This window comes from Rhizobium sullae (genome assembly GCF_025200715.1).
Lineage (GTDB): Bacteria > Pseudomonadota > Alphaproteobacteria > Rhizobiales > Rhizobiaceae > Rhizobium > Rhizobium sullae.
The window spans coordinates 624,623-679,001 of sequence record NZ_CP104144.1; the positions used below are offsets into that span (position 1 = coordinate 624,623).

General features: G+C 57.9%; 60 protein-coding genes and 7 pseudogenes (1 of these 67 only partly in view). 31 read left to right on the forward strand and 36 right to left on the reverse strand.

Annotated elements, in window-relative coordinates; genetic code table 11:
* Window positions 1–8: 8 nt before the first annotated feature.
* Both N2599_RS23615 and N2599_RS23620 read right to left on the reverse strand, forming a co-directional pair.
* Complete coding sequence (locus N2599_RS23615) at window positions 9–518, reverse strand: Hsp20/alpha crystallin family protein (RefSeq protein ID WP_260308574.1); 510 nt, start codon at window positions 516–518, stop codon at window positions 9–11.
* A gap of 83 nt (window positions 519–601) precedes the next feature.
* On the reverse strand, window positions 602–1,084 hold the full coding sequence (locus tag N2599_RS23620; protein ID WP_027512470.1) for an Hsp20 family protein: 483 nt from the start codon (window positions 1,082–1,084) through the stop codon (window positions 602–604).
* Between the two features lie 325 nt (window positions 1,085–1,409).
* Here N2599_RS23620 and htpG point away from each other — a divergent pair, with 325 nt between their 5' ends.
* On the forward strand, window positions 1,410–3,302 hold the full coding sequence (gene htpG, locus N2599_RS23625) for a molecular chaperone HtpG (protein WP_027512471.1): 1,893 nt from the start codon (window positions 1,410–1,412) through the stop codon (window positions 3,300–3,302).
* A gap of 244 nt (window positions 3,303–3,546) precedes the next feature.
* Complete coding sequence (locus N2599_RS23630) at window positions 3,547–3,783, forward strand: hypothetical protein (RefSeq protein ID WP_156915329.1); 237 nt, start codon at window positions 3,547–3,549, stop codon at window positions 3,781–3,783.
* Window positions 3,784–3,965: 182 nt separating this feature from the next.
* Here N2599_RS23630 and N2599_RS23635 read toward each other — a convergent pair whose 3' ends face one another.
* Window positions 3,966–4,199: a hypothetical protein gene (locus N2599_RS23635; RefSeq protein ID WP_027512472.1), complete on the reverse strand. Its 234-nt coding sequence runs from the start codon at window positions 4,197–4,199 to the stop codon at window positions 3,966–3,968.
* Between the two features lie 322 nt (window positions 4,200–4,521).
* Here N2599_RS23635 and N2599_RS37905 point away from each other — a divergent pair.
* Window positions 4,522–4,732 (forward strand): annotated as a pseudogene (locus N2599_RS37905) (hypothetical protein); the annotation flags it as partial.
* 98 nt (window positions 4,733–4,830) lie between these two features.
* Window positions 4,831–5,325 carry a GNAT family N-acetyltransferase gene (locus N2599_RS23640; protein WP_027512474.1) on the forward strand — a complete coding sequence of 165 codons (495 nt, stop codon included), beginning with the start codon at window positions 4,831–4,833 and terminating at the stop codon, window positions 5,323–5,325.
* A gap of 639 nt (window positions 5,326–5,964) precedes the next feature.
* Here the strand turns inward: N2599_RS23640 and N2599_RS23645 are convergent.
* From N2599_RS23645 to N2599_RS23655, 3 genes and pseudogenes are all read right to left on the reverse strand, one after another.
* A pseudogene (locus N2599_RS23645) lies at window positions 5,965–6,599 on the reverse strand (c-type cytochrome); the annotation flags it as partial.
* 116 nt (window positions 6,600–6,715) lie between these two features.
* Window positions 6,716–6,958: a hypothetical protein gene (locus N2599_RS23650; RefSeq protein ID WP_027512476.1), complete on the reverse strand. Its 243-nt coding sequence runs from the start codon at window positions 6,956–6,958 to the stop codon at window positions 6,716–6,718.
* A gap of 378 nt (window positions 6,959–7,336) precedes the next feature.
* Window positions 7,337–7,534 (reverse strand): hypothetical protein, encoded by a 198-nt coding sequence (locus tag N2599_RS23655; RefSeq protein ID WP_027512477.1) that lies wholly within the window; start codon window positions 7,532–7,534, stop codon window positions 7,337–7,339.
* Window positions 7,535–7,934: 400 nt separating this feature from the next.
* Here N2599_RS23655 and N2599_RS23660 point away from each other — a divergent pair, with 400 nt between their 5' ends.
* From N2599_RS23660 to N2599_RS23670, 4 genes and pseudogenes are all read left to right on the forward strand, one after another.
* Window positions 7,935–8,165, forward strand: a complete 231-nt coding sequence (locus N2599_RS23660; RefSeq protein ID WP_027512478.1) for a hypothetical protein — start codon at window positions 7,935–7,937, stop codon at window positions 8,163–8,165.
* Window positions 8,166–8,310: 145 nt separating this feature from the next.
* Window positions 8,311–8,477: pseudogene (locus tag N2599_RS37645) on the forward strand (Thivi_2564 family membrane protein).
* A gap of 224 nt (window positions 8,478–8,701) precedes the next feature.
* A complete protein-coding gene (locus N2599_RS23665; protein WP_037143174.1) occupies window positions 8,702–9,130 on the forward strand; it encodes a hypothetical protein in 429 nt (142 codons plus the stop codon).
* 403 nt (window positions 9,131–9,533) lie between these two features.
* Window positions 9,534–10,607 carry a glucokinase gene (locus tag N2599_RS23670; protein ID WP_027512479.1) on the forward strand — a complete coding sequence of 358 codons (1,074 nt, stop codon included), beginning with the start codon at window positions 9,534–9,536 and terminating at the stop codon, window positions 10,605–10,607.
* A gap of 163 nt (window positions 10,608–10,770) precedes the next feature.
* On the opposite strand, the pseudogene N2599_RS23675 reads toward N2599_RS23670, so the two are convergent.
* A pseudogene (locus tag N2599_RS23675) lies at window positions 10,771–11,126 on the reverse strand (molybdopterin cofactor-binding domain-containing protein); the annotation flags it as partial.
* Between the two features lie 110 nt (window positions 11,127–11,236).
* On the opposite strand from N2599_RS23675, the gene N2599_RS23680 reads away from it, so the two are divergent.
* Window positions 11,237–11,461, forward strand: a complete 225-nt coding sequence (locus tag N2599_RS23680; RefSeq protein ID WP_051336740.1) for a PCC domain-containing protein — start codon at window positions 11,237–11,239, stop codon at window positions 11,459–11,461.
* Between the two features lie 55 nt (window positions 11,462–11,516).
* On the opposite strand, the gene N2599_RS23685 is transcribed toward N2599_RS23680, so the two are convergent.
* Both N2599_RS23685 and N2599_RS23690 read right to left on the reverse strand, forming a co-directional pair.
* Window positions 11,517–11,942, reverse strand: a complete 426-nt coding sequence (locus tag N2599_RS23685; protein WP_027512481.1) for a CBS domain-containing protein — start codon at window positions 11,940–11,942, stop codon at window positions 11,517–11,519.
* Window positions 11,943–12,094: 152 nt separating this feature from the next.
* Window positions 12,095–12,484, reverse strand: a complete 390-nt coding sequence (locus N2599_RS23690) for a YbhB/YbcL family Raf kinase inhibitor-like protein (protein ID WP_100772086.1) — start codon at window positions 12,482–12,484, stop codon at window positions 12,095–12,097.
* Between the two features lie 556 nt (window positions 12,485–13,040).
* Between N2599_RS23690 and N2599_RS23695 the strand changes: the two genes are divergently transcribed.
* The 3 genes from N2599_RS23695 to N2599_RS23705 all read left to right on the forward strand — a co-directional run bounded on the left by N2599_RS23695 (window position 13,041) and on the right by N2599_RS23705 (window position 16,290).
* The gene (locus N2599_RS23695) at window positions 13,041–13,481 is read left to right on the forward strand and encodes an HD domain-containing protein (protein ID WP_027512483.1); all 441 of its coding nucleotides are present in this window, start codon (window positions 13,041–13,043) and stop codon (window positions 13,479–13,481) included.
* Between the two features lie 268 nt (window positions 13,482–13,749).
* Window positions 13,750–14,847, forward strand: a complete 1,098-nt coding sequence (locus tag N2599_RS23700; protein ID WP_027512484.1) for a flavodoxin family protein — start codon at window positions 13,750–13,752, stop codon at window positions 14,845–14,847.
* A 1,188-nt stretch (window positions 14,848–16,035) separates the two neighbouring features.
* Window positions 16,036–16,290 (forward strand): hypothetical protein, encoded by a 255-nt coding sequence (locus N2599_RS23705; protein WP_051336741.1) that lies wholly within the window; start codon window positions 16,036–16,038, stop codon window positions 16,288–16,290.
* 102 nt (window positions 16,291–16,392) lie between these two features.
* Here N2599_RS23705 and N2599_RS23710 read toward each other — a convergent pair whose 3' ends face one another.
* Window positions 16,393–16,686 (reverse strand): hypothetical protein, encoded by a 294-nt coding sequence (locus N2599_RS23710; RefSeq protein WP_027512486.1) that lies wholly within the window; start codon window positions 16,684–16,686, stop codon window positions 16,393–16,395.
* 270 nt (window positions 16,687–16,956) lie between these two features.
* The gene (locus tag N2599_RS23715; RefSeq protein WP_051336742.1) at window positions 16,957–17,502 is read right to left on the reverse strand and encodes a hypothetical protein; all 546 of its coding nucleotides are present in this window, start codon (window positions 17,500–17,502) and stop codon (window positions 16,957–16,959) included.
* A 642-nt stretch (window positions 17,503–18,144) separates the two neighbouring features.
* On the opposite strand from N2599_RS23715, the gene N2599_RS23720 reads away from it, so the two are divergent.
* Window positions 18,145–18,687, forward strand: a complete 543-nt coding sequence (locus N2599_RS23720; RefSeq protein ID WP_051336745.1) for a cysteine hydrolase family protein — start codon at window positions 18,145–18,147, stop codon at window positions 18,685–18,687.
* 268 nt (window positions 18,688–18,955) lie between these two features.
* On the opposite strand, the gene N2599_RS23725 is transcribed toward N2599_RS23720, so the two are convergent.
* Both N2599_RS23725 and N2599_RS23730 read right to left on the reverse strand, forming a co-directional pair.
* On the reverse strand, window positions 18,956–19,327 hold the full coding sequence (locus tag N2599_RS23725) for a SpoIIAA family protein (protein WP_027512489.1): 372 nt from the start codon (window positions 19,325–19,327) through the stop codon (window positions 18,956–18,958).
* 125 nt (window positions 19,328–19,452) lie between these two features.
* The gene (locus N2599_RS23730) at window positions 19,453–20,307 is read right to left on the reverse strand and encodes a glucose 1-dehydrogenase (RefSeq protein ID WP_027512490.1); all 855 of its coding nucleotides are present in this window, start codon (window positions 20,305–20,307) and stop codon (window positions 19,453–19,455) included.
* 246 nt (window positions 20,308–20,553) lie between these two features.
* Between N2599_RS23730 and N2599_RS23735 the strand changes: the two genes are divergently transcribed.
* The 3 genes from N2599_RS23735 (at window position 20,554) to N2599_RS23745 (ending at window position 22,447) form a co-directional block, all read left to right on the forward strand.
* Entirely contained in the window at window positions 20,554–21,498 is a 945-nt protein-coding gene (locus N2599_RS23735) for an NADP-dependent oxidoreductase (protein WP_375714145.1), read from the forward strand.
* Between the two features lie 281 nt (window positions 21,499–21,779).
* The gene (locus tag N2599_RS23740; RefSeq protein WP_027512491.1) at window positions 21,780–21,989 is read left to right on the forward strand and encodes a hypothetical protein; all 210 of its coding nucleotides are present in this window, start codon (window positions 21,780–21,782) and stop codon (window positions 21,987–21,989) included.
* A 2-nt stretch (window positions 21,990–21,991) separates the two neighbouring features.
* Window positions 21,992–22,447 carry a cytochrome P450 gene (locus N2599_RS23745; protein WP_143534238.1) on the forward strand — a complete coding sequence of 152 codons (456 nt, stop codon included), beginning with the start codon at window positions 21,992–21,994 and terminating at the stop codon, window positions 22,445–22,447.
* Here the strand turns inward: N2599_RS23745 and N2599_RS23750 are convergent.
* A complete protein-coding gene (locus N2599_RS23750; protein ID WP_156915331.1) occupies window positions 22,444–22,608 on the reverse strand; it encodes a hypothetical protein in 165 nt (54 codons plus the stop codon). The two genes, N2599_RS23745 and N2599_RS23750, sit on opposite strands and share 4 nt — an antisense overlap.
* 422 nt (window positions 22,609–23,030) lie before the next feature.
* On the opposite strand from N2599_RS23750, the gene N2599_RS23755 reads away from it, so the two are divergent.
* Together N2599_RS23755 and N2599_RS23760 are read left to right on the forward strand one after the other, a co-directional pair.
* Window positions 23,031–23,378 (forward strand): hypothetical protein, encoded by a 348-nt coding sequence (locus tag N2599_RS23755; RefSeq protein ID WP_027512493.1) that lies wholly within the window; start codon window positions 23,031–23,033, stop codon window positions 23,376–23,378.
* A 394-nt stretch (window positions 23,379–23,772) separates the two neighbouring features.
* Window positions 23,773–24,516, forward strand: a complete 744-nt coding sequence (locus tag N2599_RS23760; RefSeq protein ID WP_027512494.1) for a Crp/Fnr family transcriptional regulator — start codon at window positions 23,773–23,775, stop codon at window positions 24,514–24,516.
* Here the strand turns inward: N2599_RS23760 and N2599_RS23765 are convergent.
* The gene (locus N2599_RS23765) at window positions 24,500–24,739 is read right to left on the reverse strand and encodes a DUF6894 family protein (protein WP_027512495.1); all 240 of its coding nucleotides are present in this window, start codon (window positions 24,737–24,739) and stop codon (window positions 24,500–24,502) included. The two genes, N2599_RS23760 and N2599_RS23765, sit on opposite strands and share 17 nt — an antisense overlap.
* Before the next feature lie 380 nt (window positions 24,740–25,119).
* On the opposite strand from N2599_RS23765, the gene N2599_RS23770 reads away from it, so the two are divergent.
* The gene (locus tag N2599_RS23770) at window positions 25,120–25,665 is read left to right on the forward strand and encodes a sigma-70 family RNA polymerase sigma factor (protein ID WP_244915012.1); all 546 of its coding nucleotides are present in this window, start codon (window positions 25,120–25,122) and stop codon (window positions 25,663–25,665) included.
* 56 nt (window positions 25,666–25,721) lie between these two features.
* Here N2599_RS23770 and N2599_RS23775 read toward each other — a convergent pair whose 3' ends face one another.
* The 3 genes from N2599_RS23775 to N2599_RS23785 all read right to left on the reverse strand — a co-directional run bounded on the left by N2599_RS23775 (window position 25,722) and on the right by N2599_RS23785 (window position 28,120).
* Window positions 25,722–26,393: a dienelactone hydrolase family protein gene (locus tag N2599_RS23775; protein WP_037143181.1), complete on the reverse strand. Its 672-nt coding sequence runs from the start codon at window positions 26,391–26,393 to the stop codon at window positions 25,722–25,724.
* A 184-nt stretch (window positions 26,394–26,577) separates the two neighbouring features.
* Complete coding sequence (locus tag N2599_RS23780) at window positions 26,578–27,300, reverse strand: metallophosphoesterase family protein (RefSeq protein ID WP_027512497.1); 723 nt, start codon at window positions 27,298–27,300, stop codon at window positions 26,578–26,580.
* Window positions 27,301–27,313: 13 nt separating this feature from the next.
* Entirely contained in the window at window positions 27,314–28,120 is an 807-nt protein-coding gene (locus N2599_RS23785; RefSeq protein ID WP_027512498.1) for a nucleotidyltransferase family protein, read from the reverse strand.
* 258 nt (window positions 28,121–28,378) lie between these two features.
* Between N2599_RS23785 and N2599_RS23790 the strand changes: the two genes are divergently transcribed.
* Window positions 28,379–30,016, forward strand: coding sequence for an alpha-amylase family protein (locus N2599_RS23790; protein WP_027512499.1), 1,638 nt, complete (start codon window positions 28,379–28,381; stop codon window positions 30,014–30,016).
* Window positions 30,016–30,978 carry a TIGR03885 family FMN-dependent LLM class oxidoreductase gene (locus tag N2599_RS23795; RefSeq protein ID WP_027512500.1) on the forward strand — a complete coding sequence of 321 codons (963 nt, stop codon included), beginning with the start codon at window positions 30,016–30,018 and terminating at the stop codon, window positions 30,976–30,978. The genes N2599_RS23790 and N2599_RS23795 overlap by 1 nt, the downstream gene beginning before the upstream one ends.
* Window positions 30,979–31,855: 877 nt before the next feature.
* Here N2599_RS23795 and N2599_RS23805 read toward each other — a convergent pair.
* The 4 genes and pseudogenes from N2599_RS23805 to N2599_RS23820 all read right to left on the reverse strand — a co-directional run bounded on the left by N2599_RS23805 (window position 31,856) and on the right by N2599_RS23820 (window position 33,761).
* A pseudogene (locus tag N2599_RS23805) lies at window positions 31,856–32,052 on the reverse strand (hypothetical protein).
* A gap of 94 nt (window positions 32,053–32,146) precedes the next feature.
* Window positions 32,147–32,440: a hypothetical protein gene (locus N2599_RS23810; protein WP_027512502.1), complete on the reverse strand. Its 294-nt coding sequence runs from the start codon at window positions 32,438–32,440 to the stop codon at window positions 32,147–32,149.
* 721 nt (window positions 32,441–33,161) lie between these two features.
* On the reverse strand, window positions 33,162–33,467 hold the full coding sequence (locus N2599_RS23815) for a hypothetical protein (protein WP_027512504.1): 306 nt from the start codon (window positions 33,465–33,467) through the stop codon (window positions 33,162–33,164).
* Window positions 33,468–33,542: 75 nt separating this feature from the next.
* A complete protein-coding gene (locus tag N2599_RS23820; protein WP_027512505.1) occupies window positions 33,543–33,761 on the reverse strand; it encodes a hypothetical protein in 219 nt (72 codons plus the stop codon).
* Window positions 33,762–34,080: 319 nt separating this feature from the next.
* On the opposite strand from N2599_RS23820, the gene N2599_RS23825 reads away from it, so the two are divergent.
* The 4 genes from N2599_RS23825 to N2599_RS23840 all read left to right on the forward strand — a co-directional run bounded on the left by N2599_RS23825 (window position 34,081) and on the right by N2599_RS23840 (window position 37,739).
* Entirely contained in the window at window positions 34,081–34,614 is a 534-nt protein-coding gene (locus tag N2599_RS23825; protein WP_027512506.1) for a DUF4142 domain-containing protein, read from the forward strand.
* Window positions 34,615–34,651: 37 nt separating this feature from the next.
* On the forward strand, window positions 34,652–36,592 hold the full coding sequence (locus N2599_RS23830; RefSeq protein WP_027512507.1) for a multicopper oxidase domain-containing protein: 1,941 nt from the start codon (window positions 34,652–34,654) through the stop codon (window positions 36,590–36,592).
* 347 nt (window positions 36,593–36,939) lie between these two features.
* The gene (locus N2599_RS23835; RefSeq protein ID WP_027512509.1) at window positions 36,940–37,257 is read left to right on the forward strand and encodes an ArsR/SmtB family transcription factor; all 318 of its coding nucleotides are present in this window, start codon (window positions 36,940–36,942) and stop codon (window positions 37,255–37,257) included.
* Window positions 37,254–37,739, forward strand: a complete 486-nt coding sequence (locus tag N2599_RS23840) for an SRPBCC family protein (protein WP_027512510.1) — start codon at window positions 37,254–37,256, stop codon at window positions 37,737–37,739. Before N2599_RS23835 ends, N2599_RS23840 begins: the two co-directional genes overlap by 4 nt.
* A gap of 145 nt (window positions 37,740–37,884) precedes the next feature.
* On the opposite strand, the pseudogene N2599_RS23845 reads toward N2599_RS23840, so the two are convergent.
* Both N2599_RS23845 and N2599_RS23850 read right to left on the reverse strand, forming a co-directional pair.
* Window positions 37,885–38,016 (reverse strand): annotated as a pseudogene (locus N2599_RS23845) (STAS domain-containing protein); the annotation flags it as partial.
* A 626-nt stretch (window positions 38,017–38,642) separates the two neighbouring features.
* Window positions 38,643–39,134 (reverse strand): SRPBCC family protein, encoded by a 492-nt coding sequence (locus N2599_RS23850; protein WP_037143186.1) that lies wholly within the window; start codon window positions 39,132–39,134, stop codon window positions 38,643–38,645.
* A 350-nt stretch (window positions 39,135–39,484) separates the two neighbouring features.
* Between N2599_RS23850 and N2599_RS23860 the strand changes: the two genes are divergently transcribed.
* Entirely contained in the window at window positions 39,485–39,835 is a 351-nt protein-coding gene (locus N2599_RS23860) for a nuclear transport factor 2 family protein (protein WP_027512513.1), read from the forward strand.
* Here the strand turns inward: N2599_RS23860 and N2599_RS23865 are convergent.
* The 3 genes and pseudogenes from N2599_RS23865 to N2599_RS23875 all read right to left on the reverse strand — a co-directional run.
* Window positions 39,832–40,068: pseudogene (locus tag N2599_RS23865) on the reverse strand (DNA polymerase IV); the annotation flags it as partial. The gene N2599_RS23860 and the pseudogene N2599_RS23865 overlap by 4 nt on opposite strands.
* Window positions 40,069–40,161: 93 nt before the next feature.
* The gene (locus N2599_RS23870) at window positions 40,162–40,599 is read right to left on the reverse strand and encodes a type II toxin-antitoxin system VapC family toxin (RefSeq protein WP_027512514.1); all 438 of its coding nucleotides are present in this window, start codon (window positions 40,597–40,599) and stop codon (window positions 40,162–40,164) included.
* A complete protein-coding gene (locus N2599_RS23875) occupies window positions 40,599–40,838 on the reverse strand; it encodes a type II toxin-antitoxin system VapB family antitoxin (RefSeq protein WP_027512515.1) in 240 nt (79 codons plus the stop codon). Before N2599_RS23875 ends, N2599_RS23870 begins: the two co-directional genes overlap by 1 nt.
* Window positions 40,839–41,142: 304 nt before the next feature.
* On the opposite strand from N2599_RS23875, the gene N2599_RS23880 reads away from it, so the two are divergent.
* The 4 genes from N2599_RS23880 to ligD are packed head-to-tail and all read left to right on the forward strand — an operon-like array spanning window position 41,143 to window position 45,030.
* Window positions 41,143–41,412, forward strand: a complete 270-nt coding sequence (locus tag N2599_RS23880; protein ID WP_027512516.1) for a hypothetical protein — start codon at window positions 41,143–41,145, stop codon at window positions 41,410–41,412.
* A gap of 16 nt (window positions 41,413–41,428) precedes the next feature.
* The gene (locus N2599_RS23885) at window positions 41,429–41,659 is read left to right on the forward strand and encodes a DUF2188 domain-containing protein (RefSeq protein ID WP_027512517.1); all 231 of its coding nucleotides are present in this window, start codon (window positions 41,429–41,431) and stop codon (window positions 41,657–41,659) included.
* Between the two features lie 21 nt (window positions 41,660–41,680).
* Window positions 41,681–42,526: a non-homologous end joining protein Ku gene (gene ku / locus N2599_RS23890; RefSeq protein WP_027512518.1), complete on the forward strand. Its 846-nt coding sequence runs from the start codon at window positions 41,681–41,683 to the stop codon at window positions 42,524–42,526.
* A gap of 2 nt (window positions 42,527–42,528) precedes the next feature.
* A complete protein-coding gene (gene ligD, locus N2599_RS23895) occupies window positions 42,529–45,030 on the forward strand; it encodes a DNA ligase D (RefSeq protein WP_027512519.1) in 2,502 nt (833 codons plus the stop codon).
* Window positions 45,031–45,152: 122 nt separating this feature from the next.
* On the opposite strand, the gene fdhA is transcribed toward ligD, so the two are convergent.
* The 9 genes from fdhA to N2599_RS23940 all read right to left on the reverse strand — a co-directional run bounded on the left by fdhA (window position 45,153) and on the right by N2599_RS23940 (window position 53,241).
* A complete protein-coding gene (fdhA, locus tag N2599_RS23900; RefSeq protein WP_027512520.1) occupies window positions 45,153–46,343 on the reverse strand; it encodes a formaldehyde dehydrogenase, glutathione-independent in 1,191 nt (396 codons plus the stop codon).
* Between the two features lie 136 nt (window positions 46,344–46,479).
* Window positions 46,480–47,295, reverse strand: coding sequence for a non-homologous end joining protein Ku (gene ku, locus N2599_RS23905; protein ID WP_027512521.1), 816 nt, complete (start codon window positions 47,293–47,295; stop codon window positions 46,480–46,482).
* Between the two features lie 11 nt (window positions 47,296–47,306).
* Complete coding sequence (locus tag N2599_RS23910) at window positions 47,307–48,038, reverse strand: glutathione S-transferase (protein WP_027512522.1); 732 nt, start codon at window positions 48,036–48,038, stop codon at window positions 47,307–47,309.
* A gap of 8 nt (window positions 48,039–48,046) precedes the next feature.
* On the reverse strand, window positions 48,047–48,337 hold the full coding sequence (locus N2599_RS23915) for a DUF3175 domain-containing protein (RefSeq protein ID WP_027512523.1): 291 nt from the start codon (window positions 48,335–48,337) through the stop codon (window positions 48,047–48,049).
* A 54-nt stretch (window positions 48,338–48,391) separates the two neighbouring features.
* Entirely contained in the window at window positions 48,392–48,706 is a 315-nt protein-coding gene (locus N2599_RS23920; protein WP_027512524.1) for a hypothetical protein, read from the reverse strand.
* Window positions 48,707–48,818: 112 nt separating this feature from the next.
* Window positions 48,819–51,542 carry a hybrid sensor histidine kinase/response regulator gene (locus tag N2599_RS23925; RefSeq protein ID WP_027512525.1) on the reverse strand — a complete coding sequence of 908 codons (2,724 nt, stop codon included), beginning with the start codon at window positions 51,540–51,542 and terminating at the stop codon, window positions 48,819–48,821.
* A gap of 164 nt (window positions 51,543–51,706) precedes the next feature.
* Window positions 51,707–51,877, reverse strand: coding sequence for a hypothetical protein (locus N2599_RS23930; RefSeq protein WP_165928306.1), 171 nt, complete (start codon window positions 51,875–51,877; stop codon window positions 51,707–51,709).
* Between the two features lie 335 nt (window positions 51,878–52,212).
* Window positions 52,213–52,467: a DUF2934 domain-containing protein gene (locus N2599_RS23935; protein ID WP_027512527.1), complete on the reverse strand. Its 255-nt coding sequence runs from the start codon at window positions 52,465–52,467 to the stop codon at window positions 52,213–52,215.
* Window positions 52,468–52,599: 132 nt separating this feature from the next.
* Window positions 52,600–53,241, reverse strand: a complete 642-nt coding sequence (locus N2599_RS23940) for a UdgX family uracil-DNA binding protein (protein ID WP_027512528.1) — start codon at window positions 53,239–53,241, stop codon at window positions 52,600–52,602.
* Between the two features lie 128 nt (window positions 53,242–53,369).
* On the opposite strand from N2599_RS23940, the gene treZ reads away from it, so the two are divergent.
* Window positions 53,370–54,379, forward strand: partial view of a malto-oligosyltrehalose trehalohydrolase gene (treZ, locus tag N2599_RS23945; RefSeq protein ID WP_037143191.1) — the 5' portion only. It continues 811 nt past the right edge of the window; the window shows 1,010 of its 1,821 coding nt (coding positions 1–1,010); its start codon is at window positions 53,370–53,372; its stop codon lies beyond the right edge, outside the window.

The window sequence follows — 54,379 nt, forward strand, 5'->3', positions numbered from 1 at the left end:
ATTCATCCCTAGCTCTTGATCGTGATGCGCTTGGCACGCGATTGCGCCGTTTCGGAGCGTGGCAGGGTGATCGTCAGGACGCCGTTCTTGAAGGACGCGTCGATCTTGTCTTCCTGCACCTCGCTGTTGATTGAAAGGCGCCGCTCGAAGCGGCCATAGAACCGCTCGGAGAACTGCCGGTCCTTATCCTCGTTGTCGGCGCGCTTTTCGCCGCGGATCGTCAGGATGCCGTTGTCGATCAAAAGTTCGATATCCTTCTCCTCCATTCCCGGGATTTCGGCGAGGATCCGGATGTCCTTATCCGTCTCCGCGACTTCGATCTTCGGCCAGGCGGTTTCGAACATGAAACCGGAGCCGACTGTGGGAAAGCGGCCCTCGAAGCCGCGGAAGACGTCGTCGAACAGTCTGTTCATCTCGCCGTGAAGCGCAAGGAACGGATGCTGGTCTCTGCCTGCATAACCTGTCGGGACCGGACTGTTGCTGCGGCCCCACGGAATAAGATCACGGACTACACTCATCTCAACCTCCATACCGGCCGCGCCGGAGTAAGGCCGGCGCCGGCCGTCATCTTGTTTGATCAAGTTGGCTGATCAAGGGTTGATCAAGCCACCTGCTTTTCGCCTTCGATCTGAAGTGATGCAGTCTGCTCTTCAACCTGCTGGCTCTCGCCTGTACCGATCGCGATGCGCCGCGGCTTCATCTCTTCGGGGATCTCGCGTTTCAGTTGGACCGACAGAAGGCCGTTCTTCAGGCTCGCACCAAGCACCTTGACGTGGTCGGCAAGCTCGAAGCGCCGTTCGAACGATCGGCCGGCGATGCCGTGATGCAGATATTGCGCGTCCTCCTTCTCGGCCTTCGTGCCGGCAATGACCAGCACGTTTCGCTCGTGCGTGACCGACAGATCGTCCTCGCCGAAACCTGCGACAGCCATGGTGATGCGGTAGTCGTCCTCGCCTGCCTTGACGATATCGTAGGGCGGCCAGGTATCGACGGCCTGGAACCGCTGCGCATTAAGGAGATTGAAGACGCGGTCGAAGCCGATGCTGGACCGGTAAAGGGGAGCGAAGTCGAAGTCGTTTCTCATAGCCATATCCTCCGTAAAGCAACATGGAATGGAGACGCCTTGGAAACGCGCGTCTCCAACACTCAGCCCCTATTGGCGGCTGACAAAACTGATTTGGTTGCGGAAATTCGAGGTTTCAAGGGTGCAAAGACAAAAAATTGGCACTCTAGGTATGAGAGTGCTAAAAAATGCAGTGGTCGATGTGCTCGATAGAGGAGGAGACGTCAAGATCTTGACCGCTGCATGAGGGGCCGACAGGCTATAAAGCGCGACTCACGTCTTGAATTCAATCGAAGTCCTTGCCACTTGAGCGATCGTTTTCCCATCACGACGGAGATGATGACACATGACGACTACCGCCACGCAAAACCCTGCCGAAAACCACGTCTTCGAGGCCGATGTGGCGCGCCTTCTACATATGATGGTGCATTCGCTCTATTCGGATAGGGATGTTTTTCTGCGTGAACTGATCTCGAACGCCGCTGATGCCTGCGAAAAACTGCGGTTCGAGGCGATTGCCACACCGACATTGCTTGCAGACGACACGGACAGCCGTATCACGCTATCGCTCGATGAGGAAAAGCGCCAGTTGGTCGTCGAGGACAACGGGATTGGCATGAGCCGCGACGAATTGATCGAGGGGCTCGGCACCATTGCCCGCTCGGGAACCCGTGCCTTCATGGAGCGCATTGAGGCCAACAAGGCCGGCGACGGCGCACAACTGATCGGACAGTTCGGCGTCGGCTTCTATTCCTGCTTCATGGTTGCCGAACGCGTCGACGTGGCTTCGAGGCGGGCGGGCGCCGATGAGGTCTGGTTGTGGTCGTCGGATGGAAAGGGCAGCTACAGCGTCGGCCCCACGGATATGGCGGATGCCCCGGCGCGCGGCACGCGTATCACTGTGCATTTGATGGAGGACGCCAAGACCTATACGTCGCGGTGGTCGGTTGAGCGCATCGTCAAGGAACAATCCGGCCACGTTCCCGTGCCGATCACGATGGTTGAAAAGCGGGGCGCCGAACCGATCCAGCTCACCGATGGTACGGCGCTTTGGACGCGTTCGAAAAATGACATTTCGACCGAAGACTATACGGATTTCTATCGCGGCATTTCCGGACAATATGACGAGCCTGCCCTGACTGTTCATTTCAAGGCCGAAGGTCGGCATGAATATACGGCACTCGCCTTTGTTCCCGGATCACAGCCATTCGACATGTTCGATCCTGACCGCAAAGGCCGGATAAAGCTTTATGTAAGGCGCGTCTTCATCACCGGCGACACCGAACTCATGCCGCGGTATCTCCGCTTTGTACGGGGCCTCGTCGATACCCCAGACCTTCCCCTCAACGTTTCGCGCGAGATGATCCAGGCGAGCCCGGTTCTGTCGGCGATGAGGAAAGGCATCACCACCAGGATCATCACGGCAATCGAAAAACTCGCCGAGAGCGATCAGGACGCGTTCATCAAATTTTGGGAGAATTTCGGTCCGGTCGTCAAGGAAGGCATCTATGAGGATTTTGAGCGGCGCTTGCAGCTGATGGCTCTGTCGCGTTTCAGAACCACGGTTTCGAATGATGGTTACCGCTCGCTTTCCGATTACGTCAAGGATACCAAACCGGATCAAAGCGCAATCTACTACTTGGCTGGCAACAGCCTGGATCAGCTCAAGGCGTCGCCGCAGCTGGAAGGATTTCGCGCTCGTGGCATCGAGGTGCTGCTGTTGACGGATTCCATCGACAGCTTTTGGGTGATGAACGCGCCCGAATTCGATGGAAAGACGTTCAAATCGATCACGCAAGGGGCAGCCGACCTGGCACAGTTTGCCAAGCCTGATGAAGAAGCAGGCATGAAAAGCGAAACATCGGCTGATGTCCAGCGCTTCATCGCCTTTGCACGCAACACGCTTGCAGACCAGGTCTCGGATGTCCGCGCCTCCGATCGGCTGACGGAAAGCGCAGTCTGCCTCGTCGCACCGGAAGAGGGCTACGACCGCCAGATGGAAAAGATATTGCAGAGCGCCGGGCGGCTGCAATCGGTGGCAAAGCCGATCCTCGAGGTCAATTTCGAGCATCCGCTGGTGAAGGGAATTGCCGCCCAAGCGGATAGCTCGTCACTAAGGGAAGACGCAGCATTGCTCCTTCTCGACCAAGCACGGATCCTTGATGGCGACAAGCCCGCAGATCCGCGTGCCTTTGCCGAGAGATTGACTCGGGTGTTCCAAAGAGCGTTAGAATCTTGATCGAGACTTGGCGGCGGCCTCGCTCGGACTCTTCAGCGGCTCGAAGAGCCAGAGATTATGGCCCCAAGGAATCGGCAACAATTTGTTGCACGATTATCTCGTCGGGAAAGGCCTCAGCGGAGGCATGCTTGTAATTGAGGTATTGAGGAGCAAGACCGCAGGGGATTGGATTGGTCCGCTCTCGGACCCATCACGCTATTCGGTTGCTTCAGGAAGGCTGCCGGAGTTGTCGAAGTTGGCATAGTTGCGTAATGATGGCTTCCCCTATGACGTGCCGCAAAACTTGTCGAAAGCTCTATCAGGTCATCCTGTGGCGGCGGACGGCATTGCCTACCATGGCCGCCACGACGATACCGAGCTGTGCTTTGCCCTGTTTGAACCGGTAAGATCCGCCGTGTCTATGGCGGAGCGCCGCACCGATCTCTATGCGAACTGGTTTTGGCAGGTGGCCGGACGGTATAAGATCGGATTGGCTCCCTGAGCGGACACGTCCAGTCATCCGAACTTTCTATGCGGTCCGCCCGCTGGTCACGGTCAACCGCCGGCTGGGCCAGTTCGGTAGGCCCGGCACGCAGTAGATCTTTGGGGGGCGGACGAGATCGGGGGCGGAAGAAGAGTGAGCCATGATTGCTAACCGCAGCCGCCGTTTCCGCCAGTCGATGCTTACTCGGCGGCCTGCGATAGAGAAAGAATATCCGCCTCCGGCAACGCAACCTGGGCTAGAAACTCGTAGTCGTCCACCATGTCGTGGACATCCGATCCGGTTCTGGCGACGGTCCAATAGTCGCGGCCGGCGCCAAATACCGTCGAAATCTGCACGACCTCCCAGGCGCCTCCGGTTCCCCTACGTCTTGCCCAGTAGAAGCATTCGGGCTCCAAGGCCAACAACTCAAGCATCCGCGAACTCCTACATTGCCCACTCGTATGCCACCCGATTGAAACCGAGCATCGGACCGAAGCCCCACCTGATGCCGGTATCCACCCGGCGGCAACCATACATGAGGATCCTTCAGGTGTCATCGGGGAATTGCCATGACATCTGCCTGCCTGGATCGTTTTCACCACTTGTTTGCGACGTCTCATCGCGGGCGGCATGTTAGCCTGTTCTCTGAACGCCCAATTGTTTTGGCCTCTTGACTCATTTCTGAATGAGAACATACGCGCCGCGATCGAACGGCATTTCACGAAGCTCAAAATTTGGGAAACCGTGCGCTGCGCGGTGAGAAAGTACGTGCGCCCATTAGTAACCGAAGCCACTCAGCCGGAAGGCACCGATCTGGATTGGCAGGTGCAGGCGATGGTTCGCGTTTCATGACGATGACGCCAAGGCAGCAATCACGACCTTGCTACTCGACTGCAAGCATCTGCGGCGTCAACTGGCGTTGGCGGAGAGCGTGCTAAGCCGTGGCATCACGCGCGGGTGGTCGCCCCACATACGATCGAGAGGTAGGCAAATGAGCGACTACACGCGCAATCGCAGAGTCAGTTTGAAACGCGCCATGTTGACAAAAGCGCCGTGGGATGAGGCGTGACCCTCAGTGCACAGGCACCACTGGCCGATCATCACGAACCGGCCGAATTCAATTCCGGCGTTCGCGAATTGGATGACTGGCTGCATCGGCGCGCCCGCGCCAATCAGGAAGGTGGTGCATCACGTACCTTCGTCGTGTGCGAGGGCAGCCACGTCATCGCCTATTATGCGCTCGCCTCCGGTGCTGTGAAGCAGCCGGAAGCTCCTGGCTGTTTCCGGCGTAACATTCCCGATCCGATTCTGGTTGCCGTGCTCGGCCGCCTCGCCATCGACCGGACCTATCAGGGGCGCGGTATCGGCAGGGCATTAGTGCGCGACGCAGGTCTGCGCTTGCTCAATGCCGCTGAAATCCTCGGTATCCGCGGCGTGCTGGCGCATGCGATTTCCGATGACCCTCGCGTCTTCTATGAGGCGGTCGGCTTCCGTCCTTCACCGTCCGACCCTATGACGCTGATGGTCGGGCTGCATGATTTGAACAGCGCGATGAATTGATCGAGACCGAAATGCCTGAGAGCATTGACGAGAGCCTACATCCCGGTGTGGCGAGGCACGGCGCGACGTCTTCGCCCAAGCGACAACGCTTTTTATGATCGATTCTGGTAATGCCGCGGGCATGTCCGAATAATCACATCCGCTCCTTCATTACAAAGAGCCCCGACGAAATCGGGGCTAGTTGTTGACTAGAGGAACGTCGGGACACGTTCGAAAGATGAACGTGTCATATGGATCATGGTTTCCGTACGCAAACGTACCAATGCGCGAAGAATTGAGGCGGACCGCGCAGCCACGTGCAAGGGGAAGAGCACGGTTACAGGAGAGCTGCCCGCACGATCCATTTCTCCGAACTTTAGAGAAGGTCAAATTTTCCTAGTCCATCAGCCATGTCTCGATTTCATCCTCAGTATCGAGCAGCAGTGGCCGGCCAATCGCGCCGCTGGCAAGTCGTCCCTCTCGCAGCGCGATTATTACCCTGTGGCGATCAATTGAGCATGCCGCCTTCGGTGTTTCCTCACTGCAATGGCAGTCAAAGCTCGAAGGCACGCCCGATACCGTGCATGCCGGCCGATTTTACATCAGCACACGGCGGCAGCCCGACGGCGTAAATTCCGTGAGCCCGTGCTTGTGTAAAAACAGAAAAACGGAAAGCGCGTGCTCGGACCAGTGGCCGATCTTGCTCGGAGTGATGTTCGGAGTAAAACCTGTACCCTCAGGATCAGAACCTCCAGCGAAGCGCGTCGATGCTCTGATTACTCCCAGGACATCGCGGGTCGAATGGCAGTCAGCACAATTTCCAAGCGTTTCCACGAGATAGGCGCCTCGATCATGGACGAGATCGCCACAGGCGCCTCGGTTCGACCTTCATTAAAAAAACAGCTTCCAGAAGCCAAGAAGGCGGCGGATGCGGAACAGCAGAGCAAGGTCGTGCGGTGGCGGGCGTCGGGAAATGGCCGGCAACGTTTCCAAATACGCATAGAGATCCTTGATGCCCTCGATGCGCATGCCAGTATAACTGGGGTAGGGGAAGGCGATAGAATGCTCGCCAGCCGGCTAGACACCGGAGATCAACGCATTTGCCAGATCAGCGGTTGACCACGATCCGATTCCGTCGACGGGGTGCTGTGAGATATTGGGAACGCGGAATGTTCCGAAAGGAGATGCCGACGCAAGGCCCCACCCAAATTGAGCGGATCGGACTGGCCGGGAGTTGCATGACAAGAAGCGCAATTGGCCGCGGCGAAGACGAACCGCCCGCGGCCCGCATCGCCTCTGCTCTTTGGAAGATTTTCGCGCTGAGATTTCACCGGCGCAGCAGCAACGCTGGGGGTGCGATGTTCGCGTTGAAAGCAGATGAAACGCCTTCGTAGCCGGTCAGCGTGGACGTTTACTCGCCAGTAAGATGAGAGGGACGCTCAGCGGGAGGCGGCGCGCAATTCTCGTCGAGCCTTGCAGCCAATTCATCCACACACTTAACGCCGCAGCTCACAAGTCCGATGGCGTGCTTCAGCGCATCCTCGCCGCGCTCGCTGTGGACATCGATGTGATTTTTCTGCGACCACCGGCGAAGGCCGGAGGTGATGAGATCGACCTCTTCGTCCGTAAAGGAGAGGAGTTCAAAAAGAACCATGACACCACCCTCCCGTGAAGCAAAGTGCTCGACCCGATAGAGCCTCGCGGACGCCGGCAAACACTATGGCAGAAGGCGCGGATGGCAAAAAGGCATTGTACGTTTTCGAACATATCTCATCTCTCATCGACTGAGCGCTCGGCTTGCTTCTCATCACAGAATTTGAAGACGCTGGTCTTCCCACTGCAGACCTCGGCTTTGCACGCAGGATCGTCTTCGTGGAGACAAAGTTAGCCCAATGTTCTGAAAACCCCCAATCCAGATTGGTGTATTTCGGCGGATTGACTTCGGTCGCGATGATGGCCGCGCGTGCGTCTGCTGGCGCACAGTCTAGGCCTTGAGTTTTCATGGAATGCCGCTGAATCGACGCTGTTTTCATCATCGGCAGAGCCAAGATTGCCTTGGACATGCTGAACGGCATCGATCATCGAAACGACAAGCAAGAGTGCGGCCGACGATGATCATCACAGCAATGAGAATAATCAAAAGCGCACGACCGCTTTCTTTCCTGCGCTTTCCATCGATCTCTGCAATGTATTCCCGTGGCGCGGTTTTCTTGTTGTCGTCATCGGTCATGGGGAGGGCTTAAGGCGCTCGGCAATTTCGACCTTCGAACGACGACCGCGGGGCGAAGTTCCCACGCTCAATTCAGAACTGGATTTTAGACGGTGGCTGGTTAAATCCAGATGATGCGCGCGGCAAAAGCGCTGCGGCGATCAACGCCCTTGCGGACCACGAGGTCGGCTAAGCCGGATGGAGATCTGACCGGAACGGTCGCCGCGCCTATTATCTCTTCTTCATCGACTGCGCTGCGGCATGCCCTCACGCTCTGTCTGCCGTCGATTCATGACGGTGTAGGCGAGGCGCTTGATAGCCCGGCTCGAGAGCCTCGCGGGGAGTATAGGCGGTGCTGATTGCGTCGTTTTGCCAAGTTGTGCGTTATCATTGGAGAAACCGAACCATGTGGGAGATTGATATGACCAAGACCTTTGACCTCTCCGAATTCTCGGATGAAGACTTGGCCTCCCTCATCGAAGAGGCAAGGACTCTGCAAGACAGCAGACGCGCAAGCCGTAATCGTGCGCATGCAGCAGGTGTGGGCGGTTCGAAGGGGCAGGATCTGAAAAATCTGGACCATGGCGCAATCCCCACACCAACGCCGCGCGAAGTTAAGGACGAAGGTCCGGCACACGGTGTGCCGGAATAAGCTCTGCTCATTTGACCGGTGGCAGTCGTCGATCGGGCGCATAGCAGCCTTGGTTCTCATCGGAACCAAGACCGAAGAAGATGAGAAAAAATGGACCGGCCATGACGAACAAAGACCAGGAATACGACGCCATGAGTGGCGATAAATGGGTGCTTCGGTGATAATCGGAGTTCTAATCACATTTCTCGTAATCATTCTCGTCTTGTACTTGGTTCAGCGGCTGCCGATCGATGCCCCATGCGGCAGATCGTGCAGATCGTAGTCATAATCATCGGAATTGTTTCGCTGCTGAAGTATTCAGCCGTTTGGTAGTGCCGGTAAGGACCTGTCTTGGCCGACGACAAAACGACGCGGGGAGCCCCAACCTCAGCTGAAGGCAATCTCACGCTGCACGCCCCCCCTCGCCGGTAGCTGGTGCGCGGACCTCCCATGGTGTTAGCGATGAAGCATTTGAGGGGGTTGCGAACCACTGGACAGATGCATCTTTTTAAAGAAATACGCGTTGTGCTGTGATCGCAATGCAAGGAGAAAACATCATGACGCGGCGCGACATAGAACATTCGAAGGGCCTCGATACCGACGCCGACCTGCAGGCTCATCTCGCCGAACTCGAGGCCGAAGCCCCGGCCGAGGAAGTACTCACACCTCCCGCAGATGACGCTCCGTCGAAAGCACCTCTGCAGCGGATCAAAGACGACCTCGACCACGTGCGCAATGAGATCGAGATCCTTGGTGCAAGGCTCTCGCTCGTCAAGCAGCAGACGGTTGCCGTCGCCAGATCCAAGGCCGAATGGGCCGACGCCAGCGCTCATGCCCAGCTTGGCGCGTACCCATGGGCGAAACTTGCCGCTGCAATGGCCGCGACCGCGGTCGGCGCACGGGTGCTGAGACGGCCACCGGGTGCGGTTGCGGCTGCCATCATACCTCCGCTCATCGCTCGGTTCGAAGCGAAATCCCGCCCTTAAGAGCGACAGATGCAACAGTAGGTCCGGCATAGTTGAAGCTGGCCGAGGGTCACGCCGATTGCTGGAGCGGGAGGCTTCTTCCGGGCCATCACCGCCGCCGCCGATGCGACAACCAACAGGAGAGGTGAGCGGAACGCACGGCTCTTAGAGGGCAGTGCATCGTCCCGCGCATCTGTAGATGCCAAATTCCGGCCCGGAACAATCAAAGCTCTCATTGGTTTGAAGATATTGAAGCCGCAACAGAGGCCATCAGCCTTTCGAAGCTCGATGCTGCCTTCCGCGCCGGCCTACCGAAGCGCGCATTGGCACTTCAGTCCCTGGTTTCGCACATGCGTTACGAGGGATGCGGAACCGCAGAACTACCGAGAACGTTGACCCAGCACATCGGACTTGGAAAGGCGAAATGGCAAAGAGAAATGGCGGGGCCCTCCTTAATCACGGTGCGGCAGACCTGCCATCCGTCACCGTGGACAGTTACAATATTGAACTCCACGACGAGAACGGTTTCATCGGCGATCGCGCCAACAGGCAGGCTTTCCATCAGAAACTTGAAGATTGGCGTCAACGCGTTCGCAAAGGCGGCAAGGATCCGCTTGGCGATACGGCGACGGAAAAACTGTCCAAAAAGCAGATCGACGCATTGTTGAACGGCGAGGATAAGGAAGCCTGTGCATTGGTTCTGGGGGCAATCGAGGACTTCGCTACGGAAATTGCGTATGTGTTGCAACAATTTCTCGAGGAGGATGGCTGGGACGGTACGAGGCGGATTGCAGTTGGAGGCGGCCTGAAAGAGAGCTCCTTCTGTGAACTGGCGATTGCGCGGGTGATGGTGAGATTAAAGAGCAAGGGGCTACCGATTGATATCGTGCCAATTGCCCATGACCCTGACGAGGCCGGGTTGCTCGGCTCGGCGCACCTAATGCATTCCTGGATGCTCGATGGATATGATGGCATCCTCGCAGTCGACATCGGGGGCGCCAATATTCGAGCAGGCGTTGTGGAAACCAGGCTCTCCGACCGCCGGGACCTATCGAAAGCGCGAATCTGGAAATCTTACATTTGGCGATATGGCGAAGACTGCAACAGCCGGCACGCGGCCATCGAGAAACTCGTAAAAATGCTAACCAAACTGATTGGCAAGACGGAGAAGCAGCGTTTTTTGTTAGCGCCAGTCATCGGTGTCGCATGTCCCGGTATCATCGAAGCGGATGGATCAATCGCACGTGGCGGCCAGAACCTGCCAGGCGGCAACTGGGAAGGTGAGCAATTCAATCTGCCCCGCGAACTGATGCATGCCATCCCGGCTATTGGGAAACATGACTCGCTGGTGGTGATGCACAATGATGGCGTCGTTCAGGGCCTATCGCAGATTCCCGTGATGCAGGACGTTAGACATTGGGGAACCGTCACGATCGGAACGGGTTTCGGGAACGTTCGCTTTACCAACCGGGCCGCATCCGCAACGAACAAGGATTGAGCCATTATGGCCCTTGGGGCCCCATGCGTCCGCATTTGCCGAACCGGTAGAGCAAAAGATGCCGGGCGAAGCTCGACAAGTTTAGACTAATAGGCCGAGAGCCAAGTTCTTGGGCACGACCGGAAGGTTCCAACAACGCGGCGGCCCGCGACGGAGATGAAGATTACAGCTTCACTTCGTTTTGCATGATCTTATCGACGGTGATGGGAAGTGGCGGATGCGCTTGCCGGTAGCGTGGAAAATGGCGTTGGAGATCGCAGCGGCAACCCCGGCGATACCGATCTCACCGACGCCTTTGACACCAATCGGACTTACCTTGTCGTCTTCCTCTTCCACGAATAGAACCTCGATATCCTCGACATCTGCATGCGTCGGCATGTGATATTCGGCAATGTTGTGATTCATGATGCGGCCGCTGCGATGATCGATCATGCCTTCTTCGTGCAACGCCATGCCGAGACCCATGACGATGCCGCCGAGGATCTGGCTGCGTGCAGTCCTGGGGTTGATGTCTGGACCAACCCGACCGTGCTCTTCGATCGAGGAGAGGCCGGCCCCACCCATGACATCGGCAATGGCAATGCCGACCTGGTACAAAGGCCTACAGGGAAATTCCCATAGCCGAGCGGGTGGAGGTCTTAAGCCTGATCGGTGATGCCGCTGTCGATGACGAGGGCAAGGCGAGTCTGCATCTTCACGGCGTTCTCGGTTTCCCCGACGGCAGCACCAAGGGCGGGCATTTCATGAAGGGACATGTCCGGCCAACGCTCGAGGTACTCATCCGCGAGACGCCGGCCCACCTGAGACGTCGGAAGCAGCCGAACCTCGGCATTGCGCTGATCGAGTTAAATTAAGCGATCGGTACCAGCTTCTGACGGCGTGAAGGGAATTCGGGGAGGCTCTGGCGTTCTATTGCGCATGCGCTCCGCCTGGCCGGGCAACCTTACTCAATCCCGCTCCCGCCGACGCTCTGTCGCCAAGGGCCGCATCTCCGATCGAGAACACGCCGGTAAGGCGCTTATCCCGGTTGACGACTGGCAGTCGGCGGACCTGGAGATCGCCCATGTTGTGCGCGACACTGTCAATGTCATCGTCTTCGAAGCAATATTTGACGTCATGCGTCATGACTTCTCTGACTTTCGCGTCGGTTCCAAGCCCGTCGGCGAGGGCGCGAACAACAAGGTCGCGATCTGTGGTCGTTCCAATCAACCTGTCGTTTTCGCCAACCGGCATGAAGCCGATTTCTTCATCCGCCATCTTGCGAGCAATCTCCCTGATTGTCTGATGAGGGCTGGCGATCTGGACGTCGCGCGACATTATTTCAGAGACTTTCATGGTTTCATTCTCCTTTGCCTGCTGCGTCTCTTTTGGGTTTGCGGATGAGACGCTCGCGTTTTCGACCCGGACTCATCATCTCCGTCCATTGTCATTTCCGCCGACCAGTTCGGCCTCGCCCGACAGCTGATGCCGTACTGCTTCCCACACAGTCATAGCATCGGCTTCAGCGGGAACGCGAGGCTTGTGACCGGAAGTGCAGCAAGCCGAAATCGATAGGTATGAACGCCATCGGAAGGGTCGGGGCCGTCGTAATGGAGGTTGCTGAAGTCATTGTAGGCATGCCGCAGATCTTCGGCCGTTGCCTTGGAGCTCATGCCTTCGGTAAGCTGGCGCCGGCCAGCCGGAATGTCATGAACCGCCCAGTGCCTGAACGCCGGCGTCGGCGCATCTGCGTCCTCCATGATCAGCACATAGCTCTGCGTTCCATTCGGCGGATCGTGCCATTGGAGGAACGGCGAAAGATTTGCGCCCGGCCGCTCATGCCGCACAGGAATCTCTCGCCTGTTCTCAAAGGCTGGGCTTGTCAGCTCAAACGCCATGACATCCTCCTCTTAGTATGCCACCCAAACCGGACAATCGGCGAAAGGTTCCGTTGGCGAGGCGATCGCACATCGGAGCGTCAGTTGTCAGTGAAGATTGCAAACGCTGGAGCTTCATCCCCAGATCGCTTTCCGGTTGACGCGGCGGCCCATGTTTTCCGCAGCTTCGGGAACCTCTCGGCAAGCTTCACTTTAAAGCGAAGCATCGCTGGCTCCCCGGCGGAAAAAAATGGAACAATGAATGGCGTGCAAAGTTCAAGCGACATGGCGCGATGCGATTTGCGCTGCCATCCAGTCGGCTCTTCCTCCCAAGCGCTCGACATCAGAGGCCCGGCGCATTCTTGCGCCGGGCCTCTGATGAGCGATGAGTAACCCTGGCGAAATCAACGCTATGGCTTTTTTGCAACGCCATTTGCGCAGGATCCCATTCCAATCTCGGTCGACACACAAGAGTAGCGACGTCCGTCAGCCCTGACCGACGCGGGCTGCATGTCTGCTGCGGGAACTAGTGCGCTTCGTGATCGTTCAATGGAGGACGAAAGGAGCGACGACGAAAATGCAGGCCTCACTTCAACTCGACCATGCTGCCCAGATTGCAGTCGAGGCGCACGCTGGCCAGACAGACAAGACTGGCGCGCCATATTTCGAGCACTGCCGTCGCGTCGCCTTAGCGGTTATCGGTGACGAGGAGAAGATCGTCGCTTACCTTCATGACGTGGCGGAAAAAGGGACGGGCTGGACGGTTGACCGTCTGAAGGAAGAAGGATTTCCTCCGGCGGTGGTTTCCGCTGTCGATGCCCTTACTAGAAGACAAAATGAAGACGATGAGCCTTTTATCCGCCGCGCGATTTCGAACGACATCGCGCGGCGCGTAAAGCGGGCGGACCTTGAGGACAATCTGTCGCAGGCGCAGCAAATCGGCGCCGACACATCCAAGTACGATCGAGGGTTGACGATCATTTCTGAGACAAGGCGGCATCATGAACGAGAAGAATAAGTGGATCGGCGGCTGTTCGTGGGGCGACGAGAGATGCCGGTCCAAGCGCGCGCCCACATTACGTCGGCTGCGCCACTGAAGCATGCGCTGCCGGGCGACAAGCAGGCCCTTGCTGTCCTGGTTCGGCTTGCGTCGGGAAGTCGAATGAACGACATCCGCAGTCCATTATGGCGCCGACAGAAGAAACCATAGCCAGTTGTAGAACTGGCATTTCAGAAGAGACGACCGAGAGCAGGTTTGCCTGCGGTTTTTCATCCTTGGAGATATCATGCCCGCAGAACCGGTCTTCCCCCCGCACGATCTCGAACCTCGGAAGGGCAGTCCCAGTCCGCGCCTCAGGGAAGCCGAATTCAAGAAGCGGTTCCTGAACCAGTTCCAGGATAAGGCCTACGGGCCGCTTGGCCGTGAACTTAACAGCATCGCAAGCGCGGCCTGGGACGCCTATCTTAATTCTCGAAAGAGCCCGAATACGCGGAAAGCAGGACCGGAGTTCAGCGATCCGGACTACGATCTGTCGGTCGACTGGCTCAATGCCCGAGACGCCATTCGTGCCGCGCGGGTTCGGCATGATAACGCAAATGGGCCGCTTCGCATCCTGCTGATCAACGGCTCGTCACGCAGCGAGCATACCTGTCCCGGCGAGTTTTCGAAGAGCTTCAGAATGGTCAAGATTGCCCAGGAGATATTTGCCGGCCGGCCTGAAATCGACGTGAAGATCCTCGATCTCAGCCGCCTCTGCTCCGAATACGGCCGACAGATACATCCGTGCAAAGCCTGCTTCTCGACGTCGGCTGCGCTCTGTCACTGGCCCTGTTCCTGCTACCCGAACTATTCGCTCGGCCAAATCCATGACTGGATGAATGACATCTACCCCATGTGGGTTGAGGCACATGGTATCATGATCGTGACGCCGGTGAATTGGTACCATACCTCATCACCGTTGAAACTCATGATGGACCGGCTCGTCTGCGCTGACGGCGGCAATCCCGATCCGACGACAACACATGGCAAGCACGCTAAGGAAGCGAAAGAACTGGAGATGAAAGGTTGGAACTATCCCCGCCATCTCGCAGACCGCCTTTTCGCTGTTATCGCCCATGGCGATACGGAAGGTGCCGAGGATGCGAGACGCGGCGTTTCCGAGTGGCTCAAGTCCATGGACCTCATCCCAGCCGGAACGATGGCAGAAGTAAGCCGCTACATCGGCTATTGGGAACCCTACGCCACGAGCCATGAGGCGCTCGACAAGGACACAGCGATGCAGGAGGAGGTGCGCAACGCAGCGCGAACCCTGCTTGGAGCCATCCTTGCGAAGCGCACGGGCAAGAAGGTTACTGCTGATCTTCGCCAACCGCGCGAAAAGTGAACCGGTTACGCTCATCATGTTCGATGGGCGCTTGCATTTACAACTCGCCTTCGCTGTAGATCTGGCCGATACAACGCAAGCTGCGCTTCATGGCCCCGACGGTGTTCGGCATCGTTTTGCGAATGCGCCCAAAAAGGCTACGGTCCATATCCGCCCGTCCATCTCGAATTCGCACGCAAACGTATACATCTCGTGGCCTGTGCTGTTGTGCTTTATCAGATTTGCATCCGGCGGGGTCTTTTCCGCAAGCCTCGGGCTTGTCGCAACCTGGTTCCTTTGAGACCGCGGCGAAATCGAGGGAAACGCCCGATCGCCTCGGCGTCGTTCGTGCTATGACGACAGGACCTGTTCTGGCTCGGAACGCGCCAAATGTCACGCGCTCACGCTTAAAGTCCGCAACCTTGGCTCGTCCGTGCGGCAGCACTAGCAAAGGGACCGCGGTTGCCCGTGGAGGATGGGAGAACCGCCGCGCGACCCATATCGAATAAACGGCAATGGAAGATGTTCCCGTCGAGATACAAAAAGCGCCGCCCTTGTGTGAGAAATGCGAGGCAATTGCCATATCTCTTCGTCGGGTCAAGAACAAACGGCCACAGCCCCGCTCGAAGGCACTGATCGGGTGCGGCCGCTTCCGCAGCGGCGTCCGGTCCTCAAGGCAATCGGTAAGCGGAACCATCGCAGGTGGTCACAGGATTTGCTACGTGTTTGCTCGTCGGCGGTACTGCCACCCGCTGAAAAATTACTTGCGGCAAGACATTCCCGCATGCACGACATCAACTGCCAGATTTCAATGGAACAATCGCAACGGTTGGAGTGTTTGACATGGGATCCGCGTAGCGGGGGCCGCCAACTCCAGTTCACACTGCCACCTGCTAGAGCGATCGTCCGAGTGCCGCAGGATTACGGTCCCTCAACCCTGCGGCACGTGATGCGACAGGCCTCGCTCTTCTCCTCAATCTGGCGGGCGCCTGCCGCACCTGCATACGCCCAGCTGAAGCTTCCGGCATGAATTGCTGCCCATCGGACGGCCATGCGATCAATCAGTGGCGGCGTAAAGAGACCAGGTGGATGGCGCCGCCAGGAAAGGGCAGCCGTCTAAGAGAATATCCGCATGCAGGGCTGCGTGCGGCGCTGCTGTTCTCCTCTCAGAGACAGGGGCATCAGCATGAGAGCGAAGGAGAAAGGATAATGCACCGAGCCGCAAGAATTCCTGATGTCATTTCACACGACGAACATATCGTCACCGCCAGGGAAGCGTTGGAGGGTCTCTACCTGAAGCTCGAACAGGAGTTGGAAGTGCGTCTAGTCGCGGCCGCGTTGCGCGCCGGTTGGCAGGCTGACGAAGCCATGGAGGCGATCGCTCAGCTTCGCAACGAGGACTTGGAGAACTTTGAAGCACGCAGCCGGCCGCGAGCGGAGGAAAACAACCGCCGTCGGATTTGATGCCGTTGACTCAGGTTCACAGTTTGAGGCCGCGGCCCGTTGTCAAGAAAAGGGCGTCTCCGCCGGAAGGGTAACGGCCGAGTTTTCGCCACCCAAGCATGCTTATTCCGAAACCTCGCTTTGCTGACCGATCAAGCGCGCATAGTCTGCAAATTCCGGGTTTTCACCTCTTTCCGCGGCCTCGTTGGCCAGAAGCAGAAGCCGGATCGGGAAAACCACACTTTTTCGGTTGGCATCGGACAGCTGAGGCAAGTTATCCGCGCTGACACGTGCTTCCGCCTCAGTCAGCGCGGCGCAAACATCTGAGTGACTGATGATGCCCTTTTCGACCATCATTTTATTCATTGCTGCCAGGGCCATGTAGAGCCCCTCCAACTGTAGATTGGCGGTATTCAAATCAGTTTCCTTTCAGTCAGTTGAACTTACACTAGGCGAGATTTGCAGGGATTTTCACCCTGGCTTCGCATCAGAAGAACCGACCAAGCCGATGTCTGTTCCGCCAGAACGGCCGCAGACTTTGGTCTGCAACGCCGCTTGTCCCAGATTTCACTCATTGAAGGACAGCCATCTTCACAGCGATACGAATGCAGGCGATCGCGTGCATTGGTCTACAGCTGTGATTGACGGTGATCGGACGTGCTCGGAAAAAGTGCCGTCATTCTCTGCTCAGCGGTTATCCAGGCTCGAACGTGGTAACGCCGCATAAGGAAAACGTTTCGCGCGAAAACTGCGATTCCCAGGAGAACCGGAAACGGTCACAGTCAAGCCGGCGATCGCCTTCACGACCACACCAGCAAAGACGCCAGCGATGCCGCCGGCGATCACGCTCACCACGCCGGCCGTGCTCATGAACGACTGCCAGCGCGACTGCTTTCCGGCCCTGTCGCTCAGTACAGCCTTATCGTCGTCATGGGTCGAATGGACCAGATATTTTTCCATCAGAGGCGCGACCTCAATATAATAGTGGCGGATCCGTGCGATCCCGCGCGCATGCCCCATGTCTGTGACCTGCGCAACGAAAGCGAGAGCGATTGTCGCGCTCGATACCGATGTCAGGAACAAGTTGGCGCGTTGGTTGGCTTCCTGGATCGTGGCAGCCCGGGCAGTCTGCAATACGAAATGTTCGGTGGTCATGAATTGCAGGACCCGCCGCCGCGTCTTGCTTTCGTCCGCCTCCGAGCTAACAGCCATTTTCACGCGGCGATCCGTCATCACTCCCTCGCAATCTCGGCTCGAGGTTCTGCGGCGTAGAACGCCCGGCAGGAAAGCCTCGAGATTGCCGAATTCATTAATGTGCTGCTGCTGCCGAACCGGCGTGACATTTGGACACGGCGAATGGCGATGCGGTGACGGCCCTCGGGAAGTTCGTCAGCTTGAGTCTTTTCCAAGTGGCGCCGCAACGGCCACAAAACTGGCCCCAGCGGCGGCGGATGCCGCCGTCATTCGCGGTTCCTGCCATTGCTTGATGCTGCAACATCGCCTTCACATTTTTTCCCGGTGATGCCGGCGCCACACGGACCAAAAGGTTCCACAATCAGAGGCGGGGCGTCGACCTGGAGTGGAGAACGGCTAGCATCAGCGCGAGTTCCGTTGCTGAAAGAAAAGTCAGGATGAATGCTGGAACTGGCCAGAAACGTCGGTCCTATCTGGGACGTTCAAAGCATCACCCTTCAAGCTCGCCAGCGAAACGCGCTGTTCTGTCGAGGCCGTCCCGATCTGACTAATGTCGCGCAAAGGAACGCGCTTGAAAGGGCCAAACTGAAGGCTATCTGACGACGATATGGCTCGCCACGCGGCAATCCAGGAATAAAAGGAATAAACGTGACAGGCGGATGGATTCATCTTTGCATCGATATGCAGCGGATGTTCTCGGAGGATACGCCTTGGCATGTAGCGTGGATGCGCGAGGTATCGCCAGAAATTGTGGAACTCGCGCGTTCCCATCCAGATCGGACCGTCTTTACACGGTTCATACCGCCAGACCAGCCTGAAGACCTCCCTGGCATGTGGCGAACCTATTATGAAAAGTGGCGGATGATGACGATGGAGCATCTCGACCCGCAGATGATTGACCTTGTTCCTGCCCTGAAGGCTCTGGTTCCTCCCGCGCGCGTCTTTGACAAAATGACATACTCGCCCTGGGTCTGCGGACGGCTTCACAGGATGCTGTCGGAAGAGGGGGTCGGGACTGTCGTGCTGACTGGAGGCGAGACGGATGTCTGCGTCCTGGCGGCCGCGCTTGGTGCGATCGATCTCGGATACCGAGCAATCCTTCTGAGGGATGCCGTCTGCAGCGGGGCCGACGAGACGCATGATGCTTCGCTTGAACTCCTCGGCGGCAGGTTTTCGGTTCAGCTCGATGTCACGACCACGGAGAAATTCCTGAGGGAGGTTTGACCCGCTTGCCGGAGACGCTCTGTGGCCATTTGGAACGGAGATAGCCTTCATCTTATGCCCGCGTTGGGTTCGTTTTCCAGACACCTCTTGCCGACTTTCAGGCGGATAGTTCCGGCGGTGGTGCCCCCAGGCTACAGATTGGGCGCTTCTGCCCGTCGGTCATCACAAGTGATCGACGCGCCACTTGCCTTGTCGCTGGTTTTCTCGACCTCACGGGTGCTGCTCATGACCCTTCGGAGTTTTGGTAAACAAACGCTGGTCGCTACAATTATTGAATATCAGACACCCAACTCATGGCTTGGGCTTTCTGCTCCTGCGGGAAGACCCGGGCGTCGATCTGCGGGAAAATCATTCCCGTCATATCCGTGGCCGCTTTAATCCATTGCTTATCGGAGATCACGGCAGCGCGTTTAAATCGGTGGAATTCGCTGAGCTTGCTTAAGCCGTATTGCAAATCGCGTTTCAGAGCATCGGCCGTCATGTCCTCGAAATCCGTGAGGTCCGCCAGGACACCAATGTCTTCATGATCACCCAGCTTCTCCTCGATGACAGGTATGACTTTTTCGTAGTCGTCCGCCGTGACGGTACCGGCAACACGAAACGCCGCGACGTTGTCCGGAGCGGTTATGAGCTCGATCATTATTTCCTCCGTTCAATGGGCCTCATGCACTGCAACCAAAACCTGTCGTGGAAGGATGTTCCACAGGCGCAAACATCGTGGCGCGCCGGGATCTCGCTTCTTCCACAGCAACCCTGAAGCCCGTCTCAGATCAGCGGCTTACCGCCCGTCACAGCGACGGTCGCCCCCGAGACGTAGCTTGAGAGCGGATCGGCAAGCATTACATAGGTTGTCGCGAGTTCGGCAGGTTGACCGGCACGTTTCATTGGCACCTGCTGGCCGAACGTCTCAACGGCTTCCGGCGACATCGTCGATGGAATAAGAGGTGTCCAAATCGGTCCAGGAGCAACGGCGTTGACCCGGATGCCTTTTTCCGCCAGCAGCTGGGCTAGCCCTGCGGTAAAATTCTGTATGGCGCCTTTCGTCGTCGCATAGGGCAGCAGCGAGGGGTTAGGCATGTCTGCATTGACTGACGCGGTATTGATAATCGCGCCGCCGGGTTTCATGTGCGCCACAGCCGCTTTGGTCAGGTAAAACATTGCGTGAATATTGACCTTAAAGGTCAGGTCCCATTCGTCGTCGGAAATCTCGGCAATGTCGGAGAATGTCGCCTGATGCGCCGCATTGTTCACCAAGATGTCGATGCCGCCAAATTCGCTGGCAGCGCGCTCGATGATCGTGCGGCAGTGCTTCGAGGACTGAATATCGCCGGGAACGATGACGGCTTTGCGGCCCGCTTTTTCGACCCAGCGCTGCGTTTCTCGCGCGTCCTCGTCCTCGTTCAGATATGAGATCAGGACATCTGCGCCTTCGCGCGCAAAGGCGATCGCAACAGCCCTGCCGATCCCGCTGTCCGCGCCCGTAATGATCGCTTTTTTTTCGAGTAGACGGCCAGAACCCCTGTAGGACTGTTCGCCATGATCCGGGGCCGGATACATGGGTCGCGTTAGGCCTGGCATCGGCTGCTGCTGTGGCGGGAACGACGTAGGGTAGCTTGGCATCTGATTTTCCTCTTTGTCCGATGCAGCTCGAACATTTGCAACGCCTAAAAGTTCCGAAATGAGCGGATGTGAAGTGAACGGCAGACCCGGCAGCCCAGTCTGTCCCCAGGTCAAGGTCGCCGCTTGGGACTGCCCGACGAGTGGATCTTTGAAGGGAACCTTTGGCTTCCCCGAAAGTTCGCCGGGCGAAGAGACTTGTATGCCCAAAGGCCGTTAGAGGCAGCCGGCGATGATGCTGAAAAACGTTTGAAAGGACGCTCCCATGCAAGCCGTTCGAATTCACCGCTTCGGCGGGCCGGAGGTGATGAAAGTCGAAACCATCGACGAACCATTTCCGGCGGGCAACGAAGTCGTGATCAAAGTTCTCGCCGCGAGCGTGAATCCCGTCGACGTGAAGGTGAGGGAAGGCAAATATCCTCCCGTAACGGAGAGGGAGCTCCCTATGTCCTTGGCCGGGACGTCTGCGGTGAAATCACCGATCTTGGCGATGAGGTGTCAAGCTTCCTCATGGGCGACGAGGTCTTTGCGTTCCTGTCTCCCGGCCATGGCGGATATGAGGAATTCACGGTCGCAAAGTCCAGTGAAGTTGCCATGAAACCCAAGTCGCTCGATCCTATCACCGCGGCGGCCGTGCCATTGGCGGGGATCACAGCCTGGCAAGGGCTCTTCGAGCTTGGCAATCTCAGCACAGGCCAGCGTGTCCTCATTCATGGTGGTGCAGGCGGCGTTGGGCATTTCGCGATACAATTCGCCAAGGCGAAGGGCGCATGGGTGGCAACGACTGTGTCCGCCGCCGACAAGGACTTTGCAAAGCAGCTTGGGGCCGATCAGGTCGTCGATTACAGAAACGAGCGCTTCGAGGACATGGTGGAGCCTGTCGATGTCGTCTTCGATCTGGTTGGTGGCGAAACACAGGAGCGCAGCTTCAGCGTCGTAAAATCCGGTGGCGCCCTGATTTCAACGCTGTCGGAGCCTGACGCCGAACGGGCCAAAAAGCAGAACATCCGTGCCGGCCGCTACACCGCGCAGCCCAACGGCGCTCAATTGCAAGAGATTGCCACGTTGATTGATCAGGGCAAGGTGAAGGTCGTGATTGATCGGATCTACGATCTCCATCAGGCAGCGGAGGCACATCAAGCGCTGAAGGAACCGCAGGTTCGAGGCAAAATCGTTCTCAGGGTGCTCGGCTGATCCATATCTAAATTGGGCACTGTTCAGGCCGGCAAGTGTTGTCAGGAGCGCGAAGAGGTAAGGAAGGAACGTCAATATGTGGAAAGCGCAGACACACCAAACAGCGGCGGACGGCATTCCGCATGTTGCACTAGAGAGCTCCGTTTCCTTTCTTCGCGACGGCTATACGTACATCTCGCGCATTTGCGACGCACACAGGGGCGACGCCTTCAGCACGCGCATCATGCTGACGCCGGTCATCTGCATGCGCGGTGCGGAGGCAGCAGAGATATTTTGGCGCGATGGTCGACGACGTCGGCAGTTTCGGACCAGCGAATTGGCGTGCGCGCCATCTTCGCAATCGAAGTGAAGCCTGGGCGCGTTCGATTGTCGAGCTTGCGAGAGAAGGGCAATTGCCGTTGGACGACGGCGACGCGCTTTCTATCATCGCCACCATCGAGACGTGGATGGCGAAGAGCTTGGTCCCGCTGTCGCTGCCGTGGAGCTATTGAATGTGCTGAGACCAATGGTGGCTATCGATCGGTTCATCGTCTTTACGGCGCTTGCGCTCCACGAGCGGCCGGATTGGGCGGAGAAGATCCAGGCTGGCATGGACAAGGACGTTGAAAGCTTCGTTCTCGAGGTCCGCCGCTTCTATCCCTTCTTTCCGGTGATTGGCGGAAAGGTCGTAGAAGAGTTCGACTGGAAACCTCACTCCTTCATGGTCGGGCCGTGGCTTATTCTCGATCTCTACGGCACCAATCATCATGCTGCCAGCTGGGAAGATCCGAACAGCTTTAGGCCGGAGCGTTTTCTGACCTGGAAGGGCGATCCCTACACCTACTTGGCTCAGGGAGCCGGCAAATTTGAAGACAATCATCGTTGCCCCGGTGAGTGGCTGACGATTGCGATCCTGAAGGAGGCGGCGAGGTTACTGTGCGGCAGAATACAGTATGAGATCCCGCTTTAGGATCTCAGCATCGATCTGGCCCAGATACCGGCGCTGCCGAAGAGCGGCTTCTTCATCCGCGGGGTCCGGGCTACCTGATCGGCCAGGGAGGCATCCACATCGGCGGTGGACGGCAGGCGCAGTGCAAGCAGCGCAAACTGTACGTTTCCGAACGGGAACATAAAATCCTTTTCAGTGTTCAACCGTCGGATACGCGGCTGACCTTCCCTCTTCGTGGTTCGCGTTATCCGCCTGCGCCCTAGAGGGGATAGGCCTCCTGTGGCACGAAATGCGACAGGAACCGCTCTTGCCGCCCTTGGGCGTGTTTCCTGTCGCATTTTCCATGTTTCGGCGAATAGCCCGCCTGCTTTGGGGCCGACATCAGAAATCGGGAACATTTCCTTATTCCTCATGTTTGAAGACAACGAACGCGGCGCCGAAGAGCTCCGTTCTACCGAGGCATTTCACCGCTACATCGAGAGCCTTGCGATGCCTCAAGGCGGATGGCCGCGATCTTTGCCAATCCGCTCTCGGCGCATATGAAGCCAGCCTCTCATGGTTTCGCTGCCATCCAGGCGCCGCGCAATCGATGAGGAGGCTTGCGATGAGGGAAGAAAAGAAAGCGACCGCCCCGCAGGTCCGTGGCGATATTCAGAAAGGATTAACCGGCGACATAAAGCCTGGCTTCGATCCGGCACTTGCACCTATGGAGACCGATGGGGAAGCTGCCGGCACACCGATGACAGCCAAAGAAATCGAGATTGCCCGGCGGACACAGCGGGCAGATCCGGTCGATCGACAGGAGGATTACGACGTGGCCATGCGCGAGCCTGGGACGAACCGTGCCACACCGCAAACCGTTGCGACCGGATGGCTACGCGTCTTCATCGTCATAATGGCGTCGATCGCCATCGGGATTGCGCTTCTTACCTGGCTTTATCCAAGTCGATAGCGTCTTCGTGTCTCCCAATGCCACTTGCGCGCCCGGCCGCCGGTGGCGATTAGGCTTTCCAAGCCGCAAGAAAGAGCGCATGGTTTCAGTCAGACCCGCGCAACAGCCTCTTGGCCTCCCAGGAAACCGCGACGGCCTTGAACGGATGGCAGGCCTATGGACGCCGCCGCCGGAAGAGATGCGGCAGTTTCCTGGCGTCTGAAAGCCACAGACGAACGCGGCGCTACCCCTCCCGGGCTATTTCGGCCACGTCGACCGATTTCGGAGAAATGTCAAAACCGTACAGAGGCTCCAGGCATTCTGGAATCGCGCACAGCTTTGACGCATAAACGAGCAGATTCCTTGATCGTGGCGCTCTGGTATGGGCCGAGGTTGCCCGCCGATTGGAGAGACAATGCCGCCATTTAACCAATCGACGGTGAGAAACAGGCTCCTTAGCGTTTTATCACTTGAGTCCTTCGAGGCCCTTCGACCCGCTATGGAGGCTGTCGATCTTCCGATAAGGTATGTTCTTACGGAGGCCAATGAGCCGAGCAGCTACGTCTACTTCATCGAGGACGGATTGGCCTCGATCGTGGCGACTAGTGTGGATGACGAGAAGGTCGAAGTCGGCCATGTCGGACGTGAAGGCCTGGGCGGTTACCATGTTTTGCTCATGGCCGACAGCACTCCGCACCGCACTTTCATGCAGGTTGCTGGATCAGGGATTGCCGTTCCTGTTGACATCTTGCTGCAGGTGGTTGATAGGGACAAGCCGACACGCGACCTCCTCTTACGCTACGTTCATTCGGCCGAGGTGCAGCTTGCGCACTCCGCTTTGGCGAATGGCCGGTATAGTATACAGGAGCGACTTGCCCGCTGGCTGTTGATGTCGCATGATCGCCTTGGCCGGGCCGATTTGCCGCTCACCCACGAGTTCCTGGCGTTGATGCTTGGTGTCCGGCGTTCGGGTGTCACCAACGAATTGCATATCCTTGAAGGTATCCACGCTATCACCGCGACCCGCGGCAACGTCCGTGTTCTCAGCCGGGAAAAGCTCGAAGAAATCGCTGGCGGGTGCTATGGCCTGCCTGAAGCAGAGTACGAACGTTTGATCGGAATTCCAATCAAGGCTGGCCCCTTCATTCGCACCGCCTGATCGCGTCTCCAAAACCGACGATAGCCAGCAGCGTTCCCGCATCGTCGCATATGTGAATTTGCTGGTCGGAAATGTCACGGCCGCGCAGCACAGCCTCGCTCATGAGCGTGCGTGCATCAAAAATCGCCTCCGACCTCGCTTCGTCGAGGGTTGCAAGCTCTGTGCCCTCAGGATCGACGACGACGCCCGAGCCCGTGACAAGATTAAAGTAGAATCGCGGCACTGCCGGCTCCTTTTCGCATTGAGCGAAGTGAGAGTTTGACTCATGACGCTGTCTCAAAAAAGCGGTGCGTGCTGTTTTTTCTGGCCGGCCGAGATCGGGCTGCGCGCTTGTCCAGCCGCCTTAACGGGTACCTGCGTTAGCACGGACGCGTTTCCCGTATTTCTACGGGACCTTCGTTCCTCGTATCGCCTGGAGCGATGGAGCAGAGTGATTTTAATCCAGCGCCAAAATGGAGATGGTATTGCGCCGCGTTTAAGACGGGCGACGGATGCATAATAATCAGAATTTCAGGGCAGTGTGCGCTTTCGCACAAACTCCGTGTCGATCGGAACACATTTTTTCATCGATCATTTTCCAATTACCAAATGGAGAATGAAACCGTGAATTCACAACCCATTCGGCCCACGCCACAAGAGCAAATTGTTTCCCTTGTTCCGGCACTTCGAGCCTTCGCTCGCCAATTTGTTCACAATGGGAGTGACATTGATGATCTCGTACAGGAGGCTGTCGCCAAAGCACTGGCGCACGTAGACCGATTCGAGCCTCGCGGCCCCGACGCCATGAAATCGTGGCTGTTTACCATCATGCGCAACACTTTCCTCACGCAGTGCAAATCCCGGAAGCGTTCGCCTATCGGCTCGGTCGATGATCTGGCCAGCTTAGACGTGCCCGTTAACTCGAATCAGGAAATGGCGCTGTTTGCGAACGACGTCCGGGCGGCCCTGAAGAACCTCCCTGTAAAACACCGAAAGGCTCTTATCTACGTTGCTTGGGGGCTAAGTTACGAGGAAACAGCCGGTCTCTGCGGCTGTGAGATCGGTACGATAAAAAGCCGTGTCAATCGCGCACGCGGTCATCTCGCTGCCCGCCTCAACGGCGCAAATGTCTCTCCAGATACGCGAGGATCACCGATAAGAAAGTCTTAAGTTTCCTTTGGCGCAACGGCTGGGGCATTGGTTTTTTCAGCGCCAATCCAAAAATGTCATCCTTGTTGCGGCGGCGTTGGCGGGCGAAGATGCGCATTGAACCAATCCGCAGCGTGCCGGACCACTTCATCGAGGGTACCGGGTTCTTCAAAAAGATGGCTCGCGCCTTGGATGATAAAAAGCTGCTTCTCGGTTTTCAGCGCATCATACGCCCGTTGATTCATTTCGATCACCGGCCCGTCGAGACTTCCGACCAGAAGCAGAGTGGGTGCGCGCACATCTGGCAAGACATCAATAGCCAGATCGGGCCGGCCGCCGCGCGAGACGACTGCCGCAATGCTCGAACCCAAATGTGAGGCGGCCGTCAAAGCCGCAGCCGCGCCGGTACTCGCGCCGAAATAGCCGGGCACGAGACCGGAAGTTCGCGGGTTGTCTCCGATCCAGCCTGTTGCCAATGTCAGCCGCGATGCAAGAAGATCGATATCGAAGACGTTGCGTCTGTCGCGTTCTTCGTTCTGCGTCAACAAGTCAAGTAAAAAAGTGCCTAGTCCGGCCCTTCGAAGCGCCGCAGCAACGTGGTTGTTCCGCGGGCTGAGTCGGCCGCTCCCGCTCCCGTGAGCAAATATAACGATCCCCGTTGCCCCGTCAGGTATGCCCAAAAGACCGTCGAGGCCCTCCGGTTCGATCCGCACCTCCTCGTTGCGCTCTGGAAAAGGCATTTCGGCCATGCGTCTATCCCGTTGTGTCCTTGCGTTCCTATAAAAGCACAACTGAAATCGGCCGCGATGGTTTCCATGAATGGAAGAAATCCTGCCGGCGAGGCGCAGTTCGATCGGTATTGGCCTCGTATGTCGCCGGCTTCACTTGTCGATGTGGCGCTCGCGGACGTCGGCAGGGGGTACTGTCCGTCGCCTAGACCTGCAGCAGGGCGTAAGGCTTACCCGTCGGCTTTTCGACATCGGCCGCGACATTGAAAACCGGCGCTCCGCCAGGTGTGCGGCCTTCATAGGTGCCGCGGTGGGCATGGCCATGGACGACTGCATCGACATGAAAGCGATCTATTGTTTCTGCAAGGCGTGAAGAGCCGAGGAACGGGTAGATTTCCGGAGGCTCACCGATCACCGTTTCGGCGATCGGCGCATAGTGCAGAACAACCAGAGCTCGCTGGGCGCGCACCTGACGCATCGCGTTTTCAAGACGCATGGCCTCGTCGACACTCTCGGCAACCATGGCCTTGATCGCCGCTTCTCCGAACGAACTGAGCATATATCTGCCAAAGCCGCCTGCGAAACCCTTGGCGCCGACGAAACCGACGCCGTCGATTTCCGTTGCCTGCCCATTGAGAAGGTGGACGCCCGCTTCCAGCAATATGGAACACACATCGTCCGCAAAGCCGCTTTCATGGTCGTGGTTGCCGAGGACTGCGACAACAGGTACCGCGCAACTCCTGAGATCGGCTGCTAATAACTCCGCTTCCTTTGGTTTGCCGAGATCCGTCAGATCGCCGGCGATCACGAGCACATCGGCCGCACCTGAAATCTCGGAAAAAAGGTCGCGATAGGAGCTCGCGGTGTCTTCCCTTACATGAAGATCCGCGACGGCTGCGACGGTTAGTTTTCCATTGGTTTTGTTCATCGGGCAGCTCCGGTCATTCGCTGCGCGCCTCTCCGTCACCGCCAACGTCGGCAAACCCCCATTCCTTGACGTCGATTTCGAAATCGCTATGCGAGTACATGCGACCGCGGCAGATCTTTGTCTGTGGCAGCGGGAGTTCGCGCTGTGCGGCAAGCCGGTCAAGGAGTTCGTCGAGAAGCCACAAGGGCACCTTGTCCCGCTCGGCAGGGTATATCCAGCGAAAGTTCAGCAGATGGATCAGAAGGACCTCCCAGTGCACCTCCAAATATCCGAGCAGCTTGTGCCAGTCGATCTGGTCGTGCGCCCTGAGGATAACGTGTGCGACGTCTGCGCCGTCATAGCGATCCCGCTGCTGTATGAAACACTTCGACCAGATCAGTTCCGTTGGTGCGATGATTGAGACATGGCTCCCATTCAGCTCGATCCGCCGTGCTTTTTCGAACCACTGATCGCTAACCGGCATCGTCCCATTGGACGATGCGAAAATGACATCGAAGAAATGCCGGCCTTTGAAGACCTTTCCTAACCATCGATCGTCCTCAATCTCGACAGCATAGCCTTGTGCCTTGAAGTGCGCCAGAATGCGCGCGTAGTCGCCGGCCTTGCAAAAAATGTCGAGATCCTTGGTGGAGCGTGAAATGCCGGTATAGGCGCTGACGGCGTAGGTTCCCGCCACTAGAAAGGGAATTCCTGATGCGACCAGCTCTCTCACAGCTTGCGCGATGAATACCTCCGCATCACGATCGGCCAGCTTCGGCACGGCTTTTGCCTCCATTCGAGAGGAGGCGGCAGCGCGCGCGCCTTGTGTGCAGGAAGTCATTCCGACGCCTTCCAAAAATCATTGATGATACCGGGAACACGCAGCCTGTTACTAAGTTCCATCTTCGGCTGACGATGAAGGAGCCAATACGCAGTCGATGGCGGACTTGTCATGTAGTGAGGCGCGGCTGACGGAATCAGAACTCTCGGAACATTTTCCGATGACGTTTGTTGCAAGGCATGTGCGGTGACGAGGAAAGGCGATGAGAGCTCCGGCATGGCGTGGCAGGGAGGCCTGTGAGTTCGGAAAGGAACCTGCATGCCCGAGCTAAAAACTCCATGGTACATCGACGCGGTCATCTACGGCATCGATGTCGAGAAATTTGCGGATGGAAATGGCGACGGCATCGGCGATTTCATCGGGCTGACGCAACGGCTATCATATCTCAACGACCTCGGCGTGACCTGCATTTGGCTGTTGCCTTTCTACGGCAGCCCTGATCGGGACAACGGCTACGACGTCAGTGATTTTTACGCCATCAATCCGAAAGTCGGCACGCGGACCGACTTCCTCAATTTTCTCCACGGGGCCGGCGAGCACGGCATCAGGGTGATCATCGATCTCGTCGTCAATCATACTTCAAACGAGCATCCGTGGTTCGAAGCGGCGCGGCGCGATGACAAGACGCGCTTTCGTGACTACTATGTCTGGAGTCGTGATCCACCGTCGGTTGAGGCTGGAGCGACTTCGATTTTTCCCGGCGAGGAAACCAGCGTCTGGAGCTACGACGAAGTCGCCAGGGCCTACTACTTCCACAAGTTCTATCACTTCCAGCCTGAACTCAATATCGCAAACCCCCAGGTTCGCCAGGAGATCGAGCGCGTGGTCGACTACTGGCTGGCCTTCGGCGTCAGCGGCTTTCGCCTGGACGCTGCCCCTCTGATCATAGGCGACAACGGTTTGGAGCGAGCCAATCCGCGTGATCCACACGGTGTTCTGCGGGATATCGGAACCTATCTGCAAAAGCGGCGGCCTGGCGGCGTCCTGCTGGGTGAAGTCAACCTCGAACCAGAGGGAATGGGACGGTTTTTCGGGGAGGGCGAACAGCTCGGCTTGCTGTTCAACTTCATGCTGGCCTGCTACATCTTCGCAGCCATGGCGAAGGAGGATGCCGGTCCGATCCACGAAGCATTGAGCCTTCTGCCCGAGCCGCCGCCTTTTTGCGGATGGGCGAACTTCCTCAGAAACCTCGATGACTTTGATTTTTCGCGCGTGCCGGCAGAATTGAAGGAGCAGGTCTTCAAGGTCTTCGCGCCTGAGGAGCGTATGCAGGTCTTTGGTCGTGGCATCCGCCGGCGGCTCGCGCCTATGCTGAAGGGCGACCAACGGCGCATAGAGCTTGCATTCAGCCTTATCATGTCCATGCGGGGACCGCCGCTTTTCGTCTACGGCGACGAAATAGGACTTGGTGAAGACTTATCGCAACCAGGCCGGAATTCAGTTCGCGTTCCGATGCAGTGGTCTGCTGAAAAGAACGCAGGATTTTCAAAGGCGAATGTCGGAGATCTCGTTCAGCGTCCGGTTTCCAGCGGCCCGTTTTCCTACGAGCACGTCAATGTGGCAGACCAGCAAAAGAACCCTCGATCCCTATACAGTCACATCAAACGCCTGATCGCGTTGCGGCGCAAACGTCCGATCTTCAGCAGCGGGCGTTTCGTCAGGCTGAATGCCAGCGACCCGGCGGTATCAATTCACGGCTTTGAAGATGCCGGTTCTCTTCTTCTCGTCGCCCACAACCTCTCGAGCCGGGAAGTCACAGCTGAAGCAGAACTCGACGCAGTGTGTTGCAAGAGGCTTACTGATCTGATTGGCAGGGCAGAATATGACGCCTCGATGAAGCTTCGCCTGAAGATGGCCCCTTACGGGTATCTTTGGCTGAGTTCGGAAGAGAGCTGATGGTTCACGTCGGATACCATGCATCTCAAGAGCAATTTACCCCGCGCGAACTGATCGACTATGTCTGTCTTGCCGAGCAGGCAGGTTTTAACAGCATCATGTCGTCCGACCACCTTGCGCCGTGGAGTGAACGGCAAGGTCAGTCCGCGTTTGTCTGGACATGGCTTGGTGCAGCGATGCAACTTACAAAGCTGCCTTTTGGTCTGATCACGGTCCCGTCAGGCTGGCGATACCATCCGGTGATAACAGCCCAAGCGGCAGCCACGCTGGCGCAACTTTTTCCGAACCGGTTTCCGTGGATGGCCGTTGGAAGCGGCCAGGCGTTGAACGAACATGTCGTAGGCGATCGCTGGCCTTCCAAAGCCGAAAGAAACGCGCGGCTAATCGCTGGCGTGGAGATCATTCGAGCTCTCTGGTCTGGCGAGACAGTCAGCAGCACTGAACCGGTAAAGGTCGACGAAGCGAAGCTTTATGCGCTTCCCGATCCGCCGCCGCTGATCATCGCCGGCGCACTCTCAACCAAGACTGCCGAGTGGGCAGGAGGATGGGCCGACGGGTTGATCACTATCAATCAGCCACGCGAAAAAATCGTCGAAATCATCGATGCCTTCCGCCGCGGCGGTGGCGAGGGAAAGCCGCTCTATCTGCAGGCTCATATTTCCTACGCGGCGACGGAGGAAAATGCTTTGCTGAATGCCTTCGATCAGTGGCGCAGCAATGCGGTTACGGCAGCCATGGCCGAAACATTGCGCTCGCCTAAAGAGTTCGACGAAGCGTGCGTAAATGTTCGGCCGGAAGACATGCACCGGTATGTGAGGATCGCCTCCGATATCGGACAGCACAGGGCATGGATTGAGGAAGACGCGGCGATCGGCTTTGAAAAGATATACGTTCACAACGTCGGCAGAAATCAGCGCGAATTCATAAAGGCGTTTGCTCAGCTGCTATCTGCACTGTCCTGAGGATTTCATCTGGACACGCCTTCTAACGCAAGGCTGTGTCCGCGCCTGCGGTCTGGCCTGCTATCCCGGCGCGGCTCAGCTGCTTCAGATCTACGTCTGGTTCCCGGAGATCGACTACGCCTCGCCCTCGTCGCCCGCCGCGCACCCGTCCGGGGTTGCGGTAGCAAGACCGCCGTCGCTGAAAGAGCAAAAGGCGGCAGTCCAGAGGTCGTCCGTTACATCCTACTCAGGTGACGGCCCGCGAAGTGAGTTAGGGTCACAAACTCTTTTTTTTCAAATGACGGAACCCCTGTTGCGAAATAATGATAGGTCGAGTGAGGGTTCGTCAACAGCGCGGAGAGCATCCGAAGGTTCGGGGGCCGTTTATTGACCGACCGTCACGTTTTCGACGGCATCAAGGCGCTGACGAGTTGGCGGACTGTGCCGCCAATGACTCGGCGTTCATGAGGATCTCCCTCGAGAAGGGCCGAGGATATGTTGCGCACCTGCTCAAAGCGGATGTGGGGCGGCAGCGGCGGCACCTCCGGCCGGTCGGAAGCCAGCGCATCATCCCATGCACCTGCAAGCTCGTCTGGGCGATCGGAATGCGCTGCGAGGCATCGAACTTGGGGTCTCCTTCCATCTCGCGCTTGGCCGCGAAGAAAAGAGCGAGTGTCCTCCTTCTCGTGAGCATCCATTTGCTGTTGGGTCCTTTCCGCAGGAACCTCCCGCGGATATTCCGTTTCCTCGGCTTTCTGAGAGGTGCGCTGATCCAGGGACACGTGAGATTCCCGCGTTTTGGATTAGCAAAAGGCTAGCGCCGACTAGTTGACTGGTTCTTGCGACGAAAGCCGGAGAAAAGTGCGATCCGGCTTTTTCATTCACCGCGGTGCAGCCGCTACCGATTCTTCTTAGTCTTGAAAGCGTCAGACACTTTCCTGACCTTAGGATCGTTCAAATTTTCGCCATGCGCGTCGCGGTCGCGTTCAGGGTTATCCTTGGCCGGCAGATATCCGGAGGGCTTTGTTGCGGGAGGGCCTCCCAGCGTGGCGACTGATCCGTCATGCCTGGCGTGCCATCTCTCGGCTTCTTGATTGCCATAACATGCTCCTTTCGTTGCGGAACGAACACGGCAGTCGGGCAATTGTTCCGATTGCTTCACCTTCGGCCGCTATGCACTCAACCGAACTTAATCCAACGCGGGCGGTGTTGAGACGATGCTTCGCTCATCGAGGCTGGTATCGGGTAGTCCCTCGACTCGCTCCTCCGCCTCTTGGCGAGAGCCCTTGCGGTCCGACCTTTTGAAACCCGCGGAACGCTCGTGCGGGGATGGATCGTGCAAGGTGTCGGAGGGATCGTCCAAACCGCTGCTACCTTGGTCCTCAAGCTTCGTGTCGGTCGGTATCGGCTCCAGATCCATTTCGGGTGGTCTCATGTTTTGCCGACCTTCCACCACATCGTCTTTATCAGGTGGCTTTTGCATTAATTTCCTCCTGGCAAAAAAACAGCCTCAAGCCGTGAACTTGGCGTCGGATTGGCGCTTTGCGCTCATGAGGCTCTGTTTGACGTCTCGATCGACGACACTTGTATGACTCTCTTCCCTGTCGGCTTTGCCTTTGAGGGATATAAATTGGCAAACGACGCACAAAGATTGATGTTCCAAGAATGATTTGCCACAGCGATCGAGTCTGTTTCGCGAGGCCCGCGGACGCTTCAATACGATCAATGAGCAAAGACGGCTGATGCAGCTATTTTCCTTCTCTTGCTGCATGCCGCGCTCCAGCGCCCACGCGATCGAAGGCCGCTAGCGTCTGCCAAGAGGACATTTGCGGGACGTTCTGAACCCGCGCTGACGATGGCGTCAGCACCTTTCCCGTTCTGTCACATTCCGCGCATGTCTCGCCGCCGACCTACCGGTCCCACTACACCGGCGACAGATGTTTTCCGCGGCGTATGGCGTGCTATGGGGTACGGCATCGATATCTTCCTTCTTGGCGTGTTTCGGTTCTTGGTTCTTCATGTCGTCATTCCTGCTGATGTTACCCTCCATAAGTACTATCTATTCAGGAAAGGCGATGTTCCTTTGAACGATCCGCCAGCAAGCTGCCGCTTCCCATGGCAGTACAACATCCTGGTTACCTGACATCGAAATGTCGCCACACGAACGATGGCTCCACGATGGTCGAGTGATTTTGAGGTTCTGGCTATCGAGTCGCCAAACTTGTTGCGCCAGCTTCGCGAAAAGCGGCCTCAGCCCTGGCTATATCTTCCTGCTTCAGGTCCGCCGAGACTTCGATCTCCCCTCTCAGCGCCGCATGGACGCGGCCGTCCGAATGGGAAGCATCACCGCCTGAAGGCGCGGTCCCAGAAGAATTGCGTTTCTCCTTCGGCTGCACGAAAATATCAGCGCGTGCGATGTGATGCTGCTGCGCGAGGCGTTCTATGGCAAGGTCCGCTGCCGCGCGGGTCTGAAAAGTAGCGGTGATTGTTCTAACGCTGTCGTCTGCCATTGAATCCGTCTCCTGATCTCTCAGTTCTTTCTGCCTTCCTCAAATATTGCCGTTGCCTATAACGGCAGCCAAAGTTCATTCCGAACCCAGCCGCGATGCGTCGTGCTGCTGCTTTACTTCCTTCAGAAGCTTCTCCCGCGGCGTATCAGGGAGCTTTCGTTTTGTGGCCTCGACCATCATTTCATCGGTCTCGACTGGCTGAGCGCTGTCATCGGGAAAACCTTCGGCACTCTGGCCGATCGGCGCGTTTCTCGGTCTGTCATTCAGACCATCAGTGAGCTTCTTATCTGTCATGTCAGCCTCCTCTCGATTAGAGAACTCGCAAACGAGCCTTTTGTGCCCTCGACGAGGCGGAGAAAAGGGCAACATTGAGTCGACGGATTTGGACAAGGTCCCCGCAGTATCTCCTCATACTCGAGTTTCTGGAATGGCGAAGCTTGGACCTCATTGCCGGCGAAATACGAAGCCGTAACTCTGGTGGCGGTTGCGGCCGGCTGCTGCTGTTCCTTCCAACTGGAGCGCAATCGGCTCATGATGTTGAGGGAACATTTGAAGCGCTGTGATGTTTGACGGGTCTGTAATTTTAATCGACCAGTGAAGCGGCGAGAACACGATGAAGAAATTTATTCTCACAGCTGTCGGAATAGGACTGGCTCTCACGACACCGGCCTTCAGCCAATTAGCGGCCGAAAAAATCGGTGTTGACACTTTGATTGGCGTGCCGCCAAAGACCGAAGATTTCATCCAGGAGGCCGCAACGGGCGACATGTTCGAAATCCAGTCCAGTAAGCTCGCCATGGAGCGAACTGACAATGCGACGAAGGCCTTCGCGCAGCAAATGATCACAGATCATCAAAAGACCAGCGAGAAATTGAAAGGTCTTGTGACAGGCGGCAAAATTAAGGCCGCGCTCCCGACCGCGATGACATCCTCTCGAAGGGGTACGCTCGACCAGCTAAAAGGCCTTCAGGGCGAAGCTTTCACAAAGCAGTATCATTCCGACCAAATGTCCGCTCACGAAGGTGCAGTCGACCTGTTCAAACGGTATGGCGAGGAAGGCGACAATGACGAGCTGAAGGCCTGGGCAGCGAAGATGCTGCCGGCGTTGGAGCACCATCTTCAAATGGCGCAGAGTTTCAACAAATAGTGGATGCCTGCTCGCTGCCGGAGGCAGAGAATTGTCCTTGTTCATCCAACCCGTCGACTATCTTCTTGTTGCCTGGTTTCTCCTCGCGGCTCTAAGCACCGCCTATGTCGCTTGGGACCAGTTCCGAAACAACCCCGAGCCGGCCGTGATGAAGTGGGGTTTCATCCTCGTCACGCTCTACCTCGGTCCGGTCGGCCTTCTGCTCTACGTGCTTACGGACAAGGAACCCCGGCCCTACACCCACGAAGAGTTCGTAAGACCGCTCTGGAAGCAGGGGATCGGCAGCACTATCCACTGCGTCGCCGGCGATGCGACCGGCATCATCATTGCCGCGGTGATCACCGCCGTTGCCGGCCTGCCGATGTGGCTGGACATCATCGTCGAATACATTGCAGGTTTCGCCGTCGGCCTGTTCGTGTTTCAGGCGCTCTTCATGAAGAACATGATGGGCGGAAGCTACTGGCAAAACGTTCGCGGTTCTTTCATGCCCGAATTCATCAGCATGAACGCCATGATGGCCGGAATGGCGCCGGTCATGGCGATCCTGATGATGGGTCGCGACATGCGCGCCATGTGGCCGGGAGAGATGCTCTTTTGGGGCGTCATGGCCCTCGGGATAGGAATCGGGTTTGCGGCCGCCTATCCCTTCAACGTCTGGCTGGTCTTCAAAGGGCTGAAGCATGGATTGATGACGGCGCGCGGCGGCGATCGAAACGAAGATGCCGCCGGCGAGGAGCCTTCGGAGCATCCCGCCATGAGTATGGGCCATGGGTCGGAAGCGCGACACGCTCAGCACACGTCTCGCCGGTCACCTGCGTCGCATGGGAGCCACCAGCACGGAAGGAAGCTGCCCTCGGCTCTCGCGCCCACCCGGACCCAGCTCGCGACGATGGCGGGCTTCACCCTGATCATGCTGGTTGGCGGCTACGCGTATCCGTTTACATTGGTCAACATGGGCCTCAGTGCCCACGACGTCGGAAGGTCGATCATGGCGCCTGGGATGATCATGACCTTCGATACGCCGGCAGACGCCATGAAGGACATGGCGGCCGTCGACCCGCGCGACATCAGCTTCGACGCGCCTGCCGGCGCCAGCGGCGGCTCTATCCTGCAGCCCCGGATGGAAGGCGGCGTGAAAGTGTTCGACCTCACGGCCTCCGTTATCCGATGGACGATCCTGCCAGACGTCACGGTGGAAGCTTACGCCTATAACAACCAGGTTCCAGGACCGACGCTACGCGTGACCGAAGGCGACCGAGTTCGTATCAATGTCAAGAACGACCTGCCCGAAAGCACCACAGTGCATTGGCACGGTCTGATCCTCCCGAACGAAATGGATGGACCGGCGACGATCACTCAAGAGCCCGTGGAACCAGGACGGACCTTCTCGTACGAATACACTGTCGGCCAGCACGGCACGTATTTCTATCACACGCACGACCACGTCGACCGCCAGCAGGCGCTCGGCCTCTACGGAGCGCTTATCATCGACTCGAAGAATCCGGCCGACGCCTTCCCCGCCGACCTTGAATACGTGGTCCAGCTTCAGGAGTGGATCAAGCGGGGTTGGCTCACCTTCCCGTCCATGCCGATGGAAGGGGCGCTTCCCAACTATTTCACGATCAATGGCAAATCGTATCCAGCCACGGAAACGGTCCGCATGAAGGTCGGCCAGACTCTGAAAGTGCGGTTCATCGGATCCAACACGACAGCGATACACCCGATGCACATCCACGGCGGCCCTTTCGAAGTCGTCGCGATCGACGGTGAGACGTTGGCGCCATCGGCAAGGTACCTCGCCGATACGGTCAACATCGCGCCGGGCCAACGGTATGATGTTCTTTGGATTGCGCGAAACCCAGGGAAGTGGCTGATCCACTGCCATATCTCGCATCACACGACGAACAACAACGTCGAGACGGACGGCGGCGGTGGTTTGATGGTCATCATTGAGGTTGCGGAAGGCAGGTATGGATGAGAGGCTCGTTACATCTCATTCTCTCCTCTTCATCTGTGTCCAGGCCAAAGGCGGTTGAAACGGAATTTCCGAGCGGCCGCATCCCCAGTTCCTCAGGTGGCATCGCGAGAACTGCTTTAAGCAATGAAGGCGACGACTGCGGCAAGTTGATCGGATCATCCGGATCAGTCCAGCGAGGTGATGTTCTGGCGGAGCATCCTTGCAAATTTCTTCAGATTCAGGGGATGAGGGTATTGGGCAAGGCGGGAGCGGATCGCGACGACATGCGAGCTATGATTGATCTGGCGCTGAAACCGCTAGAGTAACTCGCATTTGACATAATGATCAGTTTTTACTAATCATAAGTCATGACTGTTGATCATGCCCAACTATCTGCTCTCGGCGACGCTACCCGACGTACGATCTTCGAACTGATCGCGTCGCGCCCTCGCACTGTCGTGGAAATCACACGCGAGGTTACCGTCTCCCAGTCGGCAGTTTCCCAGCATCTCAAGGTGCTGCGCGAGTCGCATCTGGTTCGAGCCGAGTCGAAGGGGGCGAGCAATGTCTACCATGTCGACCCGGCCGGGCTCGCCCAGATGCGCGCTTGGCTCGACCGGTTCTGGAGTACAACCTTGTCGGCGTACAAAGTGGTCGCCGAGAATTCATCGGAGGAGTTGAAATGAACACGCAGATGCCGATCGCGTCCGTCAAGCAATCGATCGTTGTCGAGGCACCGATAGAGCGAGCGTTCAAGGTATTCACCGAGGGATTCGGCAGCTTCAAGCCACCGACACACAACCTGCTCGCAGTCCCGATCGCCGAAACAGTGTTCGAACCACGCGTCGGAGGTTACATCTACGACCGCGGCACCGACGGCAGCGAGTGCCGCTGGGCGCGTGTGTTGGCCTACGAGCCGCCCAATCGGGTGCTCATGAGTTGGGACATCAGCCCGCGGTGGCAAATCGAAACAGACCCGGACAAGACCAGCGAGTGGGAGGTGGTGTTCACCGCCGAAACCGACAATCGCACCCGCGTCGAGCTTGAGCATCGAAATCTCGAACGTCACGGTCAGGGCTGGGAAAGCGAGCGCGATGGCGTCGCAGGTGATCATGGCTGGCCGCTTTACTTGCAGCGGTTTGCAGACCTGTTCCAAAGTGCGGCCTGAAGAACGAATGCGAGGTCCCTCTGAGTGGAAATACATTACTTTGAGGCCCTCGGCGGTCTGCTCTCGCGCAATCCAAGGAAGGGACACGAGTGGTCGCAGCATCATGCCGCTATCATACGGCAACATCGAGGACAGACCAGCGACCTCAATGCAATGAGGCGCTCGCGGCGTGACGCTCACCCCTGTCGTGTAGGGCGAACCTGTCGACCATGTCGGCGCAAGCTTTATTGAAGCCCAACACCTCAGCATCGATGCGTATCTTGCGATACTTCAAGACCGGCGAAACATGCAATCGCAGGTCTTGGCGCAAACATGCCGCTTCACCAGTCTCCTGCATGGTCCACTTTCGAGCCGCCATTTGGCGGGACCCTGTGACCGACTTGGGGGCGCAAAGTGGTCGGCCAACCACGAATATGCTAACTCTGCCGAGGGCAAAAATACGTCATTCGACCGTTAGCGATTCGAGCTTTTTCACCGCCGATCACCGCCGTTACCACGCTTTCTCGCCTCTTGGCTGTTTCCCGCTCTTCGCGGGCACGTAACTCCGGCGGCAATTTTCGGCGTTATTGTAGCAAAAATGGCAGCTTTGGCGCCCCAGCGCAGATGAAACAGATAACTACGTTTCCGCTGGATCACTCTGATATTGCGATCGCAGGCACGAAAATCCGACCAATCGTCTCCGAGGCCAGGCTCCGTGTCGTCCTGCTCGCGAACATCGTCGGTTTCGCCGTCGTCGCGGCAACGAAATTTGGGGCGTCGCCAGCGGTGAAGCGCGGGACATAGCCAAGCTGTTTCTCGTTATCCATCTGCTCTTCACGTTGGCCTTCGTGATGGCGGCTGCTTGCGGAGGTAAATTCTGAGGTTCTGTACCCACGTCCGCTTCACGACCAGTTCCGCTCGGCCTCATTCAAACTGTTGGTCTTCGATACCCTTCGGATAGCGATCGAGGGTCAGCTTCAACTGGATACCGTGCTCGAGCCATGCCTTCAGCCCCGCCAGCAAAAGTGTGAAGCCTTGTGTGGAATCAGCGACGTAGCGCATGAGCTTGTCGGCATCTCCCGTCCATCCGGACTCCTGCACGCGTACGAAAGTCGTGCCATCCGGAATGGATTGGAACGTCCATTCCACAGTCGTTGGGCCGCTGTAGCCAGGCCATTCGATCACGACGCGCTTGTTAGGCTCTATGACCTTTGGCGTGACCTCGATGGAGACGTCGTGGCTCTCCCAATCCCACTTGACGGTCTTACCAGTCTCCAGCCTTCCGCTGCCTTTGCTGAACCAGAATTTCGTCGTGATGTCCGGGTTCACGATCGCTTCAAACACATGCTCGACCGGCTTGCGGACGAGCATTCCGGTCTTGGCGATCGGTGCGCGCGTGATCTGCGGATTGTTCATCACTCTCTCCTTCTATTTAGTGAAAAGCATTATTTCATATGGCTAGTTCCTCTCCGCAGCCAAGGGTGTGTCTTGGGCCGTTACTCAGTGTTGCTCATCGCCCAGCATGTGAACCGCCAGGCTGTGCAATGGCTTGCCTGATAGGCGTTCCGGACCCGGTTCATATGCGTGAGGTTGAACGCCCGGATGGCCTGCAAAACACGGCGCGTCGTCAGGACCTTGCTGATTGAGGAGAACCCGCGGACCTTGATGCCGGCGTCACGACACAGCGCTCAAGAAAAGCTTCGTCCAGCCGGCCGTGATGGAGTGAACGATCTCGACGGCGGCTCCATCGCTCAATGAGGTGAGAAATGACCAGTGACCGCAGGGTTTCCCGCGAAATCGTCGAACGCTTCCACAACGCTTTTGAGAAGCATCGCCACGAAGATGTTGATGATCCCATCAGCGAGGGCTGTGTTCTTGAAAATACGGCGCCGGCCCCGGATGGAGCGCGCTACGCAGGGCGCGAGGCTTGCCTCGCTTTCTGGAAGGGCGTGGCGTCGTCGGCCAACCTCATCTTCAAGGCTGAGGAAATCTCCGGGATGGGCGACCGCGGGATCATCCGCTGGCAGCCTCGCCGGAGCGAACGCGAAGGGGACTGGGTTCGAGGCGTCAATATCATGCGCGTCCGGGACGGAAAGGTCGTCGAGGGTCTGGGGTAAGTGAAGGGGGCTGACGTTCCGATCGCGAACCGGCGATCCGCGCCGGTCTGAATCCCGAGCCTCAGCATCTTCTCAGCTGTCGCGGGTCCGACACCGTGGAATTTCTTGACGGGCAGGGCCTCGACGAAGGCTGGATCCTGCTTCGGCGTGATGACAAACAATCCGTCGGGCTTGCGCTGGTCGGAGGCCATCTTGGCGAGGAATTTGTTGTACGAAACACCGGCCGATGCGGTGGGGCAGCCATCGCATTCGGGCTCCCGCGCGATTAACATGCATTTCCTTTCACTCGAAGGCAAAGGATGGGCGAGCGCGCGATCGCTGGGCCGTTACCAGCCTAGATCCGTTTCGGTGAAGTCGTTGCCCTTGTAGGCAATCTTCGTCCGATAGGCTTTTGCGCAGGCATATGAGAAGCAGTCGCCCATATTGAGCTTGGCAGGATGATTGACGACCTTTCCAAACTGCTGGGCTGCGTCGAGAGCTTTCGTACCAACATCGCCGGAAATCATGGTTTCGCGGGCCTCCAGATCGATAATGAACTGATCGACCATAAGGCGGGCCTGCGACAGCAGCATTTCCGGATTTGCCGGCCTATCGCGGCCTTGGGCCCCGGCCAGACGCCGCGTCAAAGAAAGCGAAGCTTCCATGCGCACAATGGCTGACACGAAAAATTGCCCGTGATGCTTTTCCAGCCGCTCCATTAGGGCGTCCGCATCGTCTTCTTGGGCAAGTATGGCGACAATTACTGATGCGTCGATGAACAGCATCAGTCTTCGCCCCACATTTCATCGGTTTCGCGCTTATGGTCGCCGGGCGCAAATGGTCCCGCTGCGCGGGCCATCGCAAGGGACTTGGCAAGCCGATCTCGAATCGGCAAGCTGGCCTTACGACTGGCGATTTCATGTTTGAGAGCCGCCTTAACGGCATCAACCTTGGATGTCTTTGTGAGGCCGATCAATTCGTCGGTGAGTCTGTCGACTTCTGGATCCTTGATGTAAAGCGGCACAGGGGCATATCCTTTCTAGGATATTATAATATCCAAAATCGCATATGCTTGCAACGAGACTCAGCCGCAAGCCTTCGCCAACTCATTCGATATGATCTGAGTTCTATAAATCGCTGTTATCCCACTTTCAGTCCGTAGGTGGTATATCTGTAGTGAAATGGCTGATGCTTCATCATCAACGGAGACGACTGCGATCTTCGCGCGCGGAACACAATCCAGTGCTTTGGCGCTGAAATACTGGAACTTTTCAGGCTGTGATCAGTTAAGAAGCTTGGATCAGGAGAAATCTTGAGAGGGCGTCTGCATGCCGAACCTCCGGAAAATGGATCCAAAGAACAGGAAGTTCGATCCGCGCGACCGGCTGATCGTGGCGCTCTATGCGCAGCTGAAGGCAGAGCGGGAAACGCGCGAAACGCTGGAATGGGTGATACGCAACGGCGCGCTATCAGACGACGTGCTCGAAGCGATCGCTTCCGACCCCGTGCGGCCCGTTACCAGCGACGATATCGCTTCCGTCGAAAAGATCATCGCGCTGGACGAGCGCCGCAAGGCAGCGCCGCGCGATGAGGACTAAAGAGAGGACTGGAATGATGGTCGACATCACCTATCAGATCGTGCCCCATGACGCGGGCTGGGCATACAAGCTCGGCGGCACGCTCTCGGAAACCTATGCGACCGTGGAAGAGGCGATCAATCACGCTAAACACGCAGCGGCCCGCCAGAAGATCGGCAACGGCGACGCCACATTGGCTTTCCCAGCACCGGACGGCGGGTGGAGCTTCATGCCGCTTGAAACGGACAAGAGTGGAAGCAGGCTCTGACCGGTAGCATAGGAGACGAGCATGGCAGCGCGGGCAAGCTGGAAAGGTCATTTGAAGATCGGCGATCTTGTCTGCGCCGTCGGACTCTATACGGCGATCTCTTCATCGGACCGCGTCTCCTTCAATATCATCAACCGGAAGACCGGCCATCGCGTCGAGCGTCAGTTCGTGGATAGCGAGACGGGCAAGCCGGTGGAGCGCGAGGACCAAGTCAAGGGCTACCGCATGGAGAATGGCGAGTACATCGTCATTGAAGGCGACGAGATCGCCAGCATCATGCCGGAAAGCGACAAGGTAATGGACGTTCAGGGCTTCATTGCCCTCGATGAAATCGACAAGCTCTATTTCGACCGTCCTTACTATCTCGCGCCAGTCGATGAGCATGACGAGGAGGCGTTGCGCCTGATTGCCAGGAGCATGCGCGAGAACAACGTCGCAGCGCTTGCCGAGGCCGTGCTTTTTCGGCGCAACCGGACGCTGCTGATCCGCCCGCGCGACGACTGCGTCGTCGCGACGATGCTGAACTTCGACTACGAGGTTCGTTCTGCCGGTCCCATCTTCAAGGACATTCCCGATATCAAATTCGACAAGGAAATGCTTGAGCTTGCCGGCCATATCATCGGCACGAAGCAGACTGCATTCGAGCCGGGCGAGTACGAGGACCGCTACGAGGCGGCGCTGACCGAACTGGTGAAGGCCAAGATCGAGGGCAGAGTGCTGCCGAAGAGGAAGCCGAAGCCGGAAGGCAAGGTCGTCGATCTGATGGAGGCGCTGCGCCAGAGCGCCAAGATGAGTGGAAAGAAAGCACCTGCGAAAGGGACGGCGCAGCGCAGCGCCTCTGATAGCCGACGCAAGAAGGCTAGCTAACCATGGCGCTTGAAACCTATCAGGCAAAACGCAACTTCGGAGCCACACCCGAACCGCGCGGCGCCAAAGGCCGCAGTCCGGGAAACAGTTTCGTCATTCAAAAGCACGATGCTACGCGGCTGCATTACGACTTCCGGCTGGAGATGGACGGCGTCTTGAAAAGCTGGGCGGTGACCAGGGGACCGAGCCTCAACCCGGAGGACAAGCGCCTTGCGGTGCATGTCGAAGACCATCCGCTTTCCTATGGCGATTTCGAAGGCATCATCCCGAAGGGCCAATATGGCGGCGGGACGGTGATCGTCTGGGACCGCGGTACCTGGACACCGCTCGGCGATGCGAAGAAGGCCTATCGAAAGGGCCATATCGAATTCGAGCTTGATGGCGAAAAGCTTAAGGGCCGCTGGCATCTGGTGCGAATGCACGGGCAGCCGGGCGAAAAGCATGAGAACTGGCTGCTGATCAAGGGAGACGACACCGAAGCCCGCCACGACGGCAAGGATATTTTGAAACAACGGCCGGAATCGGCAAAGACCGGACGGCGGATAGAAGAGGTTGCTAAGAACCCGACCGATACCTGGAACTCCAAGCCGAAGGGCGACGGCAAGGCTGTAGCGGCAAAGACCAAGAAGGCCGGGCGGCAAATACATGATTGGCCCAAAGGCGCCAGGAAGGCGGCGATGCCGGATTTCGTGGAGCCGACGCTTGCCAAGCTGAAGGCCAAGCCGCCGGCCGGCGACGGCTGGATCCACGAGATCAAATTCGATGGTTATCGGCTGCAGATCCGGATCGAAAACGGCGAAGTGAAGATGCTGACCCGTACTGGGCTTGATTGGACGGAAAAGTTCGGCAAGGACATCGCCGATGCTTTCAAGGCATTGCCGATTCAATCGGCGATTATGGACGGCGAGCTTGTCGTCGAGCAAGATAGCGGCGCTTCCGATTTCTCAGCGCTTCAGCAGGACTTGAGCCAGAGGCGCTACGATCGTTTCGTCTTCTACACCTTTGATCTGATCTATCTCGACGGCCATGACCTGAGGGACGTGCCGCTGATCGAGCGCAAGCGTCTGCTTGAAAAGATGTTGCCTGCCGGGAACGACAAGCTGCGTTACAGCGAGCATTTCGACGAGAACGGCAGCCTGGTTCTGGATCACGTCTGCAGGCTGAGCCTGGAGGGCGTTGTCTCAAAGCAGCGAGATAGCACATATACTTCGGGCCGCAGGGGCGAGTGGATTAAGGCCAAGTGCTCGCAGCGGCAGGAGCTTGTCATCGGTGGTTATGTGCCATCGACCTCGATGAAAAATGCGATCGGCTCGTTGGCGATGGGTTTCTACGACAACGGCAAGCTGAAGCATGTCGGGCGCGTCGGCACTGGCTATACGGCGACGGTCGCCCAGGATCTCTATGAGCGGCTTTCGAAAATCGAGCAGGAGGAGAACTCCTTCGACGACAGGCTGACGCCGGAGGAACGCCGGGAGCTTGTTTACGTGAAGCCGGAGCTTGTCGCGGAAGTGGAATTTCGCGCCTGGTCCTCCGATGATAAACTGCGGCATGCCGCGTTCCGCGGTTTGCGTGAGGACAAGCTGGCGAAGGACGTGGTGCGTGAGATGGAAAAGACCACCGCAAAGAACCTGCCGAAATCGACTGTCACGCTGACGCACCCGGATCGCATCTACTGGCCGGATGAAGGGGTGACCAAGGAGGGGCTTGTCAATTATTACGCGCAGGTCTGGCGCTTCATGGAGCCTTACGTCGTCAATCGTCCTCTAGCTCTGCTGCGTCTGCCGGACGGTGTCGAGGGGCATCAGCGTTTCTTCCAAAAACACGCCTGGAAGGGCATGAACGAGAATATCGAGCAGATTACCGACCCGAAGGACAGGGGCGGCGAAAAACTCCTGCGCATCACCGATTTCGATGGCGTGGTGGCACTGGTGCAATCGGCCGTCCTGGAAATCCATCCCTGGGGGACGACGACGGATAGCTGGGAGAAGCCGGACATGATTACCATGGATCTCGATCCCGGCGGCGAGGTTCCGTGGGAGAGTGTCATCGCTGCCGCCCTGGAAATTAAAGAGCGCCTGGAAGCGGAAGGGCTTGCCGGCTTCGTCAAGACGTCCGGCGGCAAAGGACTGCATGTGGTCACGCCGCTGAAGCCGAAAGCAGGCTGGGCGGAGGTGAAGGCCTTTGCGAAACGGCTGGCGGATAGCATGGCTGCAGAAAATCCGGACCGTTACATCGCCAAGGCGACGAAAGCCGAGCGCACCGGCAAGATCTTCATCGACTACCTGCGCAATGGCCGCGGCAACACCGCAGTCGCCGCCTATTCGACGCGTGCCCGACCAGGAGCGACAGTCTCGATGCCACTTGAATGGAGCGAACTCACCGCCGATATTGGCCCGGCCTACTTCACCGTCGACAACACGCCGCCGCGGCTCGACGCGCTGCCGAAGGACCCGTGGGATGGGTTCTTCGCGGCCGCAAAGCCGCTTGAGAAGAGGAAACGGTAGGCTCCCAGCGCAACCGCTCGCGGCGAATGCCTTCTCCCCACTGGGGAGAAGGTCCGGCAGGCGGATGAGGGGGGTCGCAAGTTCGACTTCGCCTCGTTCCGTCGTCGCTCACCCCGCTCCGTTCACGCCGCCTTCGCCACTTCGCCATGCGGGTCGAGTACGAATTTCGTGGCGGCTCCCTGGTCGAAGCTCTCATAGCCTTGCGCGGCATCCTCGAGCGAAATCACCTTCGCGTTGACAATGTCGGCGATCGGCAGGCGGTCGTGGAGGATCGCCTGCATGAGCTGGCGATTGTATTTCAGGACGGGTGTCTGGCCGGTGTGAAAGGATTGCGCCTTTGCCCAACCGAGGCCGAAACGGAGGGAGAGGTTGCCATGCTTGGCGGCATTGTCGGCGGCGCCTGGATCTTCGGTGACGTAGAGGCCCGGAATGCCGATCGAGCCTGCTGCGCGGGTGATCTCCATCATCTGATTGAGGACGATTGCCGGCTGCTCGCCGCCTGAATGGCCGCGGGCTTCGAAGCCGACGGCATCAATGGCACTGTCGACCTCATTGCTGCCGACGACCTGAGCGATCATGTCACCGAGGCGGTCGCTCTTCGAAAGGTCGATCGGTTCGAAGCCGACCTTGGCGGCATGTGCCAGACGATCCTTGTTGAAATCGCCGACCATGACGACGGCAGCACCGAGGATGCGGGCAGACGCGGCAGCGGCCATTCCGACCGGACCGGCGCCTGCGACATAGACGGTCGAGCCGACGCCGACGCCGGCGCGCACTGCCCCGTGGAAGCCGGTTGGAAGGATGTCGGAAAGCATGGTGAGATCGCGGATCTTCGCCATCGCCTGATCTCGGTCGGGGAGTTTTAGCAGGTTGAAGTCGGCGTAGGGTACCGTCACGTAGCGGGCCTGCCCGCCGATCCAGCCACCCATATCGACGTAGCCATAAGCGCCGCCGGCACGCGCCGGATTGACCGTCAGGCAGACGCCGGTGTCCTGCGATTTGCAGCAGCGGCAGCGGCCGCAGGCGACGTTGAAGGGCACGGAAACGATATCGCCGACGCTCAGCATTTCGACGTCGACGCCCTTTTCGATGATCTCGCCGGTGATTTCGTGGCCGAGAACGAGGCCGGGCATAGCCGTCGTGCGGCCGCGAACCATATGCTGGTCGGAGCCGCAGATATTCGTAGAGATTACCTTGAGGATGACGCCGTGCTCGATACGGCGGCCATCCGGCGCTTCCAGTTTCGGATCATCGATGTCGCGGACTTCGACTTTGCCGGGCCTTAGATAGACAACGCCTCGGTTTTTGCTCATTTTCATCTCCTCCATTGAAAATGTGACCAGCCATGCATGGCTCCTCTCCATGCAGGCCTCTTCGGACAGAATAGTGCAGAACGGCCGGCGCGCCGTTCCGTTTACGACGGTTTGGGGCTGGAAATGGCCGCTACGCTCAGCGGGATCTCGGCGACCTCGGCTTTTCGTCCTCCGCGGCCAAGCTCTTCTTCAGGGCATCCATGATGTTGATGACATTGCCGGTCGATTTAACGGCGGGGCGCTTTGTTGCCGGTGGAGCCTGCTTGAGGCTCTTCGTTTTGTTGCGGATCATTGTCCTCAGCCGTTTCTGGATTGGATCCTGCACCATGGAGGCGCTCCACTCCTTCGTCTCTTCCTTGACAAGGCGCTTCATCATGGCAAGCAGCTTGGTATCAACCTTGGCATCGATATCGAGATGCGAGACCGGCTCTCGCAATTCGTTGCCGTAATGTAGCGTCCAGAGAATGATGCCCTTGCCTTGAGGCTCCAGAAGGACGGCCCGTTCGCGGCGATACAGCACCAGCCTTGCGATGCCGACCACATTGTTTGCCCTCATCGCCTCGCGAATGACGCAGAAGGCCTCGGTACCGACCTTGTCTTCCGGCGCCAGAAAATGCGGCTTGTCGTACCAGATCCAGTCGATCGAGCCGCGCGGCACGAAGGTGTCGATGTCGATGGTGCGGGTGCTTTCAAGCTCGACCTCCTCGATCTCCTCGTCTTCGAGGATGACGTAATCGTCCTCACCCTTCGGATAGCCCTTGACCTGCTCCTTCTCGGGCACGGCCTTGTGGGTGACGCTGTCAACGTAGCGGCTTTCGACCCGGTTGCTGGTCTTGCGATTGAGAACATGAAAGCGGACTTTGTTGCTCTCGGTCGTGGCCGGCGTCAGCGAGACGGACGCCGTGACGAGTGACAGCTTGAGATAGCCTTTCCAGAATGTCTGCCGCGCCATGGGCGATCTCCTTAAGCCGCCTTGTCGAGTTCGGGATAGTGCCGGAAGATGCCATCCTCGTTGAAAGGAATGCGCCGCTCCGATTTCAGATAGGCGGCGATGTTCGGACGCCTGGCCACCGCAACATGCAGGGCAGACAGTGCCGGATATGTCGTTTGATAACCCGCCATGCCATTCGGAAACGCGTAGTTCAGGCCTTCGATGATCTGAAAGAGGGAGAGATCCACATAGGTAAGCGCATCGCCGAGGATATGTTGCGAGCCCTTCGGATTCTGCTGCAGCACACGCTCGAAATAGCCAAGGAACTTCGGGACACGCTCCTTGATGAATTCGGCCGAGCGCGCCTTTGCCTCCTCCTTCTGATCCTCGTAGTAGAGCGAGGTGGCAATCGGATGATGCGTGTCATGCGCTTCGGCGACGAAATCGGTGATCGTGAGTTGCAAGCCGTTCAGCACGTACCGCAAGCCTTCATCCTCAGGCGCCAAATGAAGCTTCGGGCCAAGATAGAGCAGGATATTGGCGACGTGCGGGATGATGAGGTCGCCGTCCTTCAGGAAGGGCGGAGCAAACGGGATATGCGGCTCCGAGCCGCTTCGCATGAGCCTCATCATTGCGCTGGTACCCCGGCCGCTGCCGGATTCGCGTGTGACGTCGATATAGTCCGCGCCCGCCTCCTCCAGCGACAGCCGGACAAATTCTCCGCGTCCCTGGATGCCATCCCAGTAATAAAGCTCGTAAGCCATCCATTCCCTCAATGCCGGGTTTCGCGGCCGAAATCTTTCCGCAGTTCGTCCTTCGCCTGTTCAAGTGTGTCCTTTTGCTTCTTCGTCAACTGGTCACCGGCGCGATTGATGTAGAAAGTCAGCATCGACATGGCCGAGCGATAGGGGCTTGACTTGCGGCGGTGGCTCGCCTCAGCCGATTGTTTGATCGAGCGGGCGATCTTCTTCGGATCGCTGGACGTGAAGACGCCCTCCTTAAGGTCCATGGCGTCACTGCGCTCGGTAACCTCTTGCGACCATTTCTTCTTCGCCTTGGTCATCGGCAAGCTCCTCGGTCCGGGACGGCGCACCTTCGAAGCGCGCCAGTCTAGCGATCAGTGGTGGGTATGATGTTCGTTGCGTTTGCGCGTCGCGGCCGCTTTCTTGGCGGATGCAGAACGTTGGGCTGCCGAGCGCGACGCGGATGCTGCACCGCCCTTGCGGCCGCCTTTTTCGGAGGCTTCGTGCGTCTCCTTCTTGCCGCGGCCCGAACCGGACTTCTTCCCGCCGCCGCTTTCCTTGTTGACGGTGGCCCAGGCCCGGCGCTCTGCCTCCTGGTCGGAAACGCCACGTGCCTCGTAGCCTTCCTCGATGTGTTCGGCCTTGCGTTTTTGCTTGTCCGTATAAGCGGATTTGTCACCTCTTGGCATCTCTCTGCCTCCTCTCGTTGCAAAAGAACTTGAACCGCCAGGAACTGCAAAAGTTCCAGCCTTTAGGCACCGAGTTCGGATATTGAAGCGGAAGCCAGGCGTTGGGTGGAAGCTAAGCGATAGGCCTCTGCCTGAAGGCGGTCTTCACCGCCTGGTCGAGGGCCGAACTGCTGAACGGCTTCAGAAGCAGAACCGAGCCTGAGAAGCGGCTTGCATCCGGAAGGTGGTTGTTTCCAGTCGCAAAGACCAGTCCCACGGATGGAAATATCTCTCTCGCCTTCGCGGCGAAAGCAGGCCCCGACATTCCCGGCAGGCCGACATCGGCGACGATGATATCGACTGCCGTATGCGTCAGGATCTCGACAGCCTGCTCGCCGCTTTCGGCGTCGATCACATCGTAGCCGAGATCCTGAAGTATCTCGGCCATGTCCATGCGAATGAATGCATCGTCCTCCACCAGCAACAACCTGGTTCTGTCGTGCGTGCCTTCGCGCGACGTCGTGCCTGGCGCAGGGCCCGGTCCGGTTGTTGCCTGGCGGCGCGAGGCGCTGCTGGCAAGCACATGGCGGATCTTCCGGGCAAGCGCGTCGCGCGTATAGGGCTTCGAGACAAGTTCGAGGCCGGGATCAAGGCGGCCGCCGTGGACGATCGAGTTCTCCGTATAGCCGGACGTATAGAGAACCGCGATGTTCGGCAGGCGTTCACGGGCCATGCGCGCGAGTTCGGGGCTCTTCAGCGGGCCGGGCATGACGACGTCGGTGAACAGCAAGTCGATATGCGCACCGCTTTCGAGGACGGTGAGCGCACTCTGCCCATCGCGGGCCTTCAGCACGTGATAGCCGAGGTCAGTCAGCATCTCGACGACAGTGGCACGCACGCCCTCGTCGTCCTCTGCAACGAGGATGGTTTCCGTACCGCCGGCCGGTGGCGCCGCCTCGTTATTGGCGACGCGGTCCTCGGTCTGGAACGAACGGGGCAGATAAAGCTTGACCGTTGTACCTTCGCCGACCTCGCTGTAAATCTTCACATGCCCGCCCGATTGCTTGACAAAGCCGTAGACCATCGAAAGCCCAAGGCCGGTGCCCCGGCCCTCGGGTTTGGTGGAGAAGTAGGGTTCGAAGGCTTGCGCCATGACCTCCGGCGTCATTCCGGATCCGGTGTCGGTGACCGCGAGCACGACATACTGGCCCGCAGTCACCTCCGGATGGGTCCGGCTATAGGAATCGTCGAGAAACGCATTGCCGACTTCGACCGTCAGCTTACCGGACCCTTCTATTGCGTCCCGCGAATTGATGGCGAGATTGAGAAGAGCATTTTCGATCTGGATCGGATCGGCGAAGGTGTTCCAAAGGCCGCCGGAGACCATGGTCTCGACTTCGATCTCCTCGCCCAGCGCGCGGCGAAGCATGTCATCCATGCCCGCAACGAGGCGGCCTATGTTGACGACCTTCGGCTCCAGCGGCTGACGGCGGCCGAAGGCGAGCAAATGGCTTGCAAGCCGTGAGCCGCGTTCTACAGCGGCAAGCGCATTGGAAATCCGCTCCTTGGCGCGGCCGTCGTTCGAGATGTCCTTCCCGAGGAGCTGGAGATTGCCGGAGATCACCTGCAGCAGATTGTTGAAGTCATGGGCCACCCCGCCCGTGAGCTTGCCGATCGATTCCATCTTCTGTGACTGCTGAAGAGCAGCCTCCGCCTGCTGGCGCTCCGCGATCTCGCTTGCAACACGCATTTCCAGCGTTTCGTTGAGCTTGCGGAGCTTATCTTCGATGCTGCTGCGCCGGGCGATCTCCAATTCGGCTGCGCGCAGCAGCCGGGCGTTGTCGATCGCGACAGCCGCCTGGCCGGCGAGGCTGACAAGACTTGCCTGGGCCGCATCCGTAAAGCGGCCGGGCTGCGCATGGCCGAAGAAGAGGCCGCCGATCACTGCACCGCTTCGGGATTTCACCGGTACAGCGAGATAGCTTCGAACCGGAAGATGACCCATCGGCATGCCGGAATACGGAGCGTTCTGTCCGTAGCGTGGATCGAGCAGAATGTCGTCGGAACGCACGACACACTCGCCGCTAAAGGTCGGCGCGAAGACCTTGGTATTGCGCGGCATCGGGAATTTGTCGAAGTTCTTGCGGTCGACACCCGAAAGTGCATAGAGCATGTAGCTCCCGCCTTCGCCGTCATCGACATTGTAAAAGAACGCGCCGAATTCCGCGCCCGTCAGCGCGACGCCGGCATCGACAGCAATCTTTGTTAAACGGTCGACATTGAGTTCGGCCGTGATTGCAGCACCTGCTGCATTGACGATCGAAAGCGCCTCGGATTTCAACCGCAACTCCTCGAGCGCGTGACGCTCGCGGCGTTTGGCGATGACTTGCGCTGAAACTTCCATGGTTGCACAAAGCAGGCCTGCAATAGCTCCTGCTTCGTCGCGAAGCGGCGTGTAGGAGAAGGTGAACCACGTGTCCTCGATGCGACCGTCCCGGCGCATCGGAATCAGCAATTCCTCGAAGAGCTGGGATTCTCCCTGGAGTGCGGCGCGGACGATCGGCCCGAATTGCGGCCAGATATCGCTCCAGACTTCGGCGAAGGGTTTGCCAAGCGCGCCCGGATGACGTTCAGGGAAAATCGGCACATAGGCGTCATTGTAGATGAAGGCAAGCTCCGGCCCCCAGACGACAAAATTCGCCTGCCGCGAATTCAGAACGAGCTCGACGATATGCCTGAGAGAAGCCGGCCAGCTCTTGACCGGGCCCAGGCTGCAGCCGCTAAAGCCGGAATTCCGCAATATATCGCCGATGCTGCCGCCACCCCTCGGCCAAACGCCGTCTTCGAGCCGGGTCATTCCAACCGCTTTCATGATCAGACCGCAAACGATGTGAATCGCACGGGAATTCAGCCCACCTGCGAAAGGCAAAATAGAGGCTTGGGAGATTTCGGGAAGGGCAGGTCGGAAATAAGCTTAACGGCACCAGAGGCCGCCGTTATGTATCCAAACTTTCGCTTTTGCTATTTGCGATGGAGCCATTGAGAGCCGGTGAATGCCTTGCTGAAATTAAAGAAGCGGCTGGAACGGGAACGGGTTTCGGGGAATACAAAACCAACCATGTTGTCGATCGCGACGACGAGGCCGAGGGCCAGAACCAGATAGAGAAAGGCGGCGAGGGATAAGATCAGCATCTCCGCTCTCACATCGGCGTCAAGAACATGTAGCAGCCTGCTACGACAAGGGAAACGAGAATGGCGTCGAAATAACCTCTGTTCATGACAAGCCTCCCACTTTCGCCGTTAACAGCCGAAGCGAAAATTGGTTCCGCCACTCGTGGCCATTTCGCAGCCTTTTTTCGAAGGTGCCCCGCTATGGTGGTCATTCGGCCCGATCTATTCCTCATGTCAGTGCCATCTGCACTTTATAAACACCATAAAGCGCAACTAATTCAAACATATGACAACACTTTCCGGAGGCGCTGCCCTTGCAGCGTCCACACGAGGTAGGAGTTTCGGTATGAATGCGTTCAGACTGACTTGCGGCTGACGGCGCGCTTGGGAGCCGGTTTCACGGTGCCGTTGCTTTTGGTCCCAGCGGCTGCCGTGCGTTTGGTCCTAGTCTTGACTTCCTTGCCGTCCTTGGACGCAGCAGAGCGTTCGAGCTTTTCGCGCTCTTTTCTCGCCTGCTCCCAATGTATGGAATCGCGTCCGGTAGGATGCCCCTCTTCTTCCCAAAGGGCGTATGCACGTTTTTTTATCCACTCTTCCCGAGTTTCTGTCATCGCTGATCTCCAGTCACATCATCCCGCAGCCAAACGCTAGACTGGGGGGATGGTTCCAGAGGAACCGGCGATATTCAAGAAGAATTTTGACACAGTGCAAAATATTATTTGCGCCGCAGCATAAACGCCCCGTCAGTTGGTCTGAAATGCCGTGGCATTCGTCAAATCCTTGACGAAATTCGCGCGGTTTACGTTGGCGTCTTCCTCGTCGCGAATGCGCAGAAGGTAAGACGGGTGAATGGTCACCAGAACGGGCGGATGGTTTGCCGGCTGAAGAACACGGCCGCGCTCGGCGGTGACCTTCACTTTGGGACCAAGCAGCGAATAAAGTGCTGTAGCGCCCAGCGCGACAACCAGTTTCGGCTGCAGGATCTCAAGCTCGGCGCCGAGCCACCATGCGCAACGCTGGATTTCTCCGGCATTCGGCTTGGAATGCATGCGCCGCTTGCCGCGCGGCTCGAATTTGAAGTGCTTGACGGCATTGGTGACGTAGCAGCGGGACCGGTCGACGCCCGCCTCTTCGAGACACTGATCAAGCAGACGTCCGGCGGGACCGACGAAAGGTTTGCCCGCCAGGTCTTCCCTGTCGCCCGGCTGTTCGCCGACCAGCACAATGTCGGCCGTACGCGGGCCTTCGCCGAAAACGAGCTGCGTGGCGTTCTTGTAGAGGTCGCAGCGCGTGCAGGTTTCGGCCTGAAGTTTCAGGTCATCGAGGCCTTTGGCGTCTGCCGTTTCCAGTTCGAAAGCCGGGCCAAATTTGGGCGCGATGTTCATAAGCGCTTCCTTCTCCAGTCTTCTGCCTCAACCGATCGGCAAGGCGTTTGTTCCGGCGCGGGGAACAAGCGCAGCATTCATGGATTTGAAGGAGTGTTCGAGACGTCCAAGCCAGTCAGGGGATATGCATGAATCAGGTTTCGAAAGTCGACTCTATTGCAGGAATTCGAAAGAGCTGGGGTGCCGAGATTGGCGCGGATGGTGTCCGTTTTCGGATCTGGGCGCCGCGGCAAAAGGAGATGAGGCTTCGCTGCCCCGGCAAGGATCGGTCGATGAACCGCTCTGACGGCGGCTGGTTCGAGCTGACCGTTGCGGAAGCGAGGGGTGGCGACGCCTACGCCTTCGTCCTTTCGGATGGCAAGGCGGTGCCCGATCCTGCCTCTCGGGCGCAGGCCGGCGATGTGCACGGCCCGTCGCTGATCGTTGATCCTTCCTACCGCTGGATGAATACCGGCTGGAAGGGCAGGCCCTGGGAAGAGGCGGTGATCAGCGAAATCCATATCGGCACTTTCACCAGAGAGGGCACCTTCAAGGCGGCCGCCGAAAAGCTCGGTCACCTGGCTGGGATGGGTTTCACGGTAATCGAGGTGATGCCCGTCGCGCAATTTTCCGGAAAGCGCGGATGGGGTTATGACGGTGTGCTGCATTATGCGACGCATTCGGCTTACGGTACGCCGGCCGATTTCAAGGCATTCATCGACGCCGCGCATGGCCACGGTCTGGTGGTGCTGCTCGACGTCGTCTACAATCATTTCGGTCCGGATGGAAACTACCTGCACGGCTATGCGCCGGAATTTTTCCACGCCGGTCGCAATACGCCGTGGGGTGCCGCGATCGATTTCGGGCAGGAGCCGGTGCGGCGTTACTTCATCGAAAATGCGCTTTATTGGATCGGCGAGTTCCAGCTCGACGGCCTGCGGCTCGACGCCGTGGAGCAGATTTACGATACCTCGAAGCGCCACATCCTCGCGCAGCTGTCGACGGAAGTACGCGACGCCTTTGTCGATCGCGAAGTGCATCTCGTCGTCGAGGATCAACGCAATCTCGTAAGCCTGCTGGAGCGCGACGACGGCGGGAGAGTAAAGACCTTTACCGCGGAGTGGAACGACGACTTCCACCATGTCGCTCATATCATCGC

Excerpts from the sequence above, each read along its gene's own strand:
- N2599_RS23615 (WP_260308574.1), bottom strand. The coding sequence starts at position 518 with ATGAGTGTAGTCCGTGATCTTATTCCGTGGGGCCGCAGCAACAGTCCG.
- N2599_RS23620 (WP_027512470.1), bottom strand. The coding sequence starts at position 1,084 with ATGAGAAACGACTTCGACTTCGCTCCCCTTTACCGGTCCAGCATCGGC.
- htpG (WP_027512471.1), top strand. The coding sequence starts at position 1,410 with ATGACGACTACCGCCACGCAAAACCCTGCCGAAAACCACGTCTTCGAG.
- N2599_RS23635 (WP_027512472.1), bottom strand. The coding sequence starts at position 4,199 with ATGCTTGAGTTGTTGGCCTTGGAGCCCGAATGCTTCTACTGGGCAAGA.
- N2599_RS23650 (WP_027512476.1), bottom strand. The coding sequence starts at position 6,958 with ATGGTTCTTTTTGAACTCCTCTCCTTTACGGACGAAGAGGTCGATCTC.
- N2599_RS23655 (WP_027512477.1), bottom strand. The coding sequence starts at position 7,534 with ATGACCGATGACGACAACAAGAAAACCGCGCCACGGGAATACATTGCA.
- N2599_RS23660 (WP_027512478.1), top strand. The coding sequence starts at position 7,935 with ATGACCAAGACCTTTGACCTCTCCGAATTCTCGGATGAAGACTTGGCC.
- N2599_RS23665 (WP_037143174.1), top strand. The coding sequence starts at position 8,702 with ATGACGCGGCGCGACATAGAACATTCGAAGGGCCTCGATACCGACGCC.
- N2599_RS23670 (WP_027512479.1), top strand. The coding sequence starts at position 9,534 with ATGGCAAAGAGAAATGGCGGGGCCCTCCTTAATCACGGTGCGGCAGAC.
- N2599_RS23685 (WP_027512481.1), bottom strand. The coding sequence starts at position 11,942 with ATGAAAGTCTCTGAAATAATGTCGCGCGACGTCCAGATCGCCAGCCCT.
- N2599_RS23690 (WP_100772086.1), bottom strand. The coding sequence starts at position 12,484 with ATGGCGTTTGAGCTGACAAGCCCAGCCTTTGAGAACAGGCGAGAGATT.
- N2599_RS23695 (WP_027512483.1), top strand. The coding sequence starts at position 13,041 with ATGCAGGCCTCACTTCAACTCGACCATGCTGCCCAGATTGCAGTCGAG.
- N2599_RS23700 (WP_027512484.1), top strand. The coding sequence starts at position 13,750 with ATGCCCGCAGAACCGGTCTTCCCCCCGCACGATCTCGAACCTCGGAAG.
- N2599_RS23705 (WP_051336741.1), top strand. The coding sequence starts at position 16,036 with ATGCACCGAGCCGCAAGAATTCCTGATGTCATTTCACACGACGAACAT.
- N2599_RS23715 (WP_051336742.1), bottom strand. The coding sequence starts at position 17,502 with ATGACGGATCGCCGCGTGAAAATGGCTGTTAGCTCGGAGGCGGACGAA.
- N2599_RS23720 (WP_051336745.1), top strand. The coding sequence starts at position 18,145 with ATGCAGCGGATGTTCTCGGAGGATACGCCTTGGCATGTAGCGTGGATG.
- N2599_RS23725 (WP_027512489.1), bottom strand. The coding sequence starts at position 19,327 with ATGATCGAGCTCATAACCGCTCCGGACAACGTCGCGGCGTTTCGTGTT.
- N2599_RS23730 (WP_027512490.1), bottom strand. The coding sequence starts at position 20,307 with ATGCCAAGCTACCCTACGTCGTTCCCGCCACAGCAGCAGCCGATGCCA.
- N2599_RS23740 (WP_027512491.1), top strand. The coding sequence starts at position 21,780 with ATGGTCGACGACGTCGGCAGTTTCGGACCAGCGAATTGGCGTGCGCGC.
- N2599_RS23750 (WP_156915331.1), bottom strand. The coding sequence starts at position 22,608 with ATGTTCCCGTTCGGAAACGTACAGTTTGCGCTGCTTGCACTGCGCCTG.
- N2599_RS23755 (WP_027512493.1), top strand. The coding sequence starts at position 23,031 with ATGAGGGAAGAAAAGAAAGCGACCGCCCCGCAGGTCCGTGGCGATATT.
- N2599_RS23760 (WP_027512494.1), top strand. The coding sequence starts at position 23,773 with ATGCCGCCATTTAACCAATCGACGGTGAGAAACAGGCTCCTTAGCGTT.
- N2599_RS23775 (WP_037143181.1), bottom strand. The coding sequence starts at position 26,393 with ATGGCCGAAATGCCTTTTCCAGAGCGCAACGAGGAGGTGCGGATCGAA.
- N2599_RS23780 (WP_027512497.1), bottom strand. The coding sequence starts at position 27,300 with ATGAACAAAACCAATGGAAAACTAACCGTCGCAGCCGTCGCGGATCTT.
- N2599_RS23785 (WP_027512498.1), bottom strand. The coding sequence starts at position 28,120 with ATGACTTCCTGCACACAAGGCGCGCGCGCTGCCGCCTCCTCTCGAATG.
- N2599_RS23790 (WP_027512499.1), top strand. The coding sequence starts at position 28,379 with ATGCCCGAGCTAAAAACTCCATGGTACATCGACGCGGTCATCTACGGC.
- N2599_RS23795 (WP_027512500.1), top strand. The coding sequence starts at position 30,016 with ATGGTTCACGTCGGATACCATGCATCTCAAGAGCAATTTACCCCGCGC.
- N2599_RS23810 (WP_027512502.1), bottom strand. The coding sequence starts at position 32,440 with ATGCAAAAGCCACCTGATAAAGACGATGTGGTGGAAGGTCGGCAAAAC.
- N2599_RS23815 (WP_027512504.1), bottom strand. The coding sequence starts at position 33,467 with ATGGCAGACGACAGCGTTAGAACAATCACCGCTACTTTTCAGACCCGC.
- N2599_RS23820 (WP_027512505.1), bottom strand. The coding sequence starts at position 33,761 with ATGACAGATAAGAAGCTCACTGATGGTCTGAATGACAGACCGAGAAAC.
- N2599_RS23825 (WP_027512506.1), top strand. The coding sequence starts at position 34,081 with ATGAAGAAATTTATTCTCACAGCTGTCGGAATAGGACTGGCTCTCACG.
- N2599_RS23835 (WP_027512509.1), top strand. The coding sequence starts at position 36,940 with ATGACTGTTGATCATGCCCAACTATCTGCTCTCGGCGACGCTACCCGA.
- N2599_RS23840 (WP_027512510.1), top strand. The coding sequence starts at position 37,254 with ATGAACACGCAGATGCCGATCGCGTCCGTCAAGCAATCGATCGTTGTC.
- N2599_RS23850 (WP_037143186.1), bottom strand. The coding sequence starts at position 39,134 with ATGAACAATCCGCAGATCACGCGCGCACCGATCGCCAAGACCGGAATG.
- N2599_RS23860 (WP_027512513.1), top strand. The coding sequence starts at position 39,485 with ATGACCAGTGACCGCAGGGTTTCCCGCGAAATCGTCGAACGCTTCCAC.
- N2599_RS23870 (WP_027512514.1), bottom strand. The coding sequence starts at position 40,599 with ATGCTGTTCATCGACGCATCAGTAATTGTCGCCATACTTGCCCAAGAA.
- N2599_RS23880 (WP_027512516.1), top strand. The coding sequence starts at position 41,143 with ATGCCGAACCTCCGGAAAATGGATCCAAAGAACAGGAAGTTCGATCCG.
- N2599_RS23885 (WP_027512517.1), top strand. The coding sequence starts at position 41,429 with ATGGTCGACATCACCTATCAGATCGTGCCCCATGACGCGGGCTGGGCA.
- ku (WP_027512518.1), top strand. The coding sequence starts at position 41,681 with ATGGCAGCGCGGGCAAGCTGGAAAGGTCATTTGAAGATCGGCGATCTT.
- ligD (WP_027512519.1), top strand. The coding sequence starts at position 42,529 with ATGGCGCTTGAAACCTATCAGGCAAAACGCAACTTCGGAGCCACACCC.
- fdhA (WP_027512520.1), bottom strand. The coding sequence starts at position 46,343 with ATGAGCAAAAACCGAGGCGTTGTCTATCTAAGGCCCGGCAAAGTCGAA.
- ku (WP_027512521.1), bottom strand. The coding sequence starts at position 47,295 with ATGGCGCGGCAGACATTCTGGAAAGGCTATCTCAAGCTGTCACTCGTC.
- N2599_RS23910 (WP_027512522.1), bottom strand. The coding sequence starts at position 48,038 with ATGGCTTACGAGCTTTATTACTGGGATGGCATCCAGGGACGCGGAGAA.
- N2599_RS23915 (WP_027512523.1), bottom strand. The coding sequence starts at position 48,337 with ATGACCAAGGCGAAGAAGAAATGGTCGCAAGAGGTTACCGAGCGCAGT.
- N2599_RS23920 (WP_027512524.1), bottom strand. The coding sequence starts at position 48,706 with ATGCCAAGAGGTGACAAATCCGCTTATACGGACAAGCAAAAACGCAAG.
- N2599_RS23925 (WP_027512525.1), bottom strand. The coding sequence starts at position 51,542 with ATGACCCGGCTCGAAGACGGCGTTTGGCCGAGGGGTGGCGGCAGCATC.
- N2599_RS23930 (WP_165928306.1), bottom strand. The coding sequence starts at position 51,877 with ATGCTGATCTTATCCCTCGCCGCCTTTCTCTATCTGGTTCTGGCCCTC.
- N2599_RS23935 (WP_027512527.1), bottom strand. The coding sequence starts at position 52,467 with ATGACAGAAACTCGGGAAGAGTGGATAAAAAAACGTGCATACGCCCTT.
- N2599_RS23940 (WP_027512528.1), bottom strand. The coding sequence starts at position 53,241 with ATGAACATCGCGCCCAAATTTGGCCCGGCTTTCGAACTGGAAACGGCA.